This is a genomic window from Rossellomorea oryzaecorticis (genome assembly GCF_038405515.1).
GTDB lineage: Bacteria > Bacillota > Bacilli > Bacillales > Bacillaceae_B > Rossellomorea > Rossellomorea oryzaecorticis_A.
In genome coordinates this window covers 1-57,671 of sequence record NZ_JBBYAF010000019.1, presented here as the reverse complement: position 1 = coordinate 57,671, position 57,671 = coordinate 1, and the positions used below count along the sequence as shown (strand labels likewise).

Sequence of the window (57,671 nt, the reverse complement as noted above, 5' to 3'; positions counted from 1 at the left end):
AGTATTAGCGAGCCCTCCATAGATTTCAGAACCCGGAAATACGAATCCGCGATGTTTTGCTAAATTTACTACTTGTTCCATTGACATGGAAGTCACTCCTTTTTAAAGTTCTTTTTTAAATCAGTTAAGAAAATAAAAAAAGCTCGTCGCTAGGCTAAGCCTAGGGACGAGCTTGTTACTCGCGGTTCCACCCTAGTTGATATACAAGAATCCAGTATACCCACTTTCGTTTCAATCAGCTCAGGATTGCCGTTTCCCTGCTTTCCAGGCTTTCACCGTCCCTGGTCGCTTAAGCGCAAGTACTTATGTATCCGTCACAGCCTGTATAAGGTTGTAAGATGAAAACATTTTATCATGCCGTACTAAAAATAACAACTCCATATCACTTGAATAAAAAGATTTGATGTTTTGGTGAAAAAAAGATACTCTTTGATAATGCATCGTATTCATAGTGTTGTCACATTGCCATTGCAATATTCTCTTTTCATTTTCCGTAAATAGTATATAATATTCATTATAAAGTATAACATTAATCGTTTGTTCGTTAGGTGGTGAGTAACAATCGAACTAAATAAAAGGCAAGAACGTATTTTGCAGATCGTTAAAGACAATGGACCCATTACGGGTGAACAAATCGCTGATCAATTAAATCTTACGAGAGCGACGCTGAGACCCGACCTCGCTATTCTTACAATGGCAGGTTATTTGGATGCAAGACCGAGAGTGGGCTATTTCTATACAGGAAAAACGGGTACACAGCTCTTGACAGAAAACCTTAATAAAATTTATGTTAAAGACTATCAATCCATTCCGGTAGTAGTGAATGAGAATGTGTCAGTATATGACGCAATTGTCACGATGTTCCTGGAGGATGTGGGTACTTTATTTGTTGTGGATGCAAATACATATTTAGTAGGTGTATTGTCCAGAAAGGATCTGCTCCGGGCAAGTATCGGGAAGCAAGAACTCAGCACATTGCCAGTGAATATCATAATGACGAGGATGCCTAACATCACAACATGTGAAAAGGACGACCTTCTGATTGGTGTGGCGAAGGATCTCATTCATAAACAAATTGATTCCGTTCCAGTGGTCAAGAAAACCGACAATGGAGATATGGAAGTCACGGGAAGGATTACGAAGACGAATATTACGAAAGCATTTGTTGCATTAGCAGAAGAAGAATAGAAGGTGGTGAACGATCGTGAAAGAACCGATTATTTATGTTGTTTCCGACTCAGTGGGAGAAACCGCTGAATTGGTTACTAAAGCGGCCATTAGTCAATTTAATGGTTCCAATACGGTCATCAAACGCTTTCCATATGTAGAGGACTTTGAAAATATTGATGAAGTCATTTCCCTGGCAAAGCTGAATCAAGGGCTGATTGTTTATACGCTGGTCAAGCCGGATATGAGGGCGTATATCAAAGACCGGGCAGATAAAGAAGAGCTCTACGCCTTTGATATTATCGGGCCTTTAATGGATAAGTATCAGACGATCTATGAAAAGGAGCCTTTATTTGAACCCGGTACTGTGAGAAAGCTTGATGATGACTATTTCAAGAAAGTGGAAGCGATTGAATTTGCAGTGAAATATGATGATGGAAGGGACCCGAGAGGAATCCTTAAAGCGGATATCGTCCTGGTTGGAGTATCGAGAACAAGTAAAACACCTCTTTCGCAGTATCTTGCACATAAACGATTCAAGGTGGCAAATGTCCCGCTTGTACCTGAAGTGGATCCCCCCGAAGAACTGTTCAAAGTTTCTCCGAAGAAATGTTTCGGGTTAAAGATCTCTCCTCAAAAGTTAAATACGATACGGAGAGAACGATTAAAATCGCTGGGGCTTAATGATGAAGCCAGCTACGCAAATATAAAGCGAATTGAAGAGGAACTGAAATACTTCGAGAAGATTTCTGAACGAATGGGCTGTCATGTGATTGATGTCACCAATAAGGCTGTAGAAGAAACAGCCAATATCATCACCAACATTTATCAGCGGTCAAACGGTTCATAACAAAGAACGATCCTTCCCGTGCTGAACGGGAAGGATCGTTCTTTGTTTGTGGATGGAACGGTACCTGAAATAACCAAAAAAATCTTTCGGGTAAATTAGTGGTCAAACCCGTCCGATTATACTATAATAAAAAATTGTGATAAAAATATTTAAAATAGGTTTAGACTAAACTCTTAAGGAATAAACTAATTATTGTGATATGTCAAGTCTCGTCTCGGATTTTTTTCGATATTCTACCTGGATTCCATGGAAAAATTCCTGTGGAGAGAAGGATAATACGGAGTGATGTAGAATAGTTAGTAATAGCAAACAAAAATCTTCAGTTTTTGTAGATGCAGATGCTTGCCCGGTCAAACAGGAAATCATTCGGATTTCAGGATATTATGGTTTTGAAGTGGTGTTTGTTGCTTCCCATGCTCATCAGAAGAATACTCCTGATGAGGGAAGATGGGTATACGTGGACAGTGAGAAAGAAGCAGCAGACCTGTATATCATGAACCATGTCCGGACGAATGATATTCTCGTGACCCAGGATATAGGACTCGCAAGCTTAGTACTTCCGAAAAAAGTTTATACTTTATCCCCCAGGGGAAAGGTCTACAGAGAAGAGAGCATTGTGACGGCGCTTGATTACCGTTACGTGGCAGCGAAGGAAAGACGGAAAGGGAATTATGGTAAAGGGCCTAAGCCTTTTACGAATGATGACCGGGAAGAATTTTCATCGCAATTCGAGAAGATTTTGTCGAAGATTGCAGGAATATAAACATTCTTACCGAATGCATTAAGAGAGAAATGAAAATCCAGGTGATATACAGTGTCTGATAGAATCCCTGAAGAAACATTAAATAAAATATTATCCACTACGGATATCGTGGATGTTGTCAGTGATTATGTACAGTTGAAAAAGCAGGGGCGTAATTATTTTGGCCTATGTCCTTTTCACGGGGAAAACACTCCATCGTTCTCCGTGTCGCCCGACAAACAGATCTTTCATTGTTTTGGCTGCGGAGCAGGAGGAAATGCTTTTACATTCTTAATGGACGTCGACGGCCTCTCTTTCATAGAGGCAGCACAGAAGCTTGGAAGCAAAGTCGGGGAAGAAATTGCTGTCTCTGCTGCTTCAAGTGAAAAAGAAGCGCCTCCTCAAGAAGATGAAAAGCAGATGATTCAGGCTCATGAGCTATTAAGTAAATTTTACCATCATCTCCTCTTAAATACAAAGGAGGGGCAGGAAGCACTGGAATATTTACTTTCCAGGGGATTCACGACTGAAAGTATCAGTAAGTTCCAAATAGGCTGGTCCTTGCCGAGTTGGGATTTCACCGTCAAATTTCTGCAGAAGCGGGGATATTCCCTTGAGTTGATGGAAGCGGCCGGTTTATTGGTAAGAAGGGAAAAAGATCAATCGTTTCTTGATCGTTTCAGAGGCAGGATCATGTTTCCCATTACTGATCCGAAAGGGAAAGTAGTCGCGTTTTCAGGTAGAAGCCTCCACTCTGGGGATGAACCTAAATACTTAAATAGTCCTGAGACGAAGATATTTAATAAAAGCCGAATCCTTTACAATTATCATGAGTCAAGAACCATCATTAGAAGAAAGCAGCAAGTCATTCTTTTTGAAGGATTTGCCGACGTGATCTCAGCCAATGAAGCATCCGTTGAAAATGGAGTGGCCACGATGGGAACTTCATTGACAGAGGGACAAATCGGGTTGATCAAGCGATTAACAGAATCCGTGGTCATATGCTACGACGGGGATTCTGCGGGTGTGGAAGCCGCCTTCAGGGCAGGTAATCTGCTCCTTAATCATCATTTATCCATACGGGTAGCTATGATACCTGAAAAATTGGACCCTGATGACTACATCTCAAAGTATGGAAAAGAGAAATTTCAGCAGGATGTAATAGGGGCCAGCTTGACGTTTATGGCGTTTAAGCTGCGGTATTATAAATTAAACAAAAATTTAAATGATGAAGGAGACCGCCTTCAGTATATAGAAGACATACTAAAGGAAATTACCCAGCTGAGCAATGCGGTTGAAAGGGATTATTATCTCCGGTACCTGGCAGATGAATTCCATGTTTCATTAGAAGCCCTGCAGCAGCAGCTTGCTGATATCAAGGGGTCAATGAAAGGAAAGTCAAAGCCAGCTAAACAGGTGCCCCCACCGAAGCCGCATCGTTCAAGTATGCAAGCGAAGCTGCTGCCTGCATATCAAACGGCAGAAAGACGACTCATTGCCTATATGCTGAAAGATCCCAATACAGCGTATAAGGTGCAGGACTGGCTTGCAGGCACCCACCTTAACATTGATGAGCATCAAGCTATTATTACTTATTTATTTGGTTATTATGAGGAAGGGATGCCTCCTGGTGCCAGTTCTTTCATAGGATATCTGCCCGATGAAAGGCTTCGAAGGATCGTTTCAGAGATTGAAATGATGTCGATCAGTGATGAATGCACAGACCAAGAATTACTGGATTACGTCCATTCCGTTTCAAAACATCAAAAGATGTTGAAAATAAAAGAAAAAGAATCCGAAAGAAAAGAAGCTCAAAGGCTAAATGATTATCGTAAAGAAGCACAAATAGCAATGGAAATCTTACAGCTGCGTAAGTCTCTATAAAGTTTTGTTCAAGGAAGTTGGAAGGAGGGGAACACATGGCTGAAAAGTCCGCGCGTTCCAAACAAATAGCGTCAGAGTTATCCGTTGATCAGGTGAAAGAATTTTTAATAAACCAAGGGAAGAAAAGAGGTGTCCTTACTTATGAGGATATCGCTGATAAACTTTCCGGTTTTGAACTAGACTCAGACCAGATGGATGAGTTCTACGAACAATTAGGTGAGCAGGGTGTCGAAATCATCAATGAGAATGAAGAGGATGACGATCCGGGCGCCAATGAGCTGGAAAAAGAAGAGGAAGAAGAATTTAACTTAAATGATTTAAGCGTTCCTCCCGGCGTTAAGATAAATGACCCAGTAAGGATGTACCTGAAGGAAATCGGAAGAGTCGATCTGTTATCTGCAGAAGAAGAAATCAATCTTGCAAAAAGGATTGAAGATGGTGATGAAGAAGCTAAACGCCGTCTGGCAGAGGCAAACCTTCGTCTTGTAGTAAGTATTGCCAAGAGATATGTTGGCCGTGGAATGCTCTTCCTAGATCTGATTCAAGAAGGAAATATGGGTCTGATTAAAGCGGTAGAGAAATTTGATTATCGCAAAGGATACAAATTCAGCACGTATGCTACATGGTGGATCCGTCAGGCAATCACCCGTGCCATTGCTGACCAGGCAAGAACGATCCGTATACCGGTTCATATGGTTGAAACGATCAACAAGTTGATACGGGTACAGAGACAGCTTTTACAGGATCTCGGCCGTGAACCATCACCAGAGGAAATTGCAGAAGAAATGGATCTTACCCCTGAGAAGGTAAGAGAAATTTTAAAGATCGCTCAAGAACCCGTATCGCTTGAAACACCGATTGGAGAAGAAGACGACTCTCACCTTGGAGATTTTATCGAAGATGCAGAAGCGCAGTCTCCTTCCGAGCATGCCGCATATGAATTATTGAAAGAACAATTGGAAGATGTTCTTGATACTCTTACAGATCGTGAAGAGAATGTCCTTCGTTTACGATTCGGACTGGACGACGGCAGAACCCGTACACTCGAGGAAGTTGGTAAAGTATTCGGTGTAACGCGTGAACGTATTCGTCAGATTGAAGCGAAAGCACTTCGTAAGTTGCGCCATCCGAGCCGCAGTAAACGACTTAAGGATTTCTTGGAATAGAATCATCGTGACCTCTATCATTTAAATGATAGAGGTTTTTTTTATTGAAATTTAAAGGGATTACCCCAAAAGTTGACGAATGTAACAAAAGGATCATTTTCAGAAAGAGAGAGCATTATGTCTAAATCTAAACACAGCAGACAAGTTGTGATCATAAATGAAATCAAATTTTGGAAGCAAAATAAAATGCTGCCTGATCAATATTGCGATTATTTATTGGCACTCTATACCAATGGCGAAGAAAACATTTTAAAGTCTTCTACTAAAAAAAGCAAAATGAAGGGTAATAACATTCCGATCCTGCTTTCGGCAATCGTGATGTTGATTTCATTATTTGTCATTTATTTTACTGAATTGTCAGTCGTTTTGCAAACAGCGATTTTGACAGGTTTTGTCGTATTATTATTTGGAGTAGGAATTTACTATTCTAATAAAAAAGTTTCAACGGCTCCCATTCTGATTGCATCGGCATTCATCATTCTCCTGATAACCATTGCCATCACTGAAGAGATGTTTGATGGTTCTCCCCTCAATACCTATGCTTCCTTATTTTTGAATTGTTTGTTCTGGATAGTCCTCGGATGGAAGCAAAGACTGATTTATTTCACATTGTCCGGTGCTATCGGAGGACTATTACTGTTGATTTCTATATTGATATAACTTCTGAATATTAAAAAGTTTTTTAAAGTTGAGAAAATTCACCATTGCCTCTTATAATAGGAATGAGAGCGCATTCATAGAAATCTTGATAGGCTTCCTGAAAGCGTGATTAAAAAAAGTCTGGACACATTCGGGCTTTCATTCATCAAGTAAATACAAGGGGGATAAGGATGAATTTTGACTTAACGCAAGAACAGGCAATGATTAAAAAAACGATCAGGGAATTTGCAGAGGAGGAAGTCGCTCCGGGTGCATTGGAAAGAGATCGCACAAAAGAGTTCCCTAAGGAAATCTTTAAAAAGCTTTCGGATTTAGGAATGATGGGTCTGCCGTTTCCTGAAGAATATGGAGGTGCTGGTGCGGATACAGTCAGTTTTGCAATCGTGACGGAAGAGTTGAGCAGGGCTTGTGCTTCAACGGGGATTACTTATTCTGCCCACATTTCCTTAGGGGGGGCACCGATCAATTTATTCGGGACAAACGATCAAAAGGAAAAGTATCTTACACCGATTTGTACAGGCGAATCGTTCGGCGCATTCGGACTGACAGAACCCAATGCCGGGTCTGATGCAGGCGGAACACAAACCACAGCGGAAGACAAAGGTGATAAATGGCTGATCAATGGGAACAAGTGCTATATCACAAATGCAAGCTATGCTGACCATCTAGCCCTGACGGCCATCACCGGCCGGGAGAATGGACAGAAAGAAATAAGTGCGATTATCGCACCTACCAAGGCAAAAGGATTTACTGTGATCGATAATTACGAAAAAATGGGGCTTCATTCTTCCAACACGACTGAATTAGTTCTGGAAGATGTGGAAGTACCGAAAGAAAACCTGCTGGGTAAACGTGGAGAGGGCTTTAAACAATTCCTTGTGACCCTGGACGGGGGACGGATCGGGATTGGCGCCATGGCCGTAGGTGTCGCTCAGGCGGCCTATGAGAAGGCGCTGCAATACTCGAAGGAAAGAAAGCAATTTGGAAAAACTCTTTCCCAGTTCCAAGTCACGCAATTTAAGCTTGCCGATATGGCAATGAAGATCGAACTCGCACGGAATATGGTGCACAAAGCCGCCTGGCTTAAGGACCAAGGCAGACCTTTCTCGAAAGAGGCGTCCATGTGTAAGCTTTATGCTTCTGAAATAAGCATGGAAGTAGCCGATGAAGCGATCCAGATTCATGGAGGATACGGATACATGAAAGAATATCACGTAGAAAGATACATGCGTGACGCAAAACTCCTTGAAATCGGAGAAGGCACATCCGAAGTACAACGAATGGTCATATCCCGTCTAATCGGCTGTCAATAAAAATAGACTAACAAATGAAGAGCTTAAAGGATGCATCCATCATGCGCCTTAAAGCTCTTCGTTTTTGTTAGTCTACAGTCGTTATGTAAAGAATAATAAGAGCAACCAGGTTAAAGGAAGGGTCAAGCTTATTTTTGATTTTGAGAGGTTCCAGCTGTTGGTTGGAGTGCAAGACGAAGACTCCTATAAGAAAAGCGGAAGGGGTTTGCTCAGAGGCGTGTGGCATAAGACGAATCGGTCATGAAGGCGGTTCTTTGCCTTCCTGGCCGGTTTGGCTTATGACATGTGCCTCTAAGCCCTGCAGCTGGACAGCTAAGACAACTCAGGCGGAGGAGGCTCACCAACCGCCCGCGGAAAGCGAAGTCTTGCACGGAAATCATTAGCGGTGATTAAGGAACCTAATTTTCGATAACAAAAACAAACAAATGTGTCTAATTTGTGAGAAAGATGGAAAAGTTAATCTATAGGACTTTTCCTTTGTCGCTTTTTAAAGTAAAATATAAGATGTTTACTAGCACTGTTTTGGATGTTGTACATAAAGGAGGTTAAATCATGAATCGTAATCCAATTATTCCATTCATTCTGATCATGGCTATGGGGATCGGCCTTGTATTCTTCATGTCTTTAGAAGGCCTTAACAATGCTGATGAGAAAGCGAAAGAAGCGGAACACGGGGAAAAAGGCGGTAAGGAAGAGCAGGCTTCAAGCGGCGAGTTTGATCCTGAACAAACTTACAAAGACAACTGTCTATCTTGTCACGGTGGGAACTACGAAGGCGGAATGGGTCCTGCCCTTAAAGGTACAGACAAGTCTGTTGATGAGATCAAAGAAACCATTAAAAATGGTAAAGGCGCTATGCCTGCAGGTCTTGTAAAAGAGGAAAATCTTGATGCAATGGCTGAATGGGTCAAATCACTTAAATAATGTATACGCTTAAAAAGGTTCTTTGCCTAATGGGGCAAAGGACTTTTTTTATTGGATAAAGTCAGATAGAATGTAAACGTACATACTAAGTATCAAATCAACTAAAAAGGTGAAGTCATGAATATAGAACAATTATCCAAACGTTTAGAAACAGTTGTTTCATATATCCCTCGGGGATCAAAAATAGCAGATATAGGTTCCGATCACGCGTATTTACCATGTTTTGCAGTCAGAAAAGGAATTGTAGAAAGCGCCATAGCAGGTGAAGTGGTGAAAGGACCGTACCTTTCAGCCGTAAAGCAGGTGGAAGATGCCTGTCTGCAGGACAAAATAGAGGTCAGACTAGGCAATGGCCTTGAAGTCATCACACCTGGAGAAGTGGATTGCATTACCATAGCGGGAATGGGGGGCACCCTGATTGCATCGATTTTAGAAGAGGGTAAAGGGAAGCTCACTGGAGTGAAAAGGCTGGTCCTTCAGCCGAATGTAAGTGCTAAATCGATCCGTATTTGGCTTCTTCAAAACGACTGGGAGCTGAAAAGTGAAGAAATCATAGAAGAAGATGGGAAAGTGTATGAAATTCTGACTGCCGACAGGGGAGAGCCAGAGCGTCCCTACTCAAATGAACAACAGGCAAAGGAACTTTTACTCGGTCCATTTCTCATGAAAGCGCGAAATGAAGCATTCCGCAAGAAATGGATGCAGGAAAGTGCACAGTGGAAAAATATCCTGGATAACATGGAGAAAGCGGCACAATCAGACGCATTGAATGAACGAAAAAATGAATTGAAGAATAAAATTCAAATGGTTGAGGAGGTTCTTTCCAAATGAAAACGGTAAATGGCCACGAAATCATCCAACTCTTTGAAGAGTTTTCACCGAAATACCTGGCGGAAAATGGTGATCCGATCGGTTTGCAAATCGGTAAACTGAATGAAAAAGTAGAAAATGTCATGATTACATTGGATGTCCTCGAAAATGTAGTGGATGAAGCCATCAAAAATAATGTCAAATTGATCATTGCTCACCATCCGCCGCTTTTTAGGCCAATGAAATCCCTTCAGACAGACACCTATCAAGGGAGAATGATCGAGAAACTGATCAAGAATGACATTGCTGTTTATGCAGCCCATACAAATCTTGATGTTGCTTCCGGAGGGGTGAATGATCTCCTTGCTGAAGCATTGAATCTTCAAGACACTTCTGTTTTACTTCCGACCTACTCAGAACAATTAAGGAAACTTGTTGTCTATGTACCGAGGGAAGATAGTGAAGAGCTACGGGAAGCATTAGGTAAAGCAGGTGCAGGCCATATCGGCAATTACTCACACTGCAGCTTTTCGACAGAAGGAAAGGGAAGGTTCTTGCCTGGAGACAATTCTGATCCTCACATCGGTCAGATTGGAGAGGTGGAAGAAGTAGCAGAAGAAAAAATTGAAACCATCTATCCACTTTCACTCGAGGGAAAAGTGCTGAAAGCGATGTTCGCCCATCATCCATACGAAGAAGTGGCATATGACATTTATTCACTTGAAAACAAGGGAGAAGCTCTGGGTCTGGGGAGAATCGGTAAACTACAAGAAGAAATTTCACTGAAAGATTTCGCTGCGACTGTGAAAGAAACATTCGGCATGGACGGAATCCGGGTCATTGGAGACATGGATGACAAAGTCAGGAAAGTGGCAGTTCTCGGTGGGGATGGGAATAAATTTATTTCCGCGGCCAAAAGACAGGGTGCAGATGCCTTTGTTTCCGGAGATATTTACTATCACACAGCTCACGATGCGATGATGATGGGGCTGAATATTGTGGATGCAGGTCATCATATTGAAAAGGTCATGAAGGATGGCGTGGCAAAGTATTTAGCGGGAAAATGCGCAGAAAAGGGCTACATTGTAAATATTTTTGCTTCAAAGTCAAACACAAATCCATTTACCTATATGTAAAATAATTCGTAAATGAAAGCCCCCGGTTATAGCCGGGGGCTTTCATTTCTTTTAACTTAATTTAGACTTTTTTACTTTAGGAAGGATCTTATTTAAAGGTACACTGCGTTCTCTTGTCCAAGTCGCTTCATCACTCGGGTCAAATTCCTGTAAAAACTTGATGACTTCTTTCACGATTGGAGTCGGGGTGGAGGCACCAGCCGTCACCGCTACGACATTTGCTGATTTAATCCATTCAGTATCCAGCTCGCTGATGTCAGAAATCCTGTATGCAGGAGTCCCTGCAATTTCTTTTGAGACCTGTGCGAGACGATTTGAATTATTACTCTTGGGATCTCCAACCACTATGAGAACATCTGCGTCGCCTGCCTGCTCAGCCACTGCTTCCTGACGTACCTGGGTGGCCAGGCAGATTTCTTTATGCAGCTCGACATGCGGGAACATTTCTTTTACCTTTTCCATCGTATCAAGAACATCCCATTGACTCATAGTCGTCTGGTTCGTCACGATGATTTTGTCATTATCGATGGAAAGTTTCTCTACATCTTCAGCAGTTTCTACAAGATGTACGATATCAGGCGCAACACCTACTGCCCCTTCAGGCTCTGGATGTCCTTTTTTACCGATGTAAATGACGTCATATCCTTCTGCTTCCTTGGCGCGAATGAGGTCATGTGTCTTTGTTACATCGGGACAGGTGGCATCAAGTGTGACAAGCCCTTTTTTTCGTGCAATTTCTTTTACCTCAGGTGAGACACCATGTGCTGTAAAGATGACGGTTCCTTCATTTACCTGCTCAATGATCTCTCTTCTATTTTTACCATCCAGCGTAATAATGCCTTCTTCTTCAAACGCATCTGTGACGTGCTTGTTATGCACGATCATTCCCAGAATATAAATAGGACGAGGAAGCGATTTATCTAATGCGGCGTTTCTGGCGATGACCATTGCATCCACTACACCATAGCAATAGCCCCTCGGAGTTATCTTAATAATATCCATCTATGAAAATCCTCCTACATGAGAAAAGGTTGTGTCTCCATTATAAAGGAGAATGGGGATTCTGACAAAGAGTAGGGAAGAAGAGGAGGATTTTGTTGAATTCGCGTAATCAAAAAGAAAAACCCCTGCAAGTATATACTCGGGAGGGATTCAGTGCTAGATATATAATTTAGGCTGAGAACTTCCTGCAGGAGACTTTCTTTTTGGGCGTTGTTCCTCCGATTTGTCTTCTGCCTTTATTTTTTTCTTTGTTTTCTTTTTTTTCATTGCTGCTGTTTCATCTATTTCTTCTAGATCAACCTTCTCCACTGCGTCATCATTTACCTCTTCTGAAGGTGATTCAGCCGATAGATCTTTAAATCCACGATATAGTTTCCATAATGCGGGCAGGTTCTTGACCATAGGACCATATTGTTGAATCATAGGGCCGAATTGCTGGGCTGCATTCAGTACCTGCTGCGTATTTGAAAGAAAGGAACTGATATTCCCCGGGTTTAATAAATTTCCTATGGAGGATGCTCCAGCAGCGGCCCCTGGTCCACGTTCGAATCCAGCAGCAGCTCCCGCGGAATCACTTCTGCTGAATTGTTGAAGAATGCCTCCCTGCTGATTGCCTCCTTGGACACCGTCACCTTTTTTTAACAATCTGGCCAGGAGTCCGCCTCCGCGTCCTTTTCTCCTGCCTCCGTTCATTCCTTGCATATTCATCTGCTGCGGACCTTGCTGACGCATTAAGCCATTCATTTGCTGACCCATGTGAAATGGATGGGGAGACTGGGATCTCATTCCGAAAGGGTTTCTCATTTCATTTGGCTGCCTCAATCCGAATGGGGGGGTTCCACCGTGTCGAGGCATCATTCCAAAGGGATTTCCCTGATGTTGATTCTGCATTCTCATTCGTCCTCTAGGCGGCATGCTGCCTGCCTCCTTTCGATGCATAATTCTTCCGTCATTATAGAGTATGCAAGTCGTGAAAAAAGGGTATTGTTTCAATATCGGGGAAATCCCTGTAAGTGTAACTAGATGTTTTGTCAAAAGTTTATTATAATGGTTAGATGTTCTTTAAAATTAACGCCGACTACTTACGTTTAAATAAAAGGATATTAAAAATAAGGAGATGAAACAGATGAAAAAGAATTTATTTCTTGATTATGAATTTAAATCTTTTATTGCCGAAGCGATAGAAGAATTAGGTTTCTATGAGCCCACTGAAATCCAGAAGAAAATGATCCCGCTGATCTTAAAGGGACAAAGTGCGATTGGACAATCACAGACAGGTACGGGTAAAACCCATTCCTATTTACTGCCGATCATTGAAAGAGTGGATGCGGCATCAGAACAGGTACAAGCTGTCATTACAGCTCCAACGAGGGAACTTGCACAGCAGATTTATCATGAAATCCTGAAAATCACTAAAAACAGTGAAATTACTTCCCGCTGCTTCATTGGAGGAACAGATAAACAAAGAACGATTGAAAAGCTTAAAATCCAACCACAAATCGTTGTAGGGACACCCGGCCGTGTCAACGACCTAGTAAAGGAACAGGCTTTATTTGTCCATACCTCTTCCATACTGGTGGTCGATGAAGCAGACCTTATGCTTGATATGGGCTTTATCGAAGATGTGGATCAAATTGCTGCAAAAATGCCAGAAAAACTGCAAATATTGGTTTTCTCTGCCACCATCCCTGAAAAGCTGAAGCCCTTCATGAAAAAATATATGGAAAATCCACAATTTGCTCATGTTGAACCGGAAAGAATTTCGGCTAAGAATATTCAGCACATCATCATTCCAAAGAAAAGCCGAGACAAAGTTAATGTACTTTACGATCTGTTAGTGGAAATAAACCCATATTTAGGAATCGTCTTCACGAATACAAAAGCCAAAGCGGATGAAGTGGCGGATGCCTTGATTGCGAAGGGTCTGAAGGTCGGTAGAATTCATGGTGATCTGTCACCCCGTGAACGTAAAAAAATGATGAAGCAGACCAGGAATCTTGATTATCAATATATTGTAGCCACTGATCTGGCCGCAAGAGGGATTGATATTGAAGGAGTCAGTCATATCATCAACTATGAACTTCCTCAGGACCTTGATTTTTATGTGCATAGATCTGGCCGTACTGCAAGAGCGGGGAATTCGGGTATCGCTTATACGATTTATGAACCGGCTGATGAGGATGCACTGAATCGTCTGGAAAAGATGGGAATCTCATTCAGTCACATGGAGCTTAAGAAAGGTGAGTGGATTGAACTTCCAGCCCTGAACAAGCGAAAAAGCCGTCAAAAGACATCGGATAATGAGATCGATGTAAAAGCAAAATCCCTTGTACGAAAACCAAAGAATGTAAAGCCTGGTTACAAAAAGAAAATGAAATACAAGATGGAACAAATCAAAAAGAAAGAAAGAAGAAAGAAAAACAGAAGTAAATAAGTCATATGACGTGATTCATTTTCACACATTCGATAAAATGAAAAAGAGATTTTCTTAGGAGTTGAGGAGAATGGTTAAGATTGGATCCCACGTGTCAATGAGCGGTAAAAAGATGCTGCTGGCTTCCAGTGAAGAAGCAGTGTCTTATGGTGCAAATACGTTCATGATTTATACAGGAGCACCTCAAAATACAAGAAGAAAAAAGATTGAAGACTTAAATATAGAAGCCGGTCTTCAGCATATGAAGGAAAACAATATCGATAACATCGTTGTACATGCTCCCTATATCATCAATATCGGGAATACAACCAATCCGGCGACCTTTGAATTGGGTGTTAATTTTCTACGATCTGAAATTGAACGCACAGAAGCACTGGGTGCCAAGCAGATTGTCCTTCATCCTGGAGCTCATGTAGGTGCTGGAGCAGACAAGGGAATTGAAAAAATCATTGAAGGTCTAAACGAAGTATTGACGAAGGATCATACAGCGCAGATTGCCCTGGAAACAATGGCAGGGAAAGGATCTGAATGCGGGAGGTCATTCGAGGAGTTGGCCCAGATCATCGAAGGGGTCGAACTGAATGACAGACTTTCAATCTGTTTCGATACCTGTCATACCCATGATGCAGGGTATGATATCGTCGAAGATTTCGATGGGGTACTTGAAGAATTCGATAAGATCATTGGAATGGACCGTCTTAAAGTCCTTCATATAAATGACAGTAAGAATCCTGCCGGGGCAAGTAAAGACCGTCACGAAAATATCGGGTTCGGCCACATCGGATTCAAAGCACTGAATTATATCGTCCATCATCCACAGCTGGCTGAAGTGCCTAAAATCCTCGAAACACCTTATGTAGGAGAAGATAAGAAGAACAAGAAGGCGCCTTATAAATTTGAAATTGATATGCTTCGGAGACAAGAATTTGATGAAGACGTATTGACGAAAATAGAGAAGCAGTAATGAGGTGGGAGGCTCTTCTGTAAAGAAGAAGCCTCCTTTTTTATTAGCTGGCTCTTTATCTGATCAGCTGCATGAAGAGCTGATTGATTTCTTTTGCCTTAGCCGGCCCGATTGATTTAGCCAGCTCTTTCACCAATTTGCTCCTGCTCCCGGCATCAAAGATATTGATGTTTTTCCCTTTGACTCTTTCGACAATCGCGTCAGCCTGCTTGGAGGTTAAAGAAATATTGTATTGAGTGGCATACTTAAGTAATTCTTCCCGGTTAATCGTGTTGATTTTGTGATTAATCACATTTTGTAATAACTTCATCTATATCACTCCTCAAAAAATACATATGTTACTTCAGAGTAGAAAGTGACAGTTTTTTGCAGAGTGAAGGTAGAATGATGCGGCACAATTCTGTTTCCCCAGATCCTTCCCTGTTGGGATAAACTCATTGGTTTACAAGTGATTTCCCATAATGTATACTTTCTTAAGTGCTTTAAATCGTAATGATTCTTAAAAAGTGAGTTGAGAACAATGGAACAAAATCAAACTCCTATTATAAAAATAGAAAATCTGAATTTCAGGTACGACCGTGAACGGGTACTTGAAGATATTAATCTTTCCATCCCCAAGGGGGCTTTTTTAGGGATTGTCGGTCCAAATGGTTCAGGTAAATCGACCTTATTGAAACTCATGCTGGGTTTATTGAAAGTGAAGCAAGGGAAAATCGAGCTGTTTGGAACCCCACAGCAAAAATTCAGGCAGTGGGACCGGATCGGCTTTGTTTCTCAAAAAGCAAACAGTTTCAATACTGGTTTCCCTGCCACAGTGGATGAGGTTGTTGCAAGCGGACTGGCCAAAAAAGCCGGACTTTTCAAGAGAATCTCTTCAAAATATCGGAAAGATATACAAGATGCAATTGAATCAGTGGGTATGACTCCTTTTGCCGAGAGGAATATCGGTGAATTATCAGGCGGTCAGCAGCAAAGGGTTTTCATCGCACGGGCACTGGTCAGCAAGCCCGATGTGCTGATCCTGGATGAACCGACGGTAGGTGTAGACAGCAAGAACGTTCAAAACTTTTATGATATGCTTGATCATTTGAACACCGACCTTGGTATTACGTTGTTGCTGGTTACACATGATATCGGGTCCATTTCAAGTAAAGTAACACATGTGGCTTGTTTAAATAAGCATCTTCATTTCCACGGACGGACAGAAGAGTTTGAACAATTAAAAGAAGGTGAGATGTCTTCATTTTATGGTCATGATGTCCACTTTTTAAACCACGAACATCACTGATTGGAGGAAAAGCGGGTGCTAGAAGCCATTTTTCTATATGAATTTTTACAAAATGCTTTTCTTACAGGTATTCTTATCGGAATCATCGCTCCTCTATTAGGAGCGTTCATCGTTGTCAGGAGACTTTCACTGATAGCAGATGCTCTTAGTCATGTAACATTGTCAGGGATTGCCGCAAGTTTATACCTGAGCAAGACAGTCCCTTCTCTACAAGGTCTTAATCCTTTATATCTCGGAATGATATTTTCCGTTACGGGTTCGCTGTTCATTGAACGGCTGCGGACATTGTATAAACATTATCAGGAACTCGCCATTCCGATCATATTATCTGGCGGAATCGGAATAGGCGTTATCTTTATATCGCTCGCTGACGGTTTTACAACTGATCTATTCAGTTATTTATTCGGCAGTGTGAGTGCCGTAAGCAGGGGGGATCTTTACTTGATTGCTGCGATCAGTATCGTGGTAATTACAGTGATCTTTTTATTGTATAAAGAATTATTTCTTCTTTCTTTTGATGAAGATCATGCAAAAGCATCGGGGATACCGGCTAAAGTGATTCATTTCATTTTCATGGTCATGGTGGCTTTGGTCATCGCTGCGTCTATGCGCATTGTCGGCATCCTTCTGGTATCTTCACTGATGACACTTCCTGTGGCGGCGAGTATACGGATTGCAAGAGGGTTTAAACAGACGATAGGTTATTCCGTATTATTCGGTGAAATTTCTGTGATCGTTGGATTAGTCAGTGCCTTTTATTTAGATCTTGCGCCTGGCGGAACCATTGTGGTCACTGCCATTCTCATTTTATTGATCACGATTGCCATGAAGAAGGTTAAATCATCCAGGCATACTGAAAAAGCAGAGGTGTAATAAAAATGAATGTAACCCAAGCGATGGATCTATTGAAATCTGAGGGATATAAACATACAGGCAAGAGAGAGGAATTACTTGAACTGTTTTCAAGTTCAAATAAATATTTGACAGCCAAAGATGTCCTTGAACATATGAAGAGCGACTATCCAGGATTGAGTTTTGACACAATCTATCGGAACCTGAGCTTATTCGTTGAGCTCGGAATTCTTGAAGAGACAGAGCTTTCAGGGGAGAGGCATTTTCGGTTTACATGTGAAAGCGACCATCACCACCATCATTTCATTTGCATGGACTGCGGTAAGACAAAAGAAATTCAAACTTGCCCGATGGATGCCCTGAAGGACAGCATCGAAGAAACAGGCTATGATATTTCTGGCCATAAATTTGAAATTTACGGAAAATGCCCTCAGTGTCAATGATATAGATATTCATAAAAAAGCCTTGGACGATGAAGTCCAAGGCCATTTTTTATTTTTCTATTTTACTTCACCAAGCCATTTCTGGACCCATCGATTCGCTTCTGTCCAGTCATTTACCCGGATGACCCCTTCAGGGATAGGGTTCTGATTATAAGGAGTATTAAATAAAACGACAGGGATATTCAGTTCTTCATGTATCATCACTGCATTATCATGCTTGTCTTCAAAAAAGATATCCACATCATATTTCTTGGCAGTTGAAATTTTATTATGAGATCCGATTAATTCTATGTGATGGTACATAAGATCCTGTGCATCAAACCATTCTTTCGTTAATTGCAGAAGCTCCGATGGACGTGCGCTGATGAAATACAGCTCATGCTGTTCTTTCCAGTCATCAAGAATCAATTTCGCCCCTGAAGCGATTGGTGATTTCTTGTATATATGCGGTTCTGCTTCTTTAAACCATTTACCGAAGACTTGAGGGGAAATATTCAGGACTTCGGTCAATTCATATTGTGTTATATCATTTAAAGTCAGGTTCAATTTAAAATATTCATTTATATGCGGCAGTAAAGATTCCGGAGACGTAACTGTTCCGTCAATATCAATTCCAAAACGTTTCATGCGGTATCATGCTCCTCTTATACAAACTTATTCAAGTGTAACATATTTCAATTTATCCTATAAGATTTAATTGTAGAAAGAGGACAAGGTAAAGAACATGATAACAGAAATGACAAACATTAGCATAGTAAAATAAGTCCTTTAACAAACAATAAGAAGGCTCCCAAACATCGAAAGTGAGGGATTGCTGTATGGCTGATGAACGACATCGAGATATTGAAGATATCGACGTGTATTACGACAATCCGGAAATCGAGGATAGGGATCAAGAATACAAAGAAGAAACGGCAGCCGAAATCGCTGCTCCAGTCAACGTAAGCCGCGATTTTGAAAGTGATGCAGAAGAGGAAAGTACGACATCAGGAAGAGTACTCGGTTATTCCGCACTCGCCCTGTCGATTCTTTCTCTATTTATTCTTCCAGTCATCATGGGAGCGGCTGGGATTGTAATCGGATTCGTTGCCAGAAGACGCGGAGCAAAAACGCTTGGGTCATGGGCTATTGGAATCGGAGCAGTATCAATAATCATAGGATTATTTGTATTGCCTTTCTTTTAATAAGTAGATCGCTTTTTTAAAATGGGGAGCGTTTTAAAAAAGTAAAAAGAGGACTGAGTGATCAGTCCTCTTTACTTTTTATACTTGTGTTTCTTTCTTTTCTGCTTCTTGCTTATCGTAATATTCCTGAGCGATTTTGTCGATTTCCTTTTTCAATTCTTCAACCATTGTTTCTTCAGGAACTTTACGGACGGTTTTTCCTTTGCGGAATAGAAGTCCTTCACCACGGGCACCGGCGATGCCGATATCCGCTTCACGGGCCTCTCCTGGTCCGTTAACCGCACAGCCAAGCACGGCCACCTTGATTGGTGCTTTTATGGTTTGGATATATTCTTCCACTTCGTTTGCGATGGAAATCAAATCAATTTCGATTCGTCCGCAAGTCGGACATGAAATCAAAGTAGCTGCATTGGAAGCGAGGCCAAACGATTTCAATAGTTCTCGTGCAACTTTCACTTCTTCCACGGGATCGGCACTAAGGGAAATCCTAAGGGTGTTTCCGATGCCGAGGCTCAGGATGGCACCAAGGCCGGCAGCACTTTTTACCGTGCCGGCGAATAGGGTTCCAGATTCTGTGATCCCAAGGTGGAGCGGATAATCAAAAGCTTGTGCCGCTTTGGTATACGCTTCAATGGCTAAATTGACATCTGATGCTTTCATCGAAACGATAATGTCGTGAAAATCGAGATCTTCAAGGATCTTGATGTGATGAAGAGCACTTTCAACCATTCCATCTGCGGTTGGATAACCGTATTTTTCAAGGATTTTTCTTTCAAGGCTGCCTGCGTTCACCCCGATACGGATAGGAATGCCTTTTTCCTTCGCCGCTTTCACGACTGCTTCCACTTTTTCACGGCGCCCGATATTACCCGGGTTGATCCGGATTTTATCTGCTCCGCCTTCAATCGCTTTCAGCGCAAGCTTATAATCGAAATGGATATCTACTACTAATGGAATATTAATTTGTTTCTTGATATCTGCAATTGCGTTGGCTGCGCGTTCATCAGGGCATGCCACCCGGACCACCTGGCATCCCGCCTCTTCAAGACGATGTATTTCCTTAACTGTTGCTTCAACGTCATGCGTCTTTGTAGTCGTCATGCTTTGTATAATTAATTCATTGTTGCCGCCAATGGTTAAATCTCCGACTTTTACCGGACGAGTTTTTGAACGATGTATAATTTCACTCAAGTGTAATTCGCTCCTTTTAAAAGGTTCTTCAACTATACATTATAGATAATACGAGGCAATTGTAACAGTGTTTTGTATCAATTGACAAGAATTAGGTGCAGAAGGGTGGTGAAATCAGTCCGTGTAGTGAGGAATTTTGTACGTTTTACCTATCTGGATCTTGCCGGGCTCCACATCGTTTAATTCTTCAAAGTCAGAGACGACCTGTTCAATGGATACAGGAAGTGTCCCCTCAATGGAATTTTCAACGAGGCTTAATACGGTATCACCGGGTTTGATTTTCACTTCTACATAAGATCGTGAGGATTCGGAGGCTTCAGGTAGAGAAACACTATCAATAGCTTCTTGGGTAACAGCCTGAGGCTGGGCTGTTAAGACTTCGGTGTGCCTCTTGGTCAATAGATTTAACGTACCCTTGTTTAAATCATAATAGACACTGTAAAGAAGAATGATAATACCTAAGAAAATAATCATTCGTTTCATAATTGATCCCTCCAGATAAATGAATGGTTTGTAAAGGGGACAAGTGCAATGACGAACAAAAAGCTTGTGGGAGTGATTGGACTGCTTCCGATTCTCATGGTATTGGGAAACTCTATGTTGCTTCCGATACTGCCGAGTATAGAAAAAGGGCTGCATATCGATGAAAGATGGTCGGGATGGATTTTAAGTTCATTTACCATTCCGGCTGCTGTTTGCATCCCGTTTATCGGATTCCTATCAGACAGGTTTGGACGTAATCGTTTGATTCAATTTTCTCTATGGATCATCTTGGCTGGAAGTATTTTGTGCGCGGTAAGTGCCTGGTTGAAGGAGCCCGCCTTCCTCTTTATGAGCGGCAGGGGCTTACAGGGTGTGGGGGCTGCTGGTACAACACCCCTTGCAATAGCGTTAGCCGGTGACCTTTTTAGCGGCGAAGAACGATCAGAAGTCTTGGGGGCGCTGGAAGTATTTAATGGGTTAGGAAAGGTTTTTGCTCCAGTGATTGGTGCCGGCTTGACCATTTTTCTGAGTTGGAATCATGTTTTTTGGATTTTTCCGCTTCTCTGCCTGGTGATTCTATTCGGGTTAAATAGAAATATCAAGAAAAACAATGATCAGAAAAAATTACAGGGAGTAAGTGAGTATGCACGGGATCTTGCTGCTGTTTTTGCTTCTAAAGGGTTATTGCTTCTGCCTCTTTATGCAATTGGCGGAATTGGTTTATTTCTATTATTCGGCATCCTGTTCTTTCTTTCCTACCATATTGAAAATACTTTTCATATTGATGGATTCTTCAAAGGGTTTTCTTTTATGTTCCCTCTCGGAGCAATGACGATTTCTTCAACCTGGAGCGGGAAGAGGTTAAAAACAGATGAAGGGCGGGGCTGGTACTATATTAAGTGGGGAATCGGATTGATGACATTTTCTCTTGGAGCATTGATATTCTTTCATTCACTGGGATCCCTGCTTTTCTTCATTACGGTCTGTTTCGGTGGATTAGGACTGGTTCTGCCTGTACTCAATACGTTTGTAGCAGGGAGTGTAGATGAAGGAGAGAGAGGGTTTGTCGTAAGTATGTATGGTGCTGTCAGGTTTATCGGGGTGGCGGTAGGTCCTATTGCTTATTCTTTTTGGAAAGAGGATATTGTTCAAATGTATAGACTTACTTTTATGTGTTCGGTATTAAACGTACTGTTGTATCTGATATTGACTAAACGTAGAGATAGGGTCTTTAGGCCTGGATTTAACTAAAAACACACACTAAATTTACACTTCCTTAACTTTTATTTGAGAAGATATATGAGGGAAAAGTTGGGGAGGATGTATAAAAATGGTGAGAAAACCTATTTTATTTATAAAACATTTTATTAATAAAGTCAGTAGTATAACAAATATTTCTTCTTTATCTTTAAAGCTTAGGTTAATTATGGTTATGCTGTTTACTGTCGTAGTTACGGGTGCTATTATAGGATCGCTTTCGTATACACACTCTAAAAAAAACGCCATTCATTTGATGGAACAGCGCTTAGAGCGGGAGGTTACATCGATAAATGATATTGCCCAAAGCTTGATGCTGTTATATGTAGGAAACCCCGATCAATTTGAAAAGCAGCTAAACAAAATAATAAAAAAACAGGATTCAGCCCTGATTCAAGATGATCTTAAGGGAGAATATTTTCTGGTTCAGGATCAGAAGGCAACCCCATTTGCAGTAAGTAAGAATACGAAACTTCAATTTCCTGAAGAACTCATTGAAGAAATTGAAAAAAATGAAAAAGGTACTGTTCAAAGGACGATTAACGGTAAAAAATATACGCTGGCATATCACACCATTCAAGAATTACAGGGAGAATATGTGATAGTCATCCCCCAGGAAAATTATATGAAGGGGGTATACTCGATAGCGGTTTATACAATTTTCACAATCGTATTTTGTGTTTTGGCTGCATATATCATCGTTATGATTATCGTGAATCGTTTGGTGTCTCCGATTGCTGAACTTAGGGAGGCTATGAAAAAAATACGTGATAGTGACCTGCGTACACCAATCTCAATCAATACTTCGGTACCTGAGATTAAATCTCTTCAAAAAAGCTTTCAATTGATGATTGAAAAAATGAGAGGACTTTTTTTTAACATTCATCAGACGACAGAGCATTTATATAACACAGGAAGTAAACTTCAATTATCATCAGGCGAATTACTCGAAGAAAATGCCAGGATGATGGAAATTGTCCGAATGGTGAAAATAGGAGCCGAGGAGACAGCGGGGACATCTGAAGAAAGTGTCCATCATTTTTACGAAATGAAAGGGTCTGTTGAGTCAGTTTTTGCCCACATGGACAATGTACTTTCGAAAACGAAGAACATGAACCGCTCGGCTGGTGATGGCGAAAGACATGTTGACCAAATGGTGTATGGGATGAAAAACTTTTCAGAAGAATTGACTTCGATGACCGAGGTCATTGAAAATGTTCATCATCATTCCAAATCTATAGTATCCGTTATTTCGCTTATCCATCAAATAGCGGAACAAACGAAGCTCCTTGCACTGAACGCAACGATTGAGGCTGCCAGAGCTGGAGAAGCAGGCAGAGGATTTGCAGTTGTAGCCAATGAAGTGAAAAAATTAGCGGATCAATCTGCGAATGCAACAGGAAATATTTCTGATACCATACATAGGATGAAAGCAATAACAGAACAGGCAGCATCACAGTTTTCTCTCTTTTCAACAGAGTTTCATAAGCAAATAAATGAAGCAACGGGAACGAAAGAGTCGTTTGATTTAGTGAAAAAGGACATTGGAGAAGTAACAAAGGTACTGGAAAGTATGAGAAATGATTTACGCTTTTTGCAAATTTCTTTGCCCAAAGTAGAAAATTCAACCGATGCTTTTTCCTCTGTAGCCCAAGAGACTCTAGCTGGCACGGAAGGGATGATGACCGCTTTTAATGATCAATTTAGAAAACTGGATTCTACCTTTAAAATAGGCGAAGAGCTTTTGGTGAATTCCGATGATTTAAAGAAAATCAGTCAACAAATGACTGTTTAATGAAAAACCCCTTTACCGGAAAAGGTAAGGGGGTTTTTTATGCTCTCTTCTTTGGCTGAGGTATTTCTTTGATGGCCAGAGTCAATACCACCGTCACCACGAACCAGTCCAATATAGGAGCAGCGGCTATGGAGGTTTGTAAAAACTCCATCAGGGTAAAAAACAGGGTAGACAGAGTGACGGAATATGCAGTGATCCGCCAGCTTTGGCGGTAATTTATTCTACGCTTCATGAGGTTTGCGATCATCACACCTATCAAAGCGAAAATGGTGACTTTTAAGAACATCAAACCTGAAGTGAAAAGATAAAGGATGAACAGTGCAACCGGTAGCAGGATCCATTTTAAAGAAAGGATGGAATCAATCACATTTATCATTTTTTCTTTCGTAACGGCTAAATCACTGAAAGCGGAATAAGAATTAGTTTGAATATTTCTGTCATTTATTACAACCAGGCTGTTTTGCAGAAAAGCAACAGTATCTTTATGTACCTCTAAATCGCCTGCATTTACTTCACCCGTACTATCAAAAACGATGAGCAAATCGTCCTTTTCCAATGTCATTGGCCGGTTTTCATCCGAATACAGCGATCCATCTTCAATAGAGAATGAAGGAAGGTCATGGACCAATGCTTCCTTCACAGTGTGTAAGGAAGTTTGTGCAAACGCGAAAAATTGAAGAGCAGTCGGCAATATGGATATCAATACAAGGAGAAAAACGTACCGTATAGTTTTACCAATCCCTTGAAACCGGAATTTTACAATTTCCTTAGGGGAATAAATACTCTTATACAATTGTTGAAAAAGATTCATCTGAAAATACTCCTTTCTAAACAAGTCCATATTCATTCTAATCTTGTTGCAAGGCCATAGCAATAACAGTGAAATATTGATAATTATTATAATTTGTAATGTTTTTGTAATAAAAAAGGACTTTTATTAACCTATTGTAAATTTGGAGTAAAAACTATTTACGTATTCAATAAAATGTATTAATAATGGTATGGGGTTTTTGTTGTTTAATGTCGAAAATTTAAGTAGGGGTTGAAAAAATGGAATTAAATTGGCAAGAGATGCTGTTTCAGTTCTTTGGTGGACTGGGAATATTCCTCTTTGGAATAAAGTACATGGGTGACGGATTGCAAAAATCTGCAGGTGAACGCTTGAAGGATATTCTTGATAAATTCACTACAAATCCTTTCATGGGTGTTCTGGCAGGTATTTTTGTAACTGTCTTGATTCAATCAAGCAGTGGTACAACAGTAATTGTTGTTGGACTTGTAAGTGCAGGTTTCATGACACTGAGACAGGCAATCGGAGTTATTATGGGTGCCAACATTGGTACGACTGTCACCGCATTTATTATCGGTTTCGATATTGGAGCTTACGCTTTACCGATCATCGCTGTTGGAACAATCTTACTGTTCTTCTTTAAGAGCAAGAAAGTTCAAAACTTTGGTCAGTTGATCTTCGGTTTTGGTGCTTTATTCTATGGACTGGAATTGATGGGCGGAGGCATGAAGCCGCTTCGTTCATTAGAAGCGTTCCAAGACTTGACGGTCAGCATGAGTTCTAATCCAATCCTCGGAGTAGTGATTGGAACATTATTTACCGTTATTGTACAGAGTTCTTCAGCTACAATCGGAATTCTGCAAGAACTGTACAGTTCAAATCTTGTTAATATTGATGCAGCCTTACCGGTTTTATTCGGTGATAATATCGGTACAACGATCACGGCTGTACTTGCAGCACTTGGTGCTTCGGTAGCTGCGAGAAGAGCAGCTGCAGTACACGTTATGTTTAACCTTATCGGTACGACAATCTTCTTGATTGCTCTTCCGTTATTCGAAAAGTTCGTATTATTCCTTCAGACACAGCTGAACCTGAATGAACCAATGACGATCGCTTTTGCGCACGGAACTTTCAATCTGACGAACACGATCATCCAGTTCCCTTTCATTGCTCTATTAGCAGTGATCGTTACGAAATTGATTCCAGGTCAGGACACATATGTAGATTCAAACTCGAAACATTTGGATCCAGTGTTTATCGAGCAATCACCGTCCATTGCATTGGGACAAGCAAAAGAAGAAGTTTTACGCATGGGGCAGTTTGCAGTAAAAGGTTTACAGGAAACAAACGAATTCCTTAAGACAAAGAGTTCCAAAAACTCTGAAGCGGCATACCAAATTGAAGGTGCCATCAATAATCTTGATAAGAAAATTACTAATTATTTAGTTGATCTTTCTTCTTCTTCGCTATCAGAAGGGGAATCAGAACGTCATTCAATCTTGATGGACACTGTCCGTGATATTGAACGAATCGGAGATCATTTTGAAAATATAGTTGAACTGATTGAATACCAGCAATCGAACAAAGTGAAAATCACAGATGATGCTATGCAGGATCTTGAAACGATGTTCAGTTTGACGATCGATACAGTTGAAAGATCCCTTACTTCACTTGATCTGAACGACACAGACATTGCACGTGAAGTAGCAGAAAAAGAAGATCAAATCGATAAAATGGAAAGAAAGCTTCGTAAACAGCATATCCTTCGTTTGAATGAAGGAAAATGCTCAGGACAGGCTGGAATCGTATTTGTCGATATCATCAGTAACCTTGAGCGTATTGGTGATCATGCCGTAAATATTGCAGAAGCAGTATTAGGTGTAGAATAATAGAAGGTAGCAGCGTCAAAGACTGACTCAGAAGCTGAGTCAGTCTTTTTTTTAGAAGGGAGGAAATCATAATGGAGATTCTTTATTGGACAATCATCATCGTTCTTATGGTTTTATCGTTTGTCGGCCTTGTTTATCCGATCATCCCAAGTGTCCTGTTTCTATTGGCCAGCTTTTTGCTCTATGGTGTCTTCTTTGACTTCTCACAATTCAATTGGCTCTTCTGGACGATCCAGATTCTATTTGTACTGTTATTATTCGGGGCGGACTACTTAGCCAATCTATTCGGTGTGAAACGTTTTGGAGGTACAAAGGCAGGGATATGGGGAAGTACAATCGGGCTACTAATCGGGCCTTTCGTCATACCAGTCCTCGGTATCATCATAGGACCATTCCTGGGAGCGATCATCGGTGAATGGATCGTTCACCGTTCATCATTCAAAAAAACCATCAAAGTCGGAATCGGCTCAGTAGTAGGATTCATCTCAAGCGTATTCACCAAAGGACTGATCCAGCTCGTCATGGTAATTTACTTTTTCGTAGTCGTTTAATCTTCGAGTGTATTAAATGTATTGATTTTAGGTTGTTCCAGCAGTTGATTGGAGTGCAAGACGAAGACTCCTATCAGAAAAGCGGAAGGGCTTTGCTCAGAGGCGGGTGGCATAAGACGAATCGGTCACGAAGGCGTTTTTTGCCTTCTTGGTCGGTTTGGCTTATGACATGTGCCTCTAAGCCCTGCAGCTGGACAGTTAACCCTACTTATAAGCCGAGGAGGCTCACGGGTCACCCGCGGAAAGCGAAGTCTTGCACGGAAATCAACTGCGGTATTCAATACCGGATTTTTAATTGGTTAAACAACCATTAAAAAGGGCATTTTAACCCTTGTAAGAATAACCAATCAAAATATTTGAACAGATATAAGAGATTTGGTAATCTTATACTGAAACGACCTGAATATAAGTTCAGGAAACTTACATAGGGAGGAATTTTATTATGGCTTACACATTACCTGAATTACCTTATGCATATGACGCACTGGAGCCTCATATCGACAAGGAAACAATGAATATCCACCACACAAAACACCATAACGCATATGTAACAAAAGTAAATGATGCGCTTCAAGGACATGATGACCTTCTAAGCAAATCAATCGAAGATTTAGTATCCAACCTGGATGCAGTTCCTGAAGGAGCTCGTACGGCGGTTCGCAACAACGGCGGAGGTCATGCTAACCATTCATTATTCTGGACGATCCTTTCTCCAAACGGCGGAGGAGCTCCAAGCGGAGAATTAGCTGACGCGATTTCCTCTAAGTTCGGAAGCTTTGACAAGTTCAAAGAAGAATTCGCCAATGCTGGTGCAACTCGCTTCGGTTCAGGCTGGGCATGGTTAGTAGTGAACAATGGTGAGTTAGAAGTAACAAGCACGCTTAACCAGGATAACCCGCTAATGGAAGGTAAAACACCTATCCTGGGTCTTGATGTTTGGGAGCATGCATACTACTTGAATTACCAAAACCGTCGTCCTGACTACATCAATGCTTTCTGGAATGTAGTAAATTGGGATGAAGTAGCCAAACGTTTTTCTGCTGCTAAATAAAGTTCATACCATTTGTGTGAAGAGAGGTTCTTTTTAGAACCTCTCTTTTTTCTGTATAACTTCCTTCCCTTTTTCAAAAGATAGGGGTACGTAAAAGGGGAGTTTTAATGATGAGCAGTTTTAAAAGGATTTTAGGTGACATTGATTTAACAAGAGATCTGACATTGTTATTGTTGATCGGGGGATTATACTCACTGAGTATCGCTTTATCGAATACATTTGTGAATATTTATTTATGGAAACAGTCCGGTGAATTTATCGACCTCGGAATATACAACTTGACCGTTGTGATTTTTCAGCCATTAACGTTTATTTTGGCCGGGAGACTGGCAAAGAAAGTAGACCGTGTCATAGTACTGAGGTTTGGCGTCATATTTCTGGCTGTATTTTACATATCCGTTCTATCATTTGGTGAATCTGCAGAAGATTTCTTGATTGTACTGGGGGCTCTGCTAGGAATTGGATATGGATTTTATTGGCTGGCATTTAATGTTCTGACATTTGAAATAACCGAGCCTGAGACAAGGGATTTTTTTAATGGATTTCTCGGTACATTGACATCTGCCGGCGGCATGCTTGGTCCTATTCTTGCCGGCTACATTATTTCAAGATTCACTTCTTTTAAAGGATACACAATCGTTTTCGGCATCTCCTTGGCCCTTTTCACTGTTGCTGTTCTGTTAAGCTTTTTCTTGAAGAGACGGCCTGCTTCCGGCCGCTACCTGTTTTTACGGGTATTTGAGGAAAGACAACATAACAATAACTGGCGGCTGATTACCAATGCTCACTTTTTTCAGGGACTTCGTGAAGGGACTTTTGTCTTTATCATTTCCGTCTTTGTGTTCATCAGCACGGGAAGTGAGTTTGCCATTGGTACCTTTGGACTGATCAATTCCGGTATTGCTTTTATCGGCTATTATGTCGCCTCGAGGGTCATCAAGAAACAATATCGAAAGCGGGCCATACTGCTTGGGGGGATGCTGCTCTATCTTGCCATATTCCTGATCGTGTTTGATGTGACGTACACAAAACTGTTGCTGTATGCTGCAATGATTGCAATTGCATATCCCATTCTTTTGGTTCCATATATCTCTACGACCTATGATGTGATTGGGACGGGGTGGAAGGCGGCTGAAATGAGGATTGAATATATCGTTGTGAGGGAAATATTCTTGAACTTTGGAAGAATCGTCTCTGTTACAGCGTTTATTGTTGCCGTGACTTATTTCAACCAGGATAAGAGTATCCCGATACTGCTTCTTTTATTGGGATCCGGACACACGCTGATTTACTTCTTTGTGAGAAAAGTGGATCTTCCGGTATCCTGAATATGTAAATACATACAAAGAGAGGGAATTATTTCCTCTCTTTGTTGTGTGATTTCCTTTACGTGAGAGTAGATAAAATAATCTCTTTTCTATAAAATAAGGGATGGACAGAAAGTGAATCGACTATTTTTACATAGAGGAAGGACTGGAACGTTTGAAGAAAAGTAAGAAAAAGAAAAAGACACATGTCCCCGCAAGGATGAATTTGCTGTTTTTTGCGGTGTTCTTGTTATTTTCTCTCTTGGTTCTGAGATTGGGGCTCGTTCAGATTGTGAATGGGGAAAGCTATAAAAAAGAAGTGGAACGCACAGAAGATGTTGTCGTAAAAACAAGTGTGCCGCGAGGTAAAATCTTTGATCGCTATGGAAATGTGATCGTTGATAACATCCCGTTAAACGCAATTACCTATACCAGAACGAATAACACTTCGATTGAAGAAATGTTTGATGTTGCGTCAAAGCTTTCAGATTATATCGAAAAAGATACAAAACAAGTGACGGAACGGGATAAAAAAGATTATTGGATCATTAAAAATAAGGAAAAAGCTGAAGCAAAGGTTTCTGAAGAAGAAATAAAAAAACTTCAAAGTAATGAAGAGTTATCAGAAGATGAGGTAAACGCTAAAGTTTATAAAATGAGGTTGGACAGGATAACTGAAAAGGAACTTTCTTCCCTCACTGAAAAAGATATTGAAGTGATTGCCATCTATCGGGAGTTTACGACCGGTTATGCGCTGAATCCTCAAATCGTTAAAAACGAAGATGTGACACCCGAAGAATTTGCAGTGGTCAGTGAACATTTAAGTGAACTTCCAGGGGTGAATACCACCACGGATTGGAAACGGTCTTATGTGTTTGATGACACGCTCCGCACGATTCTCGGAAATGTCTCATCTGCCCGGGAAGGTCTTCCAAAGGATTTGGTAGATACCTATTTAGCTAGAGATTACAACCGCAATGACCGCGTCGGGAAGAGCTATGTTGAATTGGAATATGAAGAAGTCCTGCAGGGACAAAAAGAACAGATTAAAAACGTCACCAAAGGCGGAAGTGTATTGGAGTCGCTTCTTATCCAGGAAGGACAAAGAGGGAAAGACGTTGTATTGACAATCGATATGGAACTGCAGCGTGAAGTTGAGAAGATCATCGAAGAAGAGCTGATGAAGCAGGTGGTCAATCGCAGTGAGTCACCTGACCTTGACCGTGCCTATGTTGTCATGATCGATCCAAATACCGGTGAGATCCTCGCAATGGCAGGTAAACAATACGTAAAAAATCCCGAAACAGGGAAATACGAGATGCGTGATGCAGCGCTGGGAACCTTTACGTCTACATATGAGGTAGGTTCGGTAGTGAAGGGTGCCACGGTCCTGACTGGTTATATGACCGGCAAACTGACCCCGGGTGAAGTGATGGTGGATGAACCGATCATTATCGGAAGGGAAGGTACGCCAAAGACGTCCTGGTTTAATCGTTATGGCAGTATCCCAATGACGGATTTATTCGCTTTGGAAAAATCATCAAACTCTTATATGTTCAAGATCGCAATGAGGATTAACGGACGGGAATACGTTCCCCGTGCTTCAATGCCCATTAACCCAGACGCGATTAAAACATTCCGTAACCATTTCTCTCAATTCGGTCTGGGTGTATCAACAGGGATTGATTTGCCTGGTGAAGCAACAGGAATTGAAGGTAACCTGTCAACTCCAGGTCTGCTCCTGGATTTCGCGATCGGGCAGTTTGATACCTATTCAACGATGCAGCTTGCACAGTATGTATCAACCATCGCAAATGATGGATACCGCGTGCAGCCGCATATCATGAAGGAAATAAGGGAGCCTACAAATGAAAAAGACAGGCTTGGGCCTGTTTTATTCGAAAAAGAAACAAATGTCTTGAATCGTATAGAAGCGACACAATCTCAAATTGAACATGTTCAAAAAGGTTTTTACCGTGTGTATCACTATCCTGAAGGGACCGCCTACGCGCAGTTCAAAGATGCAAAGTATAATGCGGCGGGTAAATCAGGTACCGCGGAAACATATATTGACGGGAAACTGAGCTACAATACCACACTCATCGGCTATGCACCATTTGATCAGCCGGAAGTTGCGTATGCCACAATGGTCCCCGCCTCACATGTTCAGGCAAGCGGTGTGGCAGACCCTTATGTCAATAAATATATTTCAAAACGTGTGATGGACAAATATTTTGAACTGAAGAAGAAGCGAGCAGAAGAAGTGGGCGATCCTACTTCGGTTGACAAGAAAATTGAAAATGCAGATGAAGCAGAAAAGAGACAAGAAGAAGACCGTAAAGAAAATAACTAGGTGAAAAGATGTGAAAAAGCAGATTCCAATCGGAGTCTGCTTTTTATTTTATCTTGCTGGATTGATGATTTTATTTGCATAAAATCATCGGGCAGGTGAAAAGCTAACATCAATAGAGGATTGTGCATAGTATGTACAGGTAACTGAGAAGATTGTCGAATTTACAAAACCTTTACATACGATTAAAACCCAATTAACACTCATCTATTAATCTAGTACTCGTAGGACAAAACAACTAAGTTTCTTAGGGGGAATTCAGGAATGAAAAGCTTTAAACATTTAGCAATGTCAGCAATGGTTGGTTCAGCACTTCTATTAGGTGCCTGTGGCGCGAATGGTGGAGCTGAAGGTAATGGTGAACAATTATCAGGAACTGTAAAAGTGGATGGTTCTTCTACTGTTGCACCAATCGCTGAAGCGATAAACGAAGAGTATGCTGGTGTTCAACCGGATGTTAAAGTTTCAATCGGTGTATCTGGTTCAGGCGGAGGATTTGAAAAATTCATCGCTGGCGAAACAGATCTATCGAATGCGTCCCGCCCAATCAAAGATGAAGAAAAGACAAGTCTTGAAGAAGCTGGAATTGATTTTACAGAATTTAAAGTAGCAAATGATGGACTTTCTGTCGTAGTAAATAAAGAAAACGACTGGGTTGAAGAGATGACAATGGAAGATCTCAGAAAACTTTGGTTAGAAGATGGCAAGACGAAGAAATGGTCTGACATCAATCCTGAATGGCCGGATGAAGAAGTGAAATTCTATTCTCCTGGAACAGATTCAGGAACATATGATTTCTTCCATGAAGAAGTATTGGAAGAGAAAGATATGGTAAGACAGAACATTCAGCTTTCAGAAGATGACAATGTTCTTGTAACAGGTGTGACTGGTGATAAAAATGCAATTGGATTCTTTGGATATGCCCACTATTTAGCAAACAAAGACCAACTTAAAGTCGTGAAGATCGATGGTGTAGAACCAACAAATGAAACAGTTGAAAGCGGAGATTACCCACTATCACGCCCGCTGTTCGTATATGCAAAAAATGAATCAATGAAAAACAATGAAGCTGCATACGACTACATGAAGTACACGCTTGAAAATGCCGGTGAAATGGCAGAAGCGGTAGGATATGTAAGCTTGCAGGAAGACCAATACAAAGAAGCGTTAGAAACTTTGGAAGGTCTTAAGAAGTAATAAACGGTACTAAGTTTAATGATCAGGGGTGGGAAGCGTTGATCGCTTCTCACCTTGTCATGTGGATGAAAGGGGTTTGCAATTATGGCTTCAGGTTCAAAGAAATCATACTCTGTATCAGATATGATTGAACAGAATAGTAATAAAGGTTTTAGTCTGAAAATCGAAAAAGCGATACCTTGGATATTATTCGCAATAGCAGGGGTTTCAGTATTAACGACACTCGGAATTGTATTTACATTAATCTTTGAAACAATGACATTCTTTTCACGCGTTTCATTATTTGATTTCATCACTGGGACCAAATGGTACCCATTCTCCATTGAAAACCCGAACTATGGTATCCTGCCGTTGATTTCGGGTACATTGAAAATCACGGGGATTGCTGTTTTGGTGGCAGTGCCGATAGGACTTGCATCTGCCATTTATTTGAGTGAGTATGCAACAGACCGTTCAAGAAGATTCATTAAACCGATATTAGAGGTTTTGGCAGGGATCCCGACCATCGTTTACGGATTCTTTGCGTTGACCTTCGTCACTCCATTTTTGAAAAACTTTATGCCTGAACTAAGTATTTTTAATGCTTTGAGTCCGGGGATTGTCGTAGGCGTCATGATCATCCCCATGATTGCATCCTTATCTGAAGATGCAATGTCGTCAGTACCGAACTCCATCCGGGAAGGTGCACTTGCGATGGGTGCGACAAAGCTTGAAGTGGCCATTAAAGTGGTACTTCCTGCAGCTGTTTCCGGTATTGTGGCTTCTGTTGTGCTTGCCATTTCCCGTGCGATCGGGGAAACGATGATCGTTACTGTGGCAGCAGGAGCTACACCAAGTCTCTCATGGAATTTGACAGACTCGATACAGACGATGACATCTTATATTGTGCAGGTAAGTACAGGGGACGCCGGGTATGGTACCACGATTTACTACAGTATCTATGCTGTCGGTTTCACACTGTTCTTATTTACTCTGGCAATGAACTTGCTTGCTCAATACATCTCTAAGCGATTCAGAGAGGAGTATTAATCTATGAAGCATATCAATCAGGATAATGTTTTGAAAAAAATGTCTTCACGATTAGCTGTCAATCAGATATTTCGTGCACTATTCTTCCTGGCCACTTTATTTGGCCTGGTGGTATTAGCGGTATTACTATATCGGGTATTCACTCAAGGAATTGGCTATCTTGATCTTCAGTTCTTACAAAGTGTTGGGTCAAGATTCCCAGAAAAAGCAGGTATATACGCTGCATTGATCGGTTCGCTTTGGTTGATGGCAGTGGTGGTGGTCGTTTCGTTCATTCTGGCTGTCGGAACAGCCATTTATTTAGAAGAATACGCTAAGCAGAATAAAGTCAATAACTTTATCAAGGTGAACATTTCAAACCTGGCAGGTGTGCCTTCTGTTGTTTTCGGTCTGCTGGGATTGACGATCTTTGCCCGGATGTTTGCATTGGGCCAGAGCGTCCTTGCCGCAGGCTTGACGATGAGTTTATTAATTTTGCCTGTCATCATTGTAGCTGCCCAGGAAGCAATTCGCGCAGTACCGAAAGATCTGCGTGATGCTTCTTATGCGATGGGTGCAACGAAATGGCAGACCATCATACGCGTTGTATTGCCGGCCGCCATCCCTGGTATTTTAACCGGGAGCATCCTGGCTTTCTCACGTGCAATCGGAGAAACGGCTCCACTGGTTGTATTGGGCGTCCCGACGATCCTGTTATTTACACCTGCATCGATCATGGATACGTTCACAGCGCTTCCTATGCAGATTTATGACTGGACAAGAAGACCGCAGGCAGCCTTCCATGATGTAGCATCAGCCGGAATCATCATACTCCTGCTTCTGCTCTTATTTATGAACTCGGTTGCAGTATTCATACGGAATAAGTTTCAAAATCGCTTCTAATTTTTATGGATGATAAGGTTTTAATTGGATGAAGGAGGCTTTCAACATGCAAACGATAAAAACAGAAATAAATGAAAACATCGATACTACAGGAACAAAAAAACCGGTCTATCAAACAAAACAATTAAACTTATGGTATGGTACAAACCATGCTTTGAAAAATATCGATCTGGATATTATGGAAAATGAGGTTACAGCGATCATCGGTCCTTCCGGATGCGGGAAATCGACATATATCAAAACATTAAACAGGATGATTGAATTAATTCCAAGCGTAAAGACATCCGGTGATATTATGTATCGAGAACGTAACATCTTTGATAAAAATTACCGGGTGGAAGAACTTCGTACAAAAGTAGGGATGGTTTTTCAAAAGCCGAACCCATTCCCGAAGTCGATTTATGACAATATTGCCTACGGTCCACGCACACATGGCATAAAAAACAAGAAAGTACTGGATGAAATCGTGGAAAAAAGCTTGCGCGGAGCTGCTATCTGGGAAGAAGTGAAGGATCGTTTAAATTCAAATGCATACGGTTTATCAGGCGGCCAGCAGCAGCGTATCTGCATTGCCAGATGCTTGGCGATCGAACCGGATGTCATTTTAATGGACGAACCGACCTCTGCACTTGACCCGATTTCTACTCTAAAAGTAGAAGAGCTGGTCCAAGAACTAAAGACGGATTACAGCATCATCATCGTAACTCACAACATGCAGCAGGCGGCACGTATCTCAGATCGGACAGCTTTCTTCTTGAACGGTGAAGTTATAGAATTCGATAAAACAGACAAAATCTTCTCGACTCCATCAGATAAACGTACGGAAGATTACATTTCCGGCCGATTTGGATAATAACATTAGTAATAAACAAAGTGGGAACAGGAAGGGGTATGACTATGTCAGTAAGAGGTCATTTTGATGCAAATTTAAAAGAACTTCAAACAAAACTTATGGAACTAGGGAATATCGCTAAGGCATCTCTTGAAAGAAGTATCAAAGCACTTGAAGAAAAAGATGTGGATACGGCACTTGCCATCATTGAAGGTGATCAGAAAGCAGATGATCTTGAAGAAGAGATCAATGACCTTGCTATCCTTCTGATTGCAAAGCAGCAGCCTGTAGCTACTGATTTAAGAAGGGTCATCGTTGCAATCAAAATTGCATCTGATTTAGAACGAATTGCTGATTTCGCCGTCAATGTTGCTAAGTCTACAATTCGTATCGGAAGTGAACCATTAATCAAGCCAATACATCATGTCAAGGAAATGCACGGCATCACATCTGAAATGATCGGTTTAACACTCGAATCCTTTGTTGAAGAAGATGTTGTAAAAGCGAAGAAAATCGCAGAAATGGATGACAGGGTGGATGATTTATACGGCGAAACCATTCAGGAACTACTTGCCTTAAATAAAGAAAAGCCAGAGTTCACTGCTCAGATTACGCAGCTGTCCTTCATTTGCCGTTACCTAGAAAGAGCGGCAGACCATACAACCAATATTGCTGAAGGTGTCTTTTATTTAGTAAAAGGCCGCAGGTATGATTTGAACGAATAGAAAACAAGCTGTCCGGGATCCCGGACAGCTTGTTTTTTTAACTTATTCTGTAATCAGCTTGGCAATCTCAGCTACTGTCATCTCTGAGTTCACAAGAAAATCACCTATCTGTATTTTATCTGCGTAGTTATTGTGAACGATATAATCTACAAATGGCTCATCTTCACTGATAATCTTTGCTTCTTTCAGTTTTTCTTCAATATCTGCCGGCGTCATTCCCGCTTTAATCATTAAAGTCAATTGATACTTTTCACTTTGGGACGACGTATCTTTTTCAGCCTTTTTCCTGTATGAATCCAGCTCCTCTTTTAACGCTGAAATTTCGTTCTCTTGCTCTTTTATTTCTGATTCTTTTACGATGATGTGGTCTTCAGGAATGGAATCAGAAGGTGAAGAAGAGGCAGTATGAAAAATGAAACTATAAAAGAAAATGATAGCAGTGGTAAACAATATACCGGTAGAAAAAGCTCTGGTTGTTTGCTTGTTCATATGGGCTCCTCTCTAAAGCGTTGAAATAATGTGCTGAACATCCGACTTGGTAAGGGCTGATTGTTTTGCAATTTGTTCCAAAGGAATCCCTTGTTGATAGAGGGCGATGACTTGATTTCTTACAACCTCATGAATCGGTTTCTTTACGGAAGCAGATCGTTTGATAGAGGGCTCGCTGTCCATCATAAGTTCCTCTTCCAGCACCCGCAGCCTTTTCTTCATTTGATAATTTTCCTGCAGAATCGTCATTGATAAATCTTCCACTTCTTTTTCAATTGCCGCATACCGGTCTTTTTGAAAAAAAGAAAGAAAGAATAATAGAATGGAAAAGCCCAATAATCCCATTAGCAGTATTTCCAAAATATCACCTCATGCTTATTTTGTTCTTCCTTATTTATAGCATAGAAAGTGAACCTTCTCTAGAGAAGGAAAGAATATTTTGTAAAATATCTACCCATTTTGTCATATCATTCACCGCTTCACTCATAGAAAATTGTCGTATCACAATTGAAACTCCTTTATAAGAGGGATTTTGATTGCAAGTAGAAATAATTTTAAAGAATTTCCATATATATACGTTTGTTTTTGGCAGCTATAACAAGATACGACAAAATGCGTTTATTGTAGGTTTTTGAATACGGTGTTACGATTAAATTAAGAAAAATTGTCATAATATTTAGATGAATTCATTTACTATTCGTTTCATGCTGGGAGGTTTATTTGTGATAAATGAAATAATCAAAATGAGAGAGCAGGGAATCTCATTCAGGAAAATTGCGAAAGAACTGGGAACGACTGTCGGAAAGGTTCAATATCAATGGGTTAAATATCAAAAGTTGATGGAAATAGGTGAGGTGCAGTCAGGGGATACACAAACCGTAATAAAGCAATCGGGTAAACGCACAGGAAGGGTAAAGAAAAAAGCTGTTTTAAAGGTCGGTAACTCAAATACCAAACCGTACATTCATGACTTCACGATTACATACTCGACAGGTTCAAGGGTTTATTGTTACTGGACGATCTCAAAGCTGTGGCTTGATCATATGAAAGCCTACTTCAACCTGGATGCGGCTTCTCCTTTCGTTCTAAGATTGTATGACATCACCTCGATCACCTTTAATGGACATAACCATCATTCGCATATGGACTCATATGTACCATGTTCAGAATCTGACTGGTTCCTCAATGGCCTGAAAGAAAATAGAAGCTATTGTATAGATCTGGGACTTCGTTTATCTTCGGGAGAATTCATTGCCATCGAACGTTCGAATGTCATTCACACACCAAGGTCATCCTGGGACGCGGAATATCAAAGTTTGAGAGAGTTAAGAGAGTTTGAACAAGGTAAATTGAAAGAACCGAAATGGGTGGAGCATGTCAGCACCTACTCTTATTATGTGATGAATCAGGAGGATAAAGCATGAGCGGCAGTCAGACTGTGATGATTTCACCCCAATTTCATGAACCTATCATGGGTATGGAAGATATACAGGAAAATCAAAAAATGTTAATCACCCTGTTTAAAGAAAATTGTAAGCTGATTTCTTTATTGAAAGAAAATAATGGGGAGGCCATCCCTGTCATTTTGAATCCGTTGATATTGGCTTTCTTTTCAACCGAGGAGTTCATAGATGCGGCAGATTCATTTCTTCAGAGAATGCTTCATGAAGAACAAGAAGAAAAGGAAAAGTGGATACACTTATACTCCCAATGGCTGAAATGGAACAAAAACCTGGCAGAAGCTTATAAAATCATGATGGCAGAAGGGAAAGCGATTCTCATTCCGACTACTGTGAATACAATCCCGCTAACCCATTACCGGACTTCCCTCGGAATAGAGATCCAGGTGAAAGTAAGCATTGAAATGTTCAAGAAATATTTAGGGGTAAGCCCCGATATATTTTGGCTGCCTCAAGCTGCTTATCTGCCGGGTCTGGACCTTTACCTGCTTAGGGAAGGAATTGAAGCTTCCTTTATTTCCTCCTTTTCTTACGGATTCAGTGAAAAAGACAGGAAGGATGCAGAGATTCTCCGGAGTCCCAGAGGTCTGAAGTTGATACCGGTCTTCTATCAAGAACAATTGAATGAAGAAGCCCCTAAAGGAATTTCCCTTGTTACTCTTGACCTTGAAGGCAGTCATAATCCGGAACTCCACAACCTTTCATCCTCCTCCTTTCAAAGCTGGCTCGACGCGCCTTCATCGCTTGCAAGGATTGGATTTGGTTATTTAGGAATGGAAAAACAAGATGCTATCTTACAGGACGAGGCAATGAAGAATATACGTATTGTACATGAAATGGAAAATCGATTGGAGAAAGTGAAGTCTGGTGCCGGCATAAACATTTCTGTATTTCATCAACTGACGAGGGAATATATGTCTGCACTTCAAGGCTTGAATGGAAACGACCTGAATTCATCCCATTTTAATCAGATAGCTTCAATCGTAATGGACAGGAATTCGGATGATTACTTCTTTTATCATCGAAATAAAGTGAATCATCTTCCTTGTGATGAACTTCTTGACGCATGCACTATTGCAAAACCACCCCTTTCGAGGGAAGAAAACGGGGATGCGGTCTTGATCCTTAGTTGGGAATATCCACCTAATATTGTAGGAGGGCTCTCCCGCCATGTATATGATTTAGCGAATAATCTTGTCAAGAAAGGGAAGCGGGTTCACGTTCTGACGGCAAGGTCGAAGGATTCTCTTTCGTATGAAACAGTTGAAGGGGTGACAATTCACCGTGTGCACCCATTGCATCCATATGAAGAAAATTTCTTTAAGTGGGTTTTTGATTTGAATCAATCTTTCGTTCAATATGCACACGAATTGATTTCTATAGAAAAAATCACTCATATTCATGCTCATGACTGGATTGTATCGACATCTGCAATCAAGTTGAAGGAATATTACTCCCTGCCACTGATTACGACCATTCATGCAACAGAACATGGCAGAAATCAGGGGATCTATACCGAGCTTCAGCAGAAGATTCATCAGGAAGAACAATTATTGGTTGCTGCTTCCAATCATTTGATTGTATGCAGTGATCATATGAAAGAAGAAGTCAAATCTCTGTTTACTTTTGACGCCCCTATCGAAGTGATTCCAAATGGGGTTGAATTAGAAAGATTACAACAGCTGCCCCAGGATCATTCTATACAGGAAAGCAGACCATACTTCTTTTCGATCGGCAGGATGGTGCATGAAAAAGGATTTGAAACACTTATCCGTGCTGCCTCTCTTTTGAAAGGAAAAGGACATCGTGTATCGTTCATTATCGCTGGCAAAGGACCGATGCTTGAACATTACCGTCAGCTTGTAAAGAATGAGAATCTCGATGATATGGTGTTCTTCACAGGGTTCATTTCGGATGAGAAGAGAAACAGTTATTTGAAAGATTGCCTGGCAGTCATTTTTCCGAGCCTTTATGAACCGTTCGGAATTGTTGCACTCGAGGCCATGGCTTTCAAAAAAGGCGTGGTTGCATCGGATACAGGCGGGCTGAAAAGTATTGTAAAGCATGAGCATACCGGTTTATTATTTCAGCCTGACAATGAATCAAATCTGTATGAGCTCCTTCTTTCATTAATAGAGGAACCTGGAAAATCTGAGAGATTAGGTGAAATAGGGTTCAGGATGGCTAAGTCCATGTTCAGCTGGGAGCGGATTGCAGACCAGACGATCCATGTGTATGAGGATGTTCTCCTCCAAACCAAAGTAGAAGGACTGCGGTGATGAAAGCGGTCATTCTGGCAGGAGGAGAAGGAAAGCGGCTGAGACCTTATACGATGTCTGTCGCTAAGCCAATGGTGCCTATTCTTAATAAGCCTATTCTCGAGTACAGCATTAATTTGTTACGGTCCTACGGCATTAAAGATATCCTAATTACAACTTGCTACAAAAGCAATACCATTAAGGAATATTTCGGTAACGGAAGCAGATTTCATGTGAATATCACCTATTTGGAGGAAAGGAAGCCGCTTGGAACTGCAGGCGGGATCTTCTTGGCAAATCATCTTCTGAAGGAGCCTTTTCTTGTACTCAGCGGTGATGCCTTTACCAATATCCCGATTGATCAGGTAATCAACTTTCATAAGAGCAAAAAAGCGGCCATGACCCTGGTTTCGAAAGAAGTGCCAAACCCAAGGGAATATGGGATTTGTTACACCAATCAAAACAGGAAACTGATCGATTTCGTAGAGAAACCTGCCACATGGGAAGGGAACGAGGTCAATACCGGAGTCTATATTGTTGAGCCATTCCTTCTTAAGAAGTATTCACGTAAAGGAGCCTTGGATTTCAGCCGGGATCTAATCCCTTCTCTACTTACTAATAATGAAGCAGTTTACGTATTCAAAACAAATGCCTACTGGAGGGATATCGGCAGCCCGGAAGAATATAAAAGAGCACGGGAAGATTTAATGAGAGGGCTGTTTACTCCGGAGAAGGCATATTTAGCAAGAAAGAGTGAAACAGTCAATCTCGATCCCTTCATAACCAGGGTGCAGGTAGCCTGTCCAAAGGTGAAAAAGCCATTCGTACTTGCCAAGCTGCTGGAAACAGTCCCTTCCATGGATGAAGAAGAATTCATAATCGAACACCGCGATGGCGGCTGGACAAAAATAGTCAGTGATCCTGACAGAGGTTTTATTATTTATTCAAAAGCGGATCGTAGAAATCTGGCGAGGGAGCTTGCCAGATACTATGGGAAGAAAATAAAAACATGGCAAAAGGTGTAGAGACTGATGAAAAATAATAATCGAAAAAATAAGAAGTTCCATATTCAAGGGATTGCCTGGAAGGAAGCGGGTTCGTATATCCCTCTTGGAAAATCGGGCACTCCGTTCAATGGGATAAAAGTCAATCTATCAGAAGATAGTGAGAAATGGGGAGAATCGTTGTCGTTTGAATTTGAGAATGTAACGAAGGAAACCCGGACGTTGAAAGTCTTCTTCTTAGTGGAATGGCTCGCCTGCTGCGAAGAGACGATAGGTGTTCTCTCCCTATCAAAGAATGCATTCTATAACTACAGCAAAAATAATATGGCCATGTCAAATGTCGTTTCAAGTGCAGATAGTATTAAAAAATCCGTATATCCATTGAATCTAAAAGGCTTGCAGCTGTGGAAAAAGTCGTTGAAAAACGGCAGCCTCTATTACTATCCAATCACTAACGGCCTCCATATGATGGCGTATATGCTCGAGTATACTTTCAAGCCATTCGAAGTAAAACAAGGCAAGCTTTTTGCGGTGGAGGGTGCTGTGCACGGGGATGGATTATTTTTAACCGATAGAATGAAAAACGGACTAGCATTTCAGCAGGAAAAGTGATATTATAGAAAAGTCGTATGAATAGATGAAGATAGTGAAGTTTGGAGGGAAATAACAATGCGTGTAAACATTACTTTAGCTTGCACAGAAACTGGTGAGCGTAACTATATTACTACAAAGAACAAGCGTAATAACCCAGACCGTCTTGAGCTAAAAAAATATTGCCCGAAATTAAAGCGTGTGACTCTTCACCGCGAAACGAAATAAGCAGCCGGATTTTATCCGCTGCTTTTTTTTATGCTCAGTAAAACTTAAAGGTTTGTTCCTCTGTTGGTATAATAGGAAAAGATGAAGGAGGAATATCATGGATAAAAAAACATTGAGAAGAAGGCAACTTGATTTGTTAAAGGCGATTTCCCCTTTAGAATATGAACAAAAAGTTTTTTCTATTGAACAAACACTCTTTCTATCTGAAGAATGGAAGAGCAGTGAAGTCATAGCGGTCACCGTTTCTAAACATCCTGAAGTCAATACTTGGAATATCATTAAACGTGCCTGGGAAGAAGGGAAGAAGATATGCGTTCCTAAATGCAAGCCTTCCACGAAGGAATTAGTTTTCTATGAGCTCAATACGTTTACTCATCTCGAAAAAGTCTTTTACGATTTGTATGAACCTATTCCCTCCCTTACCAAGTCAGTACATAAAGACAACATCCATACAGTGATCGTGCCAGGCTTGGCCTATACTGAAAAAGGGTACCGTCTAGGATTCGGCGGAGGTTATTATGACCGTTTTCTATCAGGCTATGAGGGGTGCACGTTATCTCTGGCATTCAGAGAGCAATTGGTAGAAGATCTGCCTGTAGAATCATTTGACATGCCAGTAGATAAAATCATGACCGAAAATGGGAGCATTCAGTGTGGATAGTTCCAGTGTGATTACATTTCTGATTGTGCTGCTTGTTTCCTATGGAGGGTGGAGGACAAAGAATCTGAGTTTCTCCGGAGCCCTGTCAGCCCTTCTTCTGGGATGTATCATAGGTTATTTCTATCATTGGAAAGGCCTTCTGTTAGTAGGCGCATTTTTTTTGAGTTCCAGTATATGGTCAAAACTATTTTCTTCTTCAAAAGAAGAAATTGAAGGAAGGCTGGCAAAGACTTCTGTACGAGATTGGCAGCAAGTATTGGCAAATGGGGGACCGGCCGCGCTTTTCATCATTCTATTCCATGTTACAGGGAGTGAATGGTGGCTTTACTCATTTGCTGCGGCTATCGCTGCATCAAACTCCGATACGTGGGCTTCTGAAATCGGACCATTGAGCAGGAAGGACCCTTTTTCACTACGTTCGTTCAAGAGAGTGGAAAAAGGAACTTCAGGTGCTGTATCCATGATAGGCACCATTGCGGCATTGACAGGCTCAACTTTTATCTCATTGCTGTTTTGTATTTTAATTGATTCATTTCAGTGGAAGCTTTTTATCCTGATCAGTGCTGCCGGGTTCCTCGGGAACGTCCTGGATACCGTGGCAGGGGCATACCTCCAGGTGGAATTTACATGTCCTGTCTGTAAATCTTCTACAGAAGCTGCTGTCCACTGCGGGACAGATACCGTCAGGAGCAAAGGCTTCTTATGGCTGAATAATGAAGGAGTCAATTTTCTATCAAGCTTTCTGGCGGGGACTGCACTTCTGTTTTTCATTCCAGGATGATAATAAGTGGATAAACAGAAGACTTATGAACCAAACTATTCCCAGGAGGGATCAGTATGAACGGATGGACCAAATGGCTCATAATGGGCAGCTTGATTTTGTTACTGCTGCCTAATCGCTATCGGATACTCAACCTGCTTCTGGGAAATTTCTTCATTCGCCGTTTCGCCGTACAAGGAGCAATGAGCATACCTGCAATACGCTCGAAATTCATTCAAAGCACATTCAGGTAGAAAAGAAGACTGTATAGGAGGTAACCTTCTGTACGGTCTTTTTTTGATGGCTCTGTAATCTTATAACTTTACATCATAAAAATGGAAAGGGTATAGTAGCATTAAATCAGGATGCAGGCAGTACAAAATGTTCCTGCAAATTTTATGAAAGTAGTGGATGTAGTGAACTTAAGATATCATTACCTCTTTTGGAAAATGGCCCATTTCCTTATCGAACAGAAACAGTTTAGGATACTGGATCTATCCGCGGATCATGATGAAATTTGGTTTGAAAATACTGCGCTTAAAGAACCGGATGTCATCAGGCTCCGTCTTAAAGATCTTGATTGGGGCTCATGGATAGAAAGGGACATTGAACAAACCGCACAAAATGCAGAAAGAATTCGCAGAAAAACACATAAAAGACAGTTGAAAATGAAAAATGTATATATATCAACCTACGCCCCGGTCGACGGAGGGGAGGAGATCTTTGCAGAACAATTTACGGATGTTGGCAAATCGATTGTAGATTCCTCCTTGATAGATGAGGCGGCGGGAAGGGAAACATTAATCAGCGATCCTTTGTTTAGTGGCGGGGAATGGGAACTTCCACCAGAAGTGCTCGAAGCCAGCGTAGAGTGGATGAAAGGCAGAGCATTGAACGCATCCACAAGGCAGGTGAAACAAGAAAGGCAGCTTTTTGAAAAAGGCAAGCCGTTTTTCACCTATCTATTTATCGTGGTACAACTGATCATGTTTGCCGTTTTGGAAATGAATGGAGGGAGTCAGAATCCTCAAACCTTGATTGAATATGGGGCAAAATATAACCCGTTAATCATTGAAGGTGAATGGTGGAGGCTCGTGACCCCGATCTTCTTGCACATCGGCCTCCTGCACCTGCTCATGAACACACTAGCTCTCTATTACTTGGGAGCCGCGGTGGAAAAAATTTATGGACGCAGCCGTTTTGTGTTCGTTTATATGTTTTCAGGGGTCACGGGTTCTTTTGCCAGTTATCTTTTTACTTCGAATCTTTCAGCCGGTGCCAGTGGAGCCATCTTTGGTTGTTTCGGGGCTCTGCTCTACTTTGGAGTGCTGTACCCGAAAATTTTCTTCCGTACAATGGGTACAAATATCATTGCTGTGATTTTATTGAATCTCGCTTTTGGTTTTACCATTCCCGGTATTGACAATGCCGGACATCTTGGTGGTTTGGCCGGCGGATTTCTTGCTGCAGGAATCGTCAGTGTTCCCGGACTGTTTCGTCCTTTCAGACAACTGCTCATTTTAACGGCAACGGTGGTGCTGATAGGTGTGATATATATGAATGATCAGCAGTCAGCTCCATCAGATTGGGACATTCATACAGTTAACGGCGTTGCCCAGGAAAAGATCACCGACGGGGAATGGAAAGAAGCTGAAGGTTTGTTGAATGAAGTCATCAAAAGAGGCTCTCCGAATGCAGAGACCTATTTTTATCTTTCTTATGCTGAAATCAAGCTTGGAAAAGCGGAAGAGGCTAAAGACCATCTAATGAACGCAATTGAAGAAAGAAATGATTTTCACGAAGCACATTACAATCTCGCTCTTCTGCTGATTGACAGCGGTGAACATGAAGAAGCCCTTTCCCACGCCAGAAAAGCTTATGATATAAACATGCAGGAGAAGAAATACAAAAACCTTATCAAAGAATTAGAGGAAAAACTTTAAGATGTGGCTATTCGCTGCCTTAATAATGAAGGGTTCCCGTCTTTATCAATCAAAAGGACAAGAACTTCTTTTTTGTCTTTTTTAACTAGTATAAGGGGGATGGTGCTGTCGAGCGAGTCGATGATCGTACCATCTTCCTTTTTTATTCCTAAATAATAGTTTTTATATAAACCCTCCCACAGGTTTCCGATGAACCTTTCCCATTCAACCTTGTCAAAACCCTCAAGCGGTTTCTCTTCCAGGCTCGGCAATTCCGTCAGCGGGATAGCGAAGTATTCTTCACTCGGTATTCCAAGTGAATCAATCCCTTTCTCCCATAAAAAGTCCAATTGCTGTGTTGAAACACGGTCCAGAATAGTTTTCCACTCTCTTTCCGCATCTGTACCTGGCTGTCTGAAAGAATTTAACGGACTGAAATTGGAATCTATTACATATAGCGTATCTTCTGTCATCTTTTGCGCACTCGTATATTTATCATCGTCTTCGTGAATTTCAGCGTAATGGAATGATAATGCTTGTAACAGACTGCTCTCTTTCCCTTTGATTGTTTCTCCCTGAACGATGCCATCAGTCTCTTGTTCCCATTCATTCATTTTCCCCTTCAATCTTCCATTGATAAATAGAAACCCTACGTCCTGACGCAAATAAGCCGGTGTATCCAGCTTAGAAGAGGTTTTCCAGGTCACCTCATAGAAGTTGTCTTTTTTTTCAGGCACCAGCGTGAGAAGGGTTGAAGCTGATTCATATGTAACGTTCTCATTGATTGGAAAAAAAATAATGCTTTCCTTGGTGCTTGGCTGATAAATGAATTCGATTCCGATTGCGAGAATAACCATAAGAATCAAAAATGGAAAAGCATGTAGTAACTTTTGTTTCATATCGTTCACTCCAATGGTTTGTCCGGTTGTTAATTCATATGTCAGAGGCTGGTTTAATATGTTTCGATGTATGATTTGTCTTTGCGTTGTCTAGTATGGTAAAGATGGTAAAACATGTTAACTGATTAGGAGTGAAGGCTCAGAATGACGAATGAGAAAAAGCCTGTCTCTACGAGGATAGAAGAGAATACAAGTTATCTAAAAAAAGCTTTGGCTGTTGATAAAAGTTTTGATGTCATACAGCTGGATTTAGAATATGCAGAAAGAAAAATGGCGATGTTTTTAGTGGATGGTTTTGTTAAAGATGATATCATGCATTATTTAATGAAACTGTTATCAGGGCTGAGTCCAGAGCAATTGGAAGAAGACACGCTGCAGAAACTTCTAAAAACATATATTCCTTACATTGAAATTGAGCAGGTGGACGATTTAAATCAAGTGATCGATTTGGTGCTGGCAGGGCCTACCGCGCTTGTAGTGGATGGCATTGATAAAGTCATTATCATCGATGCAAGAACATACCCGGTCAGGGGACCGCAGGAACCAGATATCGAACGGGTCGTAAGAGGTTCGAGGGACGGATATGTAGAAACGATTGTATTTAATACGGCACTCACGAGGAGAAGGGTTCGCGACCCTTCACTCCGCATGGAATATATGCAGGTCGGGAGAAGATCGAAAACAGACATTGTAGTATCTTACTTAGAGGATATTGCAGATCCGGAATTAGTGGAGAAAATCAAAGATTCAATTTCCAAAATCGATACCGATGGACTTCCTATGGGGGAAAAAACATTGGAAGAATTTATTTCAGGCAGGCATTGGAACCCTTATCCGATGGTACGGTATACGGAAAGGCCTGATACAGCTGCAGCTCACCTATACGAAGGGCATGTCATTATCATGGTGGACGGATCACCGAGTGTGTTAATCACTCCTACCACTTTCTGGCATCATTTGCAGCATGCTGAGGAATACAGAAATAAGCCGACAGTCGGAGCATATCTGCGGTTTGTCCGATTCATCGCAGTTTGGAGCTCTGTATTCTTATTGCCCCTATACTATTTATTTGCCATACAGCCTGAGTTGCTGCCTGAACAATTCAGCTATGTGGGGCCAAATGAAACTGGCGAGGTTCCATTATATCTTCAGTTCTTACTGATCGAGATAGGGATTGATATACTGAGGATGGCAGCCATCCATACACCTTCGTCGCTCGCTACCGCACTGGGTCTGGTGGCTGCGCTGATGATTGGTCAGGTCGCAGTTGAAGTCGGCCTGTTCATCAACGAAGTGATCCTATACCTTGCGATTGCCGCAATCGGCACGTTTGCCACCCCGAGTTATGAACTGAGCCTGGCAAATCGCCTTGTAAGGATTTTTCTGTTGACAGCCACCTCCTTATTCGGGGTCTATGGATTCGTGATCGGCGTAATGGCTTGGTTAATTGCACTATCAAGAATGAAATCATTCGATATCCCTTACATGTGGCCGTTCATACCGTTTAATTTCAGGGCATTCAGGGACGTCTTCTTCCGTTCACCGATGCCGCTAAAAAACAGAAGACCGCGCTTCCTGCATCCGAAAGACCCGGATCGCTAGATGCTGTATTTAATAAGACTACCATTAAGGGATAGACCTTGATGGTAGCTTTTTTTCTTACTAAAATGGAACCCTTGATTTCTGAACGATTCCAGCTGTTGATTGGAGTGCAAGACGAAGACTCCTGCGGGAGAAGTGGCCAATGTGAGACCCCACAGGAGCGCAGCGACGAGGAGGCTCACCGGCCGCCCGCGGAAAGCGAAGTCTTGCACGGAAATCAACAGCGGTGATTTAGAGTGGATTTTATGAAGAAAGAATTGAGAACACCCCGGATTTATCATATACTTTAGTGTGAACAAAGAAAGCAGGTGTAAGAATGAAAACGATTTATGATATCCAGCAGTTTCTCAAATCGTATGGGACGATCATCTATGTTGGACATCGTCTTTCAGACCTGCAGCTAATGGAAGACGAGTTGAAAGAGCTGAATAAATCCCAATTGATTGAAACAAGGGATTTCCAGACAGCTTTGTTATTATTAAGGCAGGAAATAGCGATAGAGAAAGAAAAACAAGAAAAATAAGGGTGATACTATGACAGAAAAATGGCTGGTTGGAGTCGACTTGGGCGGGACTACAACCAAAATCGCATTCTTAAGCAAATACGGAGAACTGTTACATAAATGGGAAATACCCACTGATAAATCCGATAATGGCAAGAACATCATCGTGGATATAGCCAAAGCGCTCGACCGAAAACTTGAAGAACTTGATCAGTCCAAAGATAAATTGCTTGGAATCGGTATGGGTGCGCCGGGACCGGTTGATATGGCAAAGGGTATTATTTATGAAGCAGTAAATCTGGGATGGGATAAAAACACTCCATTAAAGGACCTGTTGGAAGTAGAAACAGGTTTGCCGGCAGTCATTGATAATGATGCAAATTGTGCGGCGCTGGGTGAAATGTGGAAAGGCGCAGGGGATGGTGCCAAGGATCTTGTCTGTGTCACACTTGGAACCGGAGTTGGCGGAGGAGTCATTACCAACGGGGATATCGTGCATGGTGTAAGAGGTGCAGGCGGGGAAATCGGTCATATCACAGTCGTCCCTCAGGGCGGTTTTCAATGCAATTGCGGAAAGACCGGATGTCTTGAAACAGTAGCCTCGGCAACAGGGGTGGTACGTCTGGCAAATGAAAAATTAGATTCAACCACCACTCACTCAATACTAAGGGATCTTCGCACCGAGGCTGGAGTGATCAGTGCGAAAGATGTATTTGATGCAGCTAGGAGTAATGATGAACTAGCTGCAAGCGTTGTCGACCAACTTGCTTTTTATCTCGGTCTCGCATTAGCTAATTTAGGCAACGTGTTGAACCCTGAAAAGATTGTGCTCGGCGGCGGTGTCTCCAGAGCAGGGGATATCTTATTAAAACCAGCAGTGAACTATTTTGAACAATTTTCTTTCCCGACGGTCAGGACATCAACCGGTTTAAGCATCGCAACACTTGGCAATGACGCTGGGGTGATCGGTGCCGCATGGCTGGTGAAAAATAAAATTTAAGTGATATCAAACAGAATGGAGTTCCCTGATGGGAACTCTTTTTTTTGATCAAAAGACAGGACTATAGTAGATCATGCGGGTCTGTTGACATAAGTGGACAACTGCTGGATAGATGGTGTGTGGGTCAAAAGGTTCAAATTTAATAAAGTTGGACAGAATGAAACTTTTAGCTGTTTTAAACGTCTAATAGTATGGGTAAGAGAATAAGGTGTAAAATATCATTTTACATTAGTTGTATGAATTTGGGTTTGACGTTTTGTAAAAAAAGTATTAAGATAACACATGGTTCTATTTTAGAAATCCCTTATTTTACCAGGGATAATCTTACATTATATGTTACATACGAAGGACCAGCGTAAGTAGCAAGGAGGTAACAAAATTGAACATAAAAAAGATTCCAAAGGTTCCGTTAATCATCATTGCAGCGTTACTCCTTTGGGTAAAGACGTACATTGTCTATAAAACTAGCTTTGATATAAAGATAGAAAACACGATTCAGGAAATCATACTCTTCATGAACCCGTTAAGCTTCCTGCTGTTTATATTCGGCATCGGACTGTTAATGAAGAAAGATAAATCACGCACCCGCTACATCATCATCACAAGTTTCATACTGTCTTTTATCCTCTATGGAAATGTTGTGTTTTATCGATTCTTTGATGACTTCTTAACACTGCCTGTCTTATTCCAAACCAGCAACTTCTCAGATTTAGGAAGCAGTGCCAGTGCCATTATCGGCTGGAAAGATCTATTTTACTTTGCGGACGTTATAGTGTTAATTGCATTGATTAAATTCATGCCGGCATGGTTCTCACTTGAAAATTACAGCCGTGCGAGCAGAAGAGCCTATTTCTTAGTTGCCACAGCACTTGTATTCTTCAATCTCGGGCTGTCTGAATCGGAAAGGCCACAGCTTCTTACAAGAACATTTGACCGTGAAATGCTTGTTAAAAACATTGGAACATACAATTATCATATTTATGATGTCTTCTTACAATCAAAGTCATCTGCTCAAAGAGCCATGGCAGACGGCAGTGAGCTTGCAGGAATCGATAACTATATCCGTGCAAGCTACAACAAGCCGGACGATGAAATGTTCGGGATTGGAAAAGACAAGAACTTAATTATGGTCTCAATGGAATCCCTCCAAAACTTTGTGATCAACGAGAAAGTGAACGGAGAGGAAATTACACCGTTTTTAAACGACTTTATTGGTGAAAGCTATTACTTTGATAATTTCTATCACCAGACACAGCAGGGAAAAACGTCTGATTCCGAGTTCCTATTGGATAACTCTTTATATCCATTGAATCGGGGAGCTGTCTTCTTTACACATTCAGGAAACCAGTTCGACTCAATGACGGAAAGTCTTAATGAAAATGGATATTATACAACTGCTATGCATGCTAATAACAAGAGCTTCTGGAATCGTGACATCATGTATGATTCTTTAGGATATGAACGTTTCTATTCATTGCCGGATTATCAAGTAACAGATGAAAACTCTGTGAACTGGGGAATGAAAGACACCCCATTCTTTGAACAGTCTGTAGAACATATGAAAGAAATGCCTAAGCCTTTCAGTACGAAGATGATTACGTTAACGAACCATTATCCGTTCACTTTGGACGAAGAAGATAAATTAATTGACCCTTATACGTCTAAAGACGGTACGGTGAACCGTTATTTCCAGACAGTGCGTTATATGGATGAAGCTTTGAAAAACTTTATTACCGGCCTGAAAGAGTCAGGACTATATGAAGACTCCATCATCGTCATGTACGGAGATCACTACGGTATCTCTGAAAACCATAATACAGCTATGAGTCAATACCTGGGCAAAGAAGTAACACCATTGGTGAGTACTCAGCTGCAAAGGGTGCCTCTGATTATCCACGTGCCTGGAAAAGAAGGTAAAACGATTTCGAAAGTCTCAGGTCAAATCGACCTGAAGCCAACCATTTTACACTTGATGGGAATCGATACAAAGAAGGACATTCAATTCGGTGGAGATCTCTTCTCTGAACAGCATGAAGATTTTGCCATTCTGCGGGACGGACGTTTTATTACGAAAGATTATGTGTATGCAGGTGAAAAATGCTGGGACAAGAATACAGAAGAAGAAACGGATATGAAATTCTGTAAACCATATCAAGAGCGTGCCACAGAAGAATTGCAATACTCAGACAAAATCATTTACGGAGACCTTCTACGGTTCTATGAAGAAACTGAGTACCGTGATGAAGATCAACAATAAATTAAAGAGGCTGGGACAAAGGTGTTTTAGTCTATGTAAAACCCGACCTAATTGAATTCTAGGATTCAATTAGGTCGGGTTTTTTTATTGGATTTGTTCAAGTGTGCGTAGTTATTAACTTGTTCCAGCGGTTGATTGGAGTGCAAGACGCAGACTCCTGCGGGAAGAGTAGCTTATAAGAAAAGCGGAAGGGCTTTGTTCAGAGGCGTGGGGCATAAGACGAATCGGCCTAGAAGGCGTTCTTTGCCTTCTTGGCAGGTTTGGCTTATGACCTGTGCCTCTATAAGCCCTGCAGCTAGACATGTGAGACCCCGCAGGCGGAGCCGAGGAGGCTCACGGGCTACCCGCGGAAAGCGAAGTCTTGCACGGAAATCAATAGCGGCTTTAAGAGCCTACACTAAAATTGTTCGTCATTCAGTTGGGGTTTATAAAGTTTTGTCCCAGCCTCTTTTTTTGTCATGAATTAAAGAGTCTTTCATATGAGTAAGTAAGGATGGTATAGCAGGGAGGTTTCATAATGAAGATCACGGTCAGAAATGGAGATACGTTTTGGTATTACAGTCAACTATTCTATATTCCCATCGGGTTAATCATTGATTCAAATCCTTCACATGATCCGGGTGGATTAAAAATCGGAGCGGAAGTGGAAATACCGGGCTTTATAAAAGAAAGCTATACAATCAAACAAGGAGATACCCTCTGGAAACTCGCCGGAAAGCGGAATATAAATGTGGATGCTCTTTTATTGGTGAACCAAAACATCAATCCAAACACAATTGATATTGATACAACCATTTATTTACCATCGAGGGTCGTCACCCCCATTGTAAACGGAAAGCAAGCATATAGTTCAGAGGTTTTGGAAAAGGATCTCAGAAGATTGATAGAAATATATCCATTTATTAAATTGAATTCAATCGGAGAAAGTGTAATGGGGAAACCGCTTTATGAAATGAAAATCGGAAATGGAAGAAAAAAAGTGCACATGGATGCATCATTTCACGCAAATGAGTGGATCACTACGTCAATCTTAATGACTTTCCTCAATGACTATCTGCTTTCGTTGACGAATAACCTTCCTATTCGAGGTGTACAAACACTTCCCGTATACTCAGGAGTGACGGTATCGATCGTCCCTATGGTTAATCCTGATGGAGTGGATCTTGTCATAAAGGGACCGCCAAAAAATATGAAAAGTCAGCTGATAAAGTTAAATAAAGGAAGCTCTGATTTTACCGGCTGGAAAGCAAATATCCGAGGTGTCGATCTCAATAACCAATTTCCTGCAAAATGGGAGGTAGAAAAGGAAAGAAAAGAAGAGAAAACACCTGCCCCCCGGGATTTCCCAGGAGATAAGCCTCTTTCAGAGCCTGAAACGATTGCTATGGCTGAACTTGCCAAAGAAGAAGAGTTCGACCGCCTGCTTGCTTTACACACCCAGGGAAAAGAGTTTTACTGGGGATATGAGGGCTTGGAACCCCCTGAAGCAGAAAGGCTTGCCAAAGATTTCGAAAGGGTCAGCGGATATCAATCCATCAGATATGTGGACAGTTATGCAGGGTATAAGGACTGGTATATCAAAGAGTTTCAAAAATCAGCTTTTACGTTAGAACTGGGAAAGGGTATCAACCCACTTCCTCTCTCGCAGTTTGATGAGATATACAGGGACACTTTAGGGATCTTTCTAGTTGCTGTATATAGATGGTATTAATTTAATGGGAACAGGGGAAAAACAGTTATTTTTTTCCTGTTTTTTTGATTGAAACCTAGTAGATTTTTAATGGGAATAGGAGTAAAATAAATCATCGAGTTTTTTACTGTAATAGTATACCTACACTGATATATTTCCAGTTCATCTTGTAAGGACAGGTGATGACCCTTTGACAATGCTGTATGAGCAGCTTCACTTCAAGAGGTCATCGCTTTTTTGAATTTTTGTAATATTTTTATCATATTTTTGAAACATTTCGCGGTCTTAAACGTACTAATTTATATGAGAGTTTCTGGGAGGAGGAGGATTATTGAAAAAATTCGGCTTGCTTAATCTATTGATGGTTTTTTTGCTTTTACTGTCTGCTTGTCAATCTGAAAAGGTCACAACTACTCCTCCTGCAGAAAACAGCCGGGACAAACAAGCACCGAAAGAGATTAAAGAAAGCATTATTCCATCCGAAACGTTTAAAGAAAATGTTGACTGGCTATCCGAGACCGAGGTTTTGACTGTCAAAGAAAAAGAAGGGGCGGCTGCCTTTTATATCACCGATGTTTTTGACGGGGGGAGTGAAAAAATATATGAATTATCCTCTTCACATGTCGATTCCGTGGTTTCTCCCGATAAAGGGAGGATCTTGATTCACTCTTCACCGGCTACTTATTCGGCCATGATTACGATTATAGACCTTAATGGAAAAGAGTGGTACAAGGGTGAAATCCCTTCCTATGAGTTAACATATGATTGGAATGAATTCGATACAGATAAACTTTTGATTACGAGTTTTGCTGAAGACTGGAGCTTTGAAGTATTTATATTGGACTTGAAAAATCCTCAATTACATAAGGTGGATGTTGATCAGCCTTTTCTAAAATGGAATTCTGATGTTTCTGTCCTTTATCAGGACTGGAACAATGAAGAAATCAGTATTACAGCTCCCCTTGTAAGTCAAAATATCCTGGATGGGAAGAAAGAAACAATCGACTCATCAAGCGTCTTTTTTGACCGCTTTCCTGAATTCCTGCTTTCTGTTCATGCCAGTGGAAATACAGAGGATCAATTCAAGTATCAGTTCATAAATGAAAATGGAGAAGTCCTGTCTGAATTTCAAATGTCTCTCCTGAGCCGTTATTCTGATTGGTTCATTCCATTTTATGATATGATAGAGGAGAAGCGTGAACTGATTACATTTCAAGCAAATGAGGCCGGTTCATATGATACATATTCCGGTACATTCTCCTTGAAGAAATGGAATGTCCTTAAGGGCAGTGAGGATACTTTGTTTGAAGAACTTCCGTTAGAGCCGGTACAGTGCTCACCTCAAGGCTCCTATTGTTTGTATGGTAATAAGCTTGAAAAAGTCATCAATATGAATAAAACGGCTATCATTCAACTAGTTAAAGAGGAAGGGTAGATTATACATGGCAATTGTAGACGTAACAGTTATTCCAATAGGTACAGAGACTCCAAGTGTGAGTTCTTATGTAGCTGATCTGCAAAAAATCCTTAAGAAACACGAAGACGAGGGGAATATCCGATTTCAACTTACCCCGATGAATACCATTATAGAAGGTGAACTTTCGATATTACTCGGTGTCATCCAGGAAATTCACGAGGCTCCATTTCAAAAAGGAATCCAGCGCGTTGCGACTAACATAAGGATAGATGATCGAAGAGATAAAAAAGGGACAATGGAAGGAAAGCTTTCATCTGTTCAAAGACATATGGAGTAAGGAAAGGGTGAGCAGACTGACGCTGCTCACCCTTTTGATTTTGTATGTGTTGAAGTGAAAAGCCCTCCGGATAGGAGGGCTTTTACAAGTGATTGAAGTTTTTTAGTGACCACCTGGGTATCCAGAGTGAAGGACAGTCATAATTGTAAACCAGCCAAAAACACCTAGTGTTGCCAATGAAAACACGATTCCAAGAGCATTTTTGTTTTTGAATGTGCTTACTACTGCGAATAAAGCTAATAATGTAACCAAAGCTGTGATAATTACAAGACCCATTTATATGACCCCTTTCATTAAAAATACGTTTTACTAACCGCTTACAAAATAATCATATGTACATAAATGCACTCATTAACATTTTATATTTTTTTCCTCAGTTTGTCGAGGTCAAAAGTTTGACACTTCTATGGCAGGGTAAATTTCTATTTGTTTTTATCTGATGCAAGCATCTGCTACAATAACAGTATCTTGTTAGATGAATAGGAGGGAAAGAAAATGGAATGGAAACAAATTCCTCTGGGTCCGCTTCAAACAAACTGTTATATTCTATGGAATGATAGGAATAAGTGTTTGATTATCGATCCAGGCGCAGAAGGTGAAAAATTAGTTAACTGGCTGAATGAAAATAAGCTGGAACCGCTGGCCATATTATTGACACATGCTCATTTTGATCATATTGGCGCAGTCGATACGGTCAGGGATACATATAACATACCGGTCTATATCCATGAGAATGAGTCGAACTGGTTGACCGATCCAGGGTTGAATGGTTCCGGGCTGTTCGGAATGGGGAACATTCAAACACGACCTGCAGAGACCGTATTCACATCTGAAAAAACGGTCACCATTGATGATTTCACTCTGGCACTCTTTGAAACGCCGGGGCACTCCCCGGGAAGTCTTTCTTATTATGTGCAAAGTGAAGGAATAGTATTTGCCGGAGATACACTTTTTATGGGAAGCATAGGGCGGAGTGACCTGCCTGGAGGTAACCATGAGCAGCTGTTATCAAGTATCCATGAACATTTGCTGACGCTGCCTGAAGATACAAGGGTACTGCCGGGGCATGGACCAACCACTACAGTAGGAAATGAGATGGATGGAAATCCATTTTTAAACGGATTTTAGATTTAAAAAATTCCCTTTAGCATATGCTAAAGGGAATTTTTTTAGTGTCCTCCTGCACCCGGAGTCATCATAAAGGTCGTCCAGTAAGTAAACCCAGCGAAGAACACAGTCAGGTAGGCACCGAAAATATAAATATACATACGTTCGGATAATTTTAAATAGCTTAACATAATGAAGAATCCTGTTTGGCCTAAAAAGATTAATGATGTCGTTGTCATATCGCCAAGATAAAACATTACAGCAAAAATTCCAGTCCAGAATCCAAGAACTCTGTACATACGATCCATATGTAACCCTCCTTTGCACCCTAAGTCCATCATTCAATATTATAAATGAACATTACTACAAAAGTAAATATCTGTTTGATGATAGTTTGTGACGATTACGTGATATCTACTCAAAGAAATTACGATTATTGTTTCAGGTTTGTTCCCGGTCCTCAGAAAAAAATGCAGCTATTTATTTATTACCCTTCATTTTTTGATATAAGCCTTTCTCTTTGTATAACTTTTTTATAATGAGAAAGTTTAATTGAAAGCCGTGAGATTCAAGCCAGGCATGTGTCAGGATTGGTTTCGGAATGTTGTCTACAAAAATTTATGAATTATGGAGTGAAAACACTGTACAAAAGTTATACAAAAAGTATACAATGTAAATAATTAATAAACTAACTTGCTCACATACAATAAAGGAGGAAATAACATGGGGAATTTAACATTCTATACTTATCCAAGCTGCACCTCTTGTAGAAAAGCAAAAAAATGGCTCAATGCAAACTCAATCAATTTCGATGAACGTCATCTTTTCAGGGATACACCAACTCATGAGGAACTAGTCCAATTACTCTCCCTCACTACGGAAGGGCTTGATGAAATCCTGGCCACCCGGAGCCAGACATTCAAAAAGCTTGGGAAAGACGTGAACGACCTGCCGCTTTCCAAGGTGATTGACTTGATTGTCCAGGAACCGAAACTTCTTCGCCGCCCGTTATTAACGGATGGGAAGAAGCTTGTAGTAGGATACAATCCGGATGGGCTGAAAAGCTTTTCCGGCAAAAAGAACATTTTGAAAAAGAGCAGTTGAACAACTGGAACTTGAAAAGGCAGGCATCTTTTATGGGTGCCTGCCTTTTCTTATGATTGTGGGATTTGAGCCATTTGCTTTGTCCAGCTCCTGAGCGAGCCGCCTCCGCTTTTCGATTGTCGAGCTCCGGCGGCTAGAGACTCGAGGTCATAAGTCAAGCCACCCAAAAAGGCAAAAAACGCCTTTCCGGGTGGCTCGTCTTATGCTTGTCGCCTCTGAACAAAGCCCTTACGCT

59 protein-coding genes (1 of these 59 running past the window's edge) are annotated in these 57,671 nt (G+C 41.1%); 46 read left to right on the top strand and 13 right to left on the bottom strand.

Annotated elements, in window-relative coordinates; all coding sequences use genetic code 11:
• Positions 1 to 87 carry the beginning of a glycine--tRNA ligase gene (locus tag AAEO50_RS11195; RefSeq protein ID WP_341983565.1) on the bottom strand. It extends 1,287 nt beyond the left edge of the window, so only the first 87 of its 1,374 coding nucleotides appear in the window; the start codon lies at positions 85 to 87; the stop codon falls past the left edge of the window.
• A 474-nt stretch (positions 88 to 561) separates the two neighbouring features.
• On the opposite strand from AAEO50_RS11195, the gene AAEO50_RS11190 reads away from it, so the two are divergent.
• The 10 genes from AAEO50_RS11190 to AAEO50_RS11145 all read left to right on the top strand — a co-directional run bounded on the left by AAEO50_RS11190 (position 562) and on the right by AAEO50_RS11145 (position 10,652).
• Complete coding sequence (locus AAEO50_RS11190; protein WP_341983612.1) at positions 562 to 1,188, top strand: helix-turn-helix transcriptional regulator; 627 nt, start codon at positions 562 to 564, stop codon at positions 1,186 to 1,188.
• Positions 1,189 to 1,201: 13 nt separating this feature from the next.
• The gene (locus AAEO50_RS11185) at positions 1,202 to 2,017 is read left to right on the top strand and encodes a pyruvate, water dikinase regulatory protein (RefSeq protein WP_341983610.1); all 816 of its coding nucleotides are present in this window, start codon (positions 1,202 to 1,204) and stop codon (positions 2,015 to 2,017) included.
• Between the two features lie 292 nt (positions 2,018 to 2,309).
• On the top strand, positions 2,310 to 2,780 hold the full coding sequence (locus AAEO50_RS11180; RefSeq protein ID WP_341983608.1) for a YaiI/YqxD family protein: 471 nt from the start codon (positions 2,310 to 2,312) through the stop codon (positions 2,778 to 2,780).
• A gap of 51 nt (positions 2,781 to 2,831) precedes the next feature.
• A complete protein-coding gene (dnaG, locus tag AAEO50_RS11175) occupies positions 2,832 to 4,643 on the top strand; it encodes a DNA primase (RefSeq protein ID WP_341983563.1) in 1,812 nt (603 codons plus the stop codon).
• Positions 4,644 to 4,678: 35 nt separating this feature from the next.
• Positions 4,679 to 5,809 (top strand): RNA polymerase sigma factor RpoD, encoded by a 1,131-nt coding sequence (rpoD, locus tag AAEO50_RS11170; RefSeq protein ID WP_341983561.1) that lies wholly within the window; start codon positions 4,679 to 4,681, stop codon positions 5,807 to 5,809.
• Positions 5,810 to 5,926: 117 nt separating this feature from the next.
• Positions 5,927 to 6,469: a hypothetical protein gene (locus tag AAEO50_RS11165; RefSeq protein ID WP_341983559.1), complete on the top strand. Its 543-nt coding sequence runs from the start codon at positions 5,927 to 5,929 to the stop codon at positions 6,467 to 6,469.
• Positions 6,470 to 6,639: 170 nt separating this feature from the next.
• Positions 6,640 to 7,782, top strand: a complete 1,143-nt coding sequence (locus AAEO50_RS11160) for an acyl-CoA dehydrogenase family protein (protein ID WP_341983556.1) — start codon at positions 6,640 to 6,642, stop codon at positions 7,780 to 7,782.
• A 552-nt stretch (positions 7,783 to 8,334) separates the two neighbouring features.
• Positions 8,335 to 8,706, top strand: coding sequence for a cytochrome c550 (cccA, locus tag AAEO50_RS11155; protein ID WP_341983554.1), 372 nt, complete (start codon positions 8,335 to 8,337; stop codon positions 8,704 to 8,706).
• Between the two features lie 117 nt (positions 8,707 to 8,823).
• On the top strand, positions 8,824 to 9,537 hold the full coding sequence (locus tag AAEO50_RS11150) for a tRNA (adenine(22)-N(1))-methyltransferase TrmK (RefSeq protein WP_341983552.1): 714 nt from the start codon (positions 8,824 to 8,826) through the stop codon (positions 9,535 to 9,537).
• Complete coding sequence (locus AAEO50_RS11145) at positions 9,534 to 10,652, top strand: Nif3-like dinuclear metal center hexameric protein (RefSeq protein ID WP_341983550.1); 1,119 nt, start codon at positions 9,534 to 9,536, stop codon at positions 10,650 to 10,652. Before AAEO50_RS11150 ends, AAEO50_RS11145 begins: the two co-directional genes overlap by 4 nt.
• Before the next feature lie 51 nt (positions 10,653 to 10,703).
• Here AAEO50_RS11145 and AAEO50_RS11140 read toward each other — a convergent pair whose 3' ends face one another.
• A complete protein-coding gene (locus AAEO50_RS11140) occupies positions 10,704 to 11,654 on the bottom strand; it encodes a 4-hydroxy-3-methylbut-2-enyl diphosphate reductase (protein WP_341983548.1) in 951 nt (316 codons plus the stop codon).
• Positions 11,655 to 11,810: 156 nt separating this feature from the next.
• The gene (gene vrrA, locus AAEO50_RS11135; protein ID WP_341983546.1) at positions 11,811 to 12,545 is read right to left on the bottom strand and encodes a VrrA/YqfQ family protein; all 735 of its coding nucleotides are present in this window, start codon (positions 12,543 to 12,545) and stop codon (positions 11,811 to 11,813) included.
• A 235-nt stretch (positions 12,546 to 12,780) separates the two neighbouring features.
• On the opposite strand from vrrA, the gene AAEO50_RS11130 reads away from it, so the two are divergent.
• Positions 12,781 to 14,088: a DEAD/DEAH box helicase gene (locus tag AAEO50_RS11130; protein WP_341983544.1), complete on the top strand. Its 1,308-nt coding sequence runs from the start codon at positions 12,781 to 12,783 to the stop codon at positions 14,086 to 14,088.
• Between the two features lie 70 nt (positions 14,089 to 14,158).
• Positions 14,159 to 15,052 (top strand): deoxyribonuclease IV, encoded by an 894-nt coding sequence (locus tag AAEO50_RS11125; RefSeq protein ID WP_341983543.1) that lies wholly within the window; start codon positions 14,159 to 14,161, stop codon positions 15,050 to 15,052.
• A 55-nt stretch (positions 15,053 to 15,107) separates the two neighbouring features.
• On the opposite strand, the gene AAEO50_RS11120 is transcribed toward AAEO50_RS11125, so the two are convergent.
• Positions 15,108 to 15,362 carry a DUF2624 domain-containing protein gene (locus AAEO50_RS11120; RefSeq protein WP_341983542.1) on the bottom strand — a complete coding sequence of 85 codons (255 nt, stop codon included), beginning with the start codon at positions 15,360 to 15,362 and terminating at the stop codon, positions 15,108 to 15,110.
• Between the two features lie 210 nt (positions 15,363 to 15,572).
• Here AAEO50_RS11120 and AAEO50_RS11115 point away from each other — a divergent pair, with 210 nt between their 5' ends.
• From AAEO50_RS11115 to AAEO50_RS11105, 3 genes are read left to right on the top strand one after another with little or no spacing between them, the layout of a single operon-like run.
• Positions 15,573 to 16,340 carry a metal ABC transporter ATP-binding protein gene (locus AAEO50_RS11115; protein ID WP_341983541.1) on the top strand — a complete coding sequence of 256 codons (768 nt, stop codon included), beginning with the start codon at positions 15,573 to 15,575 and terminating at the stop codon, positions 16,338 to 16,340.
• Between the two features lie 15 nt (positions 16,341 to 16,355).
• Positions 16,356 to 17,213 carry a metal ABC transporter permease gene (locus tag AAEO50_RS11110; protein ID WP_341983540.1) on the top strand — a complete coding sequence of 286 codons (858 nt, stop codon included), beginning with the start codon at positions 16,356 to 16,358 and terminating at the stop codon, positions 17,211 to 17,213.
• Positions 17,214 to 17,218: 5 nt separating this feature from the next.
• Complete coding sequence (locus AAEO50_RS11105) at positions 17,219 to 17,635, top strand: Fur family transcriptional regulator (protein WP_341983538.1); 417 nt, start codon at positions 17,219 to 17,221, stop codon at positions 17,633 to 17,635.
• A 57-nt stretch (positions 17,636 to 17,692) separates the two neighbouring features.
• Here the strand turns inward: AAEO50_RS11105 and AAEO50_RS11100 are convergent, their stop codons facing one another.
• Positions 17,693 to 18,262 (bottom strand): hypothetical protein, encoded by a 570-nt coding sequence (locus tag AAEO50_RS11100; RefSeq protein WP_341983537.1) that lies wholly within the window; start codon positions 18,260 to 18,262, stop codon positions 17,693 to 17,695.
• Between the two features lie 191 nt (positions 18,263 to 18,453).
• On the opposite strand from AAEO50_RS11100, the gene AAEO50_RS11095 reads away from it, so the two are divergent.
• The gene (locus AAEO50_RS11095) at positions 18,454 to 18,819 is read left to right on the top strand and encodes a DUF4190 domain-containing protein (RefSeq protein WP_341983535.1); all 366 of its coding nucleotides are present in this window, start codon (positions 18,454 to 18,456) and stop codon (positions 18,817 to 18,819) included.
• Between the two features lie 78 nt (positions 18,820 to 18,897).
• Here the strand turns inward: AAEO50_RS11095 and ispG are convergent, their stop codons facing one another.
• Together ispG and AAEO50_RS11085 are read right to left on the bottom strand one after the other, a co-directional pair.
• On the bottom strand, positions 18,898 to 20,010 hold the full coding sequence (gene ispG, locus AAEO50_RS11090) for a flavodoxin-dependent (E)-4-hydroxy-3-methylbut-2-enyl-diphosphate synthase (protein ID WP_425383186.1): 1,113 nt from the start codon (positions 20,008 to 20,010) through the stop codon (positions 18,898 to 18,900).
• 114 nt (positions 20,011 to 20,124) lie between these two features.
• Positions 20,125 to 20,493, bottom strand: a complete 369-nt coding sequence (locus AAEO50_RS11085; protein ID WP_341983533.1) for a hypothetical protein — start codon at positions 20,491 to 20,493, stop codon at positions 20,125 to 20,127.
• Positions 20,494 to 20,541: 48 nt separating this feature from the next.
• Between AAEO50_RS11085 and AAEO50_RS11080 the strand changes: the two genes are divergently transcribed.
• Positions 20,542 to 21,744, top strand: coding sequence for an MFS transporter (locus tag AAEO50_RS11080; protein WP_341983530.1), 1,203 nt, complete (start codon positions 20,542 to 20,544; stop codon positions 21,742 to 21,744).
• A gap of 181 nt (positions 21,745 to 21,925) precedes the next feature.
• Positions 21,926 to 23,545, top strand: coding sequence for a methyl-accepting chemotaxis protein (locus AAEO50_RS11075; RefSeq protein ID WP_341983527.1), 1,620 nt, complete (start codon positions 21,926 to 21,928; stop codon positions 23,543 to 23,545).
• 37 nt (positions 23,546 to 23,582) lie between these two features.
• Here AAEO50_RS11075 and AAEO50_RS11070 read toward each other — a convergent pair whose 3' ends face one another.
• Positions 23,583 to 24,356: a DUF1189 domain-containing protein gene (locus AAEO50_RS11070; RefSeq protein ID WP_341983525.1), complete on the bottom strand. Its 774-nt coding sequence runs from the start codon at positions 24,354 to 24,356 to the stop codon at positions 23,583 to 23,585.
• A 239-nt stretch (positions 24,357 to 24,595) separates the two neighbouring features.
• On the opposite strand from AAEO50_RS11070, the gene AAEO50_RS11065 reads away from it, so the two are divergent.
• The 10 genes from AAEO50_RS11065 to phoU all read left to right on the top strand — a co-directional run bounded on the left by AAEO50_RS11065 (position 24,596) and on the right by phoU (position 36,148).
• Positions 24,596 to 26,224 (top strand): Na/Pi cotransporter family protein, encoded by a 1,629-nt coding sequence (locus AAEO50_RS11065; protein ID WP_341983524.1) that lies wholly within the window; start codon positions 24,596 to 24,598, stop codon positions 26,222 to 26,224.
• A 71-nt stretch (positions 26,225 to 26,295) separates the two neighbouring features.
• Positions 26,296 to 26,775, top strand: a complete 480-nt coding sequence (locus tag AAEO50_RS11060) for a DUF456 domain-containing protein (RefSeq protein WP_341983521.1) — start codon at positions 26,296 to 26,298, stop codon at positions 26,773 to 26,775.
• A 442-nt stretch (positions 26,776 to 27,217) separates the two neighbouring features.
• Positions 27,218 to 27,826 carry a superoxide dismutase gene (locus AAEO50_RS11055; RefSeq protein WP_341983519.1) on the top strand — a complete coding sequence of 203 codons (609 nt, stop codon included), beginning with the start codon at positions 27,218 to 27,220 and terminating at the stop codon, positions 27,824 to 27,826.
• Positions 27,827 to 27,936: 110 nt separating this feature from the next.
• Entirely contained in the window at positions 27,937 to 29,154 is a 1,218-nt protein-coding gene (locus tag AAEO50_RS11050; protein ID WP_341983518.1) for an MFS transporter, read from the top strand.
• 133 nt (positions 29,155 to 29,287) lie between these two features.
• Positions 29,288 to 31,486, top strand: coding sequence for a peptidoglycan D,D-transpeptidase FtsI family protein (locus AAEO50_RS11045; protein ID WP_425383190.1), 2,199 nt, complete (start codon positions 29,288 to 29,290; stop codon positions 31,484 to 31,486).
• A 261-nt stretch (positions 31,487 to 31,747) separates the two neighbouring features.
• Entirely contained in the window at positions 31,748 to 32,680 is a 933-nt protein-coding gene (locus tag AAEO50_RS11040; protein WP_341983514.1) for a PstS family phosphate ABC transporter substrate-binding protein, read from the top strand.
• A gap of 123 nt (positions 32,681 to 32,803) precedes the next feature.
• Positions 32,804 to 33,709 carry a phosphate ABC transporter permease subunit PstC gene (gene pstC / locus AAEO50_RS11035; RefSeq protein WP_425383189.1) on the top strand — a complete coding sequence of 302 codons (906 nt, stop codon included), beginning with the start codon at positions 32,804 to 32,806 and terminating at the stop codon, positions 33,707 to 33,709.
• Between the two features lie 3 nt (positions 33,710 to 33,712).
• Positions 33,713 to 34,591 (top strand): phosphate ABC transporter permease PstA, encoded by an 879-nt coding sequence (gene pstA, locus AAEO50_RS11030; protein WP_341983510.1) that lies wholly within the window; start codon positions 33,713 to 33,715, stop codon positions 34,589 to 34,591.
• 46 nt (positions 34,592 to 34,637) lie between these two features.
• Positions 34,638 to 35,444: a phosphate ABC transporter ATP-binding protein PstB gene (gene pstB, locus AAEO50_RS11025; RefSeq protein ID WP_341983508.1), complete on the top strand. Its 807-nt coding sequence runs from the start codon at positions 34,638 to 34,640 to the stop codon at positions 35,442 to 35,444.
• Positions 35,445 to 35,488: 44 nt separating this feature from the next.
• The gene (phoU, locus tag AAEO50_RS11020) at positions 35,489 to 36,148 is read left to right on the top strand and encodes a phosphate signaling complex protein PhoU (protein WP_341983505.1); all 660 of its coding nucleotides are present in this window, start codon (positions 35,489 to 35,491) and stop codon (positions 36,146 to 36,148) included.
• A gap of 42 nt (positions 36,149 to 36,190) precedes the next feature.
• Here the strand turns inward: phoU and AAEO50_RS11015 are convergent, their stop codons facing one another.
• Both AAEO50_RS11015 and AAEO50_RS11010 read right to left on the bottom strand, forming a co-directional pair.
• Positions 36,191 to 36,637 (bottom strand): hypothetical protein, encoded by a 447-nt coding sequence (locus tag AAEO50_RS11015; protein WP_341983503.1) that lies wholly within the window; start codon positions 36,635 to 36,637, stop codon positions 36,191 to 36,193.
• 12 nt (positions 36,638 to 36,649) lie between these two features.
• Positions 36,650 to 36,997, bottom strand: coding sequence for a hypothetical protein (locus AAEO50_RS11010; protein ID WP_341983501.1), 348 nt, complete (start codon positions 36,995 to 36,997; stop codon positions 36,650 to 36,652).
• Between the two features lie 362 nt (positions 36,998 to 37,359).
• On the opposite strand from AAEO50_RS11010, the gene AAEO50_RS11005 reads away from it, so the two are divergent.
• The 9 genes from AAEO50_RS11005 (at position 37,360) to AAEO50_RS10965 (ending at position 45,542) form a co-directional block, all read left to right on the top strand.
• Positions 37,360 to 38,061: a DUF4912 domain-containing protein gene (locus AAEO50_RS11005; protein ID WP_341983499.1), complete on the top strand. Its 702-nt coding sequence runs from the start codon at positions 37,360 to 37,362 to the stop codon at positions 38,059 to 38,061.
• Positions 38,058 to 40,376: a glycosyltransferase gene (locus AAEO50_RS11000; RefSeq protein WP_341983497.1), complete on the top strand. Its 2,319-nt coding sequence runs from the start codon at positions 38,058 to 38,060 to the stop codon at positions 40,374 to 40,376. Before AAEO50_RS11005 ends, AAEO50_RS11000 begins: the two co-directional genes overlap by 4 nt.
• Positions 40,376 to 41,380 carry a nucleotidyltransferase family protein gene (locus tag AAEO50_RS10995; RefSeq protein ID WP_341983495.1) on the top strand — a complete coding sequence of 335 codons (1,005 nt, stop codon included), beginning with the start codon at positions 40,376 to 40,378 and terminating at the stop codon, positions 41,378 to 41,380. Before AAEO50_RS11000 ends, AAEO50_RS10995 begins: the two co-directional genes overlap by 1 nt.
• 6 nt (positions 41,381 to 41,386) lie before the next feature.
• The gene (locus AAEO50_RS10990) at positions 41,387 to 41,971 is read left to right on the top strand and encodes a hypothetical protein (protein WP_341983493.1); all 585 of its coding nucleotides are present in this window, start codon (positions 41,387 to 41,389) and stop codon (positions 41,969 to 41,971) included.
• A 57-nt stretch (positions 41,972 to 42,028) separates the two neighbouring features.
• Positions 42,029 to 42,178 carry a 50S ribosomal protein L33 gene (gene rpmG, locus AAEO50_RS10985; RefSeq protein ID WP_064091498.1) on the top strand — a complete coding sequence of 50 codons (150 nt, stop codon included), beginning with the start codon at positions 42,029 to 42,031 and terminating at the stop codon, positions 42,176 to 42,178.
• A gap of 97 nt (positions 42,179 to 42,275) precedes the next feature.
• On the top strand, positions 42,276 to 42,839 hold the full coding sequence (locus tag AAEO50_RS10980) for a 5-formyltetrahydrofolate cyclo-ligase (RefSeq protein WP_341983478.1): 564 nt from the start codon (positions 42,276 to 42,278) through the stop codon (positions 42,837 to 42,839).
• Entirely contained in the window at positions 42,832 to 43,620 is a 789-nt protein-coding gene (locus AAEO50_RS10975; protein WP_341983476.1) for a DUF92 domain-containing protein, read from the top strand. Before AAEO50_RS10980 ends, AAEO50_RS10975 begins: the two co-directional genes overlap by 8 nt.
• 56 nt (positions 43,621 to 43,676) lie before the next feature.
• Positions 43,677 to 43,853: a hypothetical protein gene (locus tag AAEO50_RS10970; protein WP_341983475.1), complete on the top strand. Its 177-nt coding sequence runs from the start codon at positions 43,677 to 43,679 to the stop codon at positions 43,851 to 43,853.
• A 111-nt stretch (positions 43,854 to 43,964) separates the two neighbouring features.
• Complete coding sequence (locus tag AAEO50_RS10965; RefSeq protein ID WP_341983473.1) at positions 43,965 to 45,542, top strand: rhomboid family intramembrane serine protease; 1,578 nt, start codon at positions 43,965 to 43,967, stop codon at positions 45,540 to 45,542.
• On the opposite strand, the gene AAEO50_RS10960 is transcribed toward AAEO50_RS10965, so the two are convergent.
• The gene (locus AAEO50_RS10960) at positions 45,539 to 46,420 is read right to left on the bottom strand and encodes a hypothetical protein (protein ID WP_341983471.1); all 882 of its coding nucleotides are present in this window, start codon (positions 46,418 to 46,420) and stop codon (positions 45,539 to 45,541) included. The genes AAEO50_RS10965 and AAEO50_RS10960 overlap by 4 nt on opposite strands.
• A gap of 144 nt (positions 46,421 to 46,564) precedes the next feature.
• On the opposite strand from AAEO50_RS10960, the gene AAEO50_RS10955 reads away from it, so the two are divergent.
• The 7 genes from AAEO50_RS10955 to AAEO50_RS10925 all read left to right on the top strand — a co-directional run bounded on the left by AAEO50_RS10955 (position 46,565) and on the right by AAEO50_RS10925 (position 55,225).
• Entirely contained in the window at positions 46,565 to 48,022 is a 1,458-nt protein-coding gene (locus AAEO50_RS10955) for a spore germination protein (protein WP_341983469.1), read from the top strand.
• A gap of 316 nt (positions 48,023 to 48,338) precedes the next feature.
• Positions 48,339 to 48,545: a YqgQ family protein gene (locus AAEO50_RS10950; protein ID WP_341983467.1), complete on the top strand. Its 207-nt coding sequence runs from the start codon at positions 48,339 to 48,341 to the stop codon at positions 48,543 to 48,545.
• Between the two features lie 10 nt (positions 48,546 to 48,555).
• Positions 48,556 to 49,524 (top strand): ROK family glucokinase, encoded by a 969-nt coding sequence (locus tag AAEO50_RS10945; protein ID WP_341983464.1) that lies wholly within the window; start codon positions 48,556 to 48,558, stop codon positions 49,522 to 49,524.
• Positions 49,525 to 49,903: 379 nt separating this feature from the next.
• The gene (locus AAEO50_RS10940; RefSeq protein ID WP_341983462.1) at positions 49,904 to 51,781 is read left to right on the top strand and encodes an LTA synthase family protein; all 1,878 of its coding nucleotides are present in this window, start codon (positions 49,904 to 49,906) and stop codon (positions 51,779 to 51,781) included.
• A gap of 517 nt (positions 51,782 to 52,298) precedes the next feature.
• Positions 52,299 to 53,492, top strand: a complete 1,194-nt coding sequence (locus AAEO50_RS10935) for a M14 family metallopeptidase (protein ID WP_341983460.1) — start codon at positions 52,299 to 52,301, stop codon at positions 53,490 to 53,492.
• A 310-nt stretch (positions 53,493 to 53,802) separates the two neighbouring features.
• Positions 53,803 to 54,906, top strand: a complete 1,104-nt coding sequence (locus AAEO50_RS10930; RefSeq protein WP_341983458.1) for a hypothetical protein — start codon at positions 53,803 to 53,805, stop codon at positions 54,904 to 54,906.
• Between the two features lie 7 nt (positions 54,907 to 54,913).
• Positions 54,914 to 55,225, top strand: a complete 312-nt coding sequence (locus tag AAEO50_RS10925; protein WP_341983455.1) for an MTH1187 family thiamine-binding protein — start codon at positions 54,914 to 54,916, stop codon at positions 55,223 to 55,225.
• Positions 55,226 to 55,327: 102 nt separating this feature from the next.
• Here the strand turns inward: AAEO50_RS10925 and AAEO50_RS10920 are convergent, their stop codons facing one another.
• On the bottom strand, positions 55,328 to 55,501 hold the full coding sequence (locus AAEO50_RS10920) for a DUF2759 domain-containing protein (RefSeq protein WP_172253483.1): 174 nt from the start codon (positions 55,499 to 55,501) through the stop codon (positions 55,328 to 55,330).
• Between the two features lie 219 nt (positions 55,502 to 55,720).
• On the opposite strand from AAEO50_RS10920, the gene AAEO50_RS10915 reads away from it, so the two are divergent.
• On the top strand, positions 55,721 to 56,353 hold the full coding sequence (locus tag AAEO50_RS10915) for an MBL fold metallo-hydrolase (protein WP_341983450.1): 633 nt from the start codon (positions 55,721 to 55,723) through the stop codon (positions 56,351 to 56,353).
• A gap of 41 nt (positions 56,354 to 56,394) precedes the next feature.
• Here the strand turns inward: AAEO50_RS10915 and AAEO50_RS10910 are convergent, their stop codons facing one another.
• Positions 56,395 to 56,640, bottom strand: a complete 246-nt coding sequence (locus tag AAEO50_RS10910; protein ID WP_032087678.1) for a DUF2626 domain-containing protein — start codon at positions 56,638 to 56,640, stop codon at positions 56,395 to 56,397.
• Positions 56,641 to 57,055: 415 nt separating this feature from the next.
• On the opposite strand from AAEO50_RS10910, the gene AAEO50_RS10905 reads away from it, so the two are divergent.
• Positions 57,056 to 57,436 carry a Spx/MgsR family RNA polymerase-binding regulatory protein gene (locus AAEO50_RS10905; RefSeq protein WP_341983445.1) on the top strand — a complete coding sequence of 127 codons (381 nt, stop codon included), beginning with the start codon at positions 57,056 to 57,058 and terminating at the stop codon, positions 57,434 to 57,436.
• Positions 57,437 to 57,671: the final 235 nt, after the last annotated feature.

Excerpts from the sequence above, each read along its gene's own strand:
- rpoD (WP_341983561.1), top strand. The coding sequence starts at position 4,679 with ATGGCTGAAAAGTCCGCGCGTTCCAAACAAATAGCGTCAGAGTTATCC.
- AAEO50_RS11165 (WP_341983559.1), top strand. The coding sequence starts at position 5,927 with ATGTCTAAATCTAAACACAGCAGACAAGTTGTGATCATAAATGAAATC.
- AAEO50_RS11160 (WP_341983556.1), top strand. The coding sequence starts at position 6,640 with ATGAATTTTGACTTAACGCAAGAACAGGCAATGATTAAAAAAACGATC.
- cccA (WP_341983554.1), top strand. The coding sequence starts at position 8,335 with ATGAATCGTAATCCAATTATTCCATTCATTCTGATCATGGCTATGGGG.
- AAEO50_RS11150 (WP_341983552.1), top strand. The coding sequence starts at position 8,824 with ATGAATATAGAACAATTATCCAAACGTTTAGAAACAGTTGTTTCATAT.
- AAEO50_RS11145 (WP_341983550.1), top strand. The coding sequence starts at position 9,534 with ATGAAAACGGTAAATGGCCACGAAATCATCCAACTCTTTGAAGAGTTT.
- AAEO50_RS11140 (WP_341983548.1), bottom strand. The coding sequence starts at position 11,654 with ATGGATATTATTAAGATAACTCCGAGGGGCTATTGCTATGGTGTAGTG.
- vrrA (WP_341983546.1), bottom strand. The coding sequence starts at position 12,545 with ATGCAGAATCAACATCAGGGAAATCCCTTTGGAATGATGCCTCGACAC.
- AAEO50_RS11130 (WP_341983544.1), top strand. The coding sequence starts at position 12,781 with ATGAAAAAGAATTTATTTCTTGATTATGAATTTAAATCTTTTATTGCC.
- AAEO50_RS11125 (WP_341983543.1), top strand. The coding sequence starts at position 14,159 with ATGGTTAAGATTGGATCCCACGTGTCAATGAGCGGTAAAAAGATGCTG.
- AAEO50_RS11120 (WP_341983542.1), bottom strand. The coding sequence starts at position 15,362 with ATGAAGTTATTACAAAATGTGATTAATCACAAAATCAACACGATTAAC.
- AAEO50_RS11115 (WP_341983541.1), top strand. The coding sequence starts at position 15,573 with ATGGAACAAAATCAAACTCCTATTATAAAAATAGAAAATCTGAATTTC.
- AAEO50_RS11105 (WP_341983538.1), top strand. The coding sequence starts at position 17,219 with ATGAATGTAACCCAAGCGATGGATCTATTGAAATCTGAGGGATATAAA.
- AAEO50_RS11100 (WP_341983537.1), bottom strand. The coding sequence starts at position 18,262 with ATGAAACGTTTTGGAATTGATATTGACGGAACAGTTACGTCTCCGGAA.
- AAEO50_RS11095 (WP_341983535.1), top strand. The coding sequence starts at position 18,454 with ATGGCTGATGAACGACATCGAGATATTGAAGATATCGACGTGTATTAC.
- AAEO50_RS11085 (WP_341983533.1), bottom strand. The coding sequence starts at position 20,493 with ATGAAACGAATGATTATTTTCTTAGGTATTATCATTCTTCTTTACAGT.
- AAEO50_RS11080 (WP_341983530.1), top strand. The coding sequence starts at position 20,542 with ATGACGAACAAAAAGCTTGTGGGAGTGATTGGACTGCTTCCGATTCTC.
- AAEO50_RS11075 (WP_341983527.1), top strand. The coding sequence starts at position 21,926 with ATGCTGTTTACTGTCGTAGTTACGGGTGCTATTATAGGATCGCTTTCG.
- AAEO50_RS11070 (WP_341983525.1), bottom strand. The coding sequence starts at position 24,356 with ATGAATCTTTTTCAACAATTGTATAAGAGTATTTATTCCCCTAAGGAA.
- AAEO50_RS11065 (WP_341983524.1), top strand. The coding sequence starts at position 24,596 with ATGGAATTAAATTGGCAAGAGATGCTGTTTCAGTTCTTTGGTGGACTG.
- AAEO50_RS11060 (WP_341983521.1), top strand. The coding sequence starts at position 26,296 with ATGGAGATTCTTTATTGGACAATCATCATCGTTCTTATGGTTTTATCG.
- AAEO50_RS11055 (WP_341983519.1), top strand. The coding sequence starts at position 27,218 with ATGGCTTACACATTACCTGAATTACCTTATGCATATGACGCACTGGAG.
- AAEO50_RS11050 (WP_341983518.1), top strand. The coding sequence starts at position 27,937 with ATGAGCAGTTTTAAAAGGATTTTAGGTGACATTGATTTAACAAGAGAT.
- AAEO50_RS11040 (WP_341983514.1), top strand. The coding sequence starts at position 31,748 with ATGAAAAGCTTTAAACATTTAGCAATGTCAGCAATGGTTGGTTCAGCA.
- pstC (WP_425383189.1), top strand. The coding sequence starts at position 32,804 with ATGATTGAACAGAATAGTAATAAAGGTTTTAGTCTGAAAATCGAAAAA.
- pstA (WP_341983510.1), top strand. The coding sequence starts at position 33,713 with ATGAAGCATATCAATCAGGATAATGTTTTGAAAAAAATGTCTTCACGA.
- pstB (WP_341983508.1), top strand. The coding sequence starts at position 34,638 with ATGCAAACGATAAAAACAGAAATAAATGAAAACATCGATACTACAGGA.
- phoU (WP_341983505.1), top strand. The coding sequence starts at position 35,489 with ATGTCAGTAAGAGGTCATTTTGATGCAAATTTAAAAGAACTTCAAACA.
- AAEO50_RS11015 (WP_341983503.1), bottom strand. The coding sequence starts at position 36,637 with ATGAACAAGCAAACAACCAGAGCTTTTTCTACCGGTATATTGTTTACC.
- AAEO50_RS11000 (WP_341983497.1), top strand. The coding sequence starts at position 38,058 with ATGAGCGGCAGTCAGACTGTGATGATTTCACCCCAATTTCATGAACCT.
- AAEO50_RS10995 (WP_341983495.1), top strand. The coding sequence starts at position 40,376 with ATGAAAGCGGTCATTCTGGCAGGAGGAGAAGGAAAGCGGCTGAGACCT.
- AAEO50_RS10990 (WP_341983493.1), top strand. The coding sequence starts at position 41,387 with ATGAAAAATAATAATCGAAAAAATAAGAAGTTCCATATTCAAGGGATT.
- rpmG (WP_064091498.1), top strand. The coding sequence starts at position 42,029 with ATGCGTGTAAACATTACTTTAGCTTGCACAGAAACTGGTGAGCGTAAC.
- AAEO50_RS10980 (WP_341983478.1), top strand. The coding sequence starts at position 42,276 with ATGGATAAAAAAACATTGAGAAGAAGGCAACTTGATTTGTTAAAGGCG.
- AAEO50_RS10970 (WP_341983475.1), top strand. The coding sequence starts at position 43,677 with ATGAACGGATGGACCAAATGGCTCATAATGGGCAGCTTGATTTTGTTA.
- AAEO50_RS10965 (WP_341983473.1), top strand. The coding sequence starts at position 43,965 with ATGCAGGCAGTACAAAATGTTCCTGCAAATTTTATGAAAGTAGTGGAT.
- AAEO50_RS10960 (WP_341983471.1), bottom strand. The coding sequence starts at position 46,420 with ATGAAACAAAAGTTACTACATGCTTTTCCATTTTTGATTCTTATGGTT.
- AAEO50_RS10955 (WP_341983469.1), top strand. The coding sequence starts at position 46,565 with ATGACGAATGAGAAAAAGCCTGTCTCTACGAGGATAGAAGAGAATACA.
- AAEO50_RS10950 (WP_341983467.1), top strand. The coding sequence starts at position 48,339 with ATGAAAACGATTTATGATATCCAGCAGTTTCTCAAATCGTATGGGACG.
- AAEO50_RS10945 (WP_341983464.1), top strand. The coding sequence starts at position 48,556 with ATGACAGAAAAATGGCTGGTTGGAGTCGACTTGGGCGGGACTACAACC.
- AAEO50_RS10935 (WP_341983460.1), top strand. The coding sequence starts at position 52,299 with ATGAAGATCACGGTCAGAAATGGAGATACGTTTTGGTATTACAGTCAA.
- AAEO50_RS10925 (WP_341983455.1), top strand. The coding sequence starts at position 54,914 with ATGGCAATTGTAGACGTAACAGTTATTCCAATAGGTACAGAGACTCCA.
- AAEO50_RS10920 (WP_172253483.1), bottom strand. The coding sequence starts at position 55,501 with ATGGGTCTTGTAATTATCACAGCTTTGGTTACATTATTAGCTTTATTC.
- AAEO50_RS10915 (WP_341983450.1), top strand. The coding sequence starts at position 55,721 with ATGGAATGGAAACAAATTCCTCTGGGTCCGCTTCAAACAAACTGTTAT.
- AAEO50_RS10910 (WP_032087678.1), bottom strand. The coding sequence starts at position 56,640 with ATGGATCGTATGTACAGAGTTCTTGGATTCTGGACTGGAATTTTTGCT.
- AAEO50_RS10905 (WP_341983445.1), top strand. The coding sequence starts at position 57,056 with ATGGGGAATTTAACATTCTATACTTATCCAAGCTGCACCTCTTGTAGA.